Raw genomic sequence first — 57,671 nt, forward strand, 5'->3', positions numbered from 1 at the left:
TGTGGACGATGTGGACGAAGGCGACGATGTGGCCGTGCCGGCCATCATCGGGGAGTATCGGACGATCATGAAGCCCATCCCGCTCACAACGCCGTTTCTCGGCTTGTCGGAAGTGGGCGGCATGATAGGTTGCATTGTGGTGCTGATGGAGGAAGACAACACCTCCAACTCCGCCATCGCGCTGGGTCACGAAGCGCTGGACAGAACGGTGCGGGACAAATTGGCGGAGGTGCTGGGCACGCTCAGCATCAGCAAGACCGAGCCGACCGAAGAGGATATTGCCGCCCTTACCAGTCAGATTGGCGACGCCGTGGAAAGCGCCATAGGGCACGGCGTGTCGGTCCTGGACTGGATTGCGGCCTTCGGCAACATGGACGACCAGGTCGGAAGCGCGCTGTTCAAGTTTTCCCACAAGCAGCTCGAAGAATCGGGCGGCGTTGCCATCCCCTTCAGCCGGCGGTGGGACAGCGAAGGGGATTGGGAGCTGTTTGGCCATATCAAGGCCACGCCCATTCGGCGCCCGGAATCAAAATGCTGCGAGGAGTTGAAGCGCAAGATCAAGGAACTGGAGCGGGCCCTGGCGGAGGACAGAAAGCGCCTCGACCGTCTGGAGATGCGACCGAAGGGTTCTGACACGCGTCAAAAGGTCGAGTCCACCAAACTTCGCAAGGCAACGCACGCTTGAGAAATGCATGGCGACTGCACCCACTCATCACCGAAAGGAGCGTTACACATGGCCACTCAACCTATGCGCACTGTCTGCGATTTGATGGCAAGAGCCATCAAGCATATTCAGCAAGAGATCAAGGCCAAGCAAGGCCGGGTTCGGAACCTGAGCGAACGCCTCAAGAAACTGGAAAGCCAACCGAATCCGGACAAGGCTCAAATCGCCGAGATCAGGGGGGATATACAGGAGCTGGAGGGCGAGCTGAAGACTGACCTGTCGCAGCTCAACGCATTCCAGGAGGAACACGCCGCGTCTTGCGGACCGTAGGCCGGCTGCAAATGGGGGCGTAATGGGTTTGTTAGGCAAGCAACTAGCCATGGCACCTTAACGGCAAGCGTCCGGCGAACCCGTCTTGACGGCGGCGGTCACGCAAATACGGGACTTGTGCCGCATAGATGAGTGTTGCATGATCGGTGGCCTGCGCTGACGCGCCGATACGGGGCAGTTCGGGACGGTTGCGAAGAACTGGAGCAATCCAATGAATGGTCGAGCACACAGCGGTTGGCGCTCTCCTGCGGTTCTGGCCATCGCCTCGGTGGCGATCTGCGTGCTGGTCCTGGCGGCCTTGCAGCTCTTGAATCACAGCAAGGTCCGCCAAGCCCTATGTGCCCTGGACGGACTGGCTTGCACCTCTGCGATGATGCCGATGGCATTCGAGGTGCAGGGCAACCCGGGCCAACTGCCAAAGGCGCTCCTGGCCCAACCGCTGCACATGCAAGCCGACACGGCGTTGGTTCGCCGCGCCTGTGACGGACATTGGACGATAGGCTTCGGTGCCCGCCTCCAGCTCGAGCCGGTGACGCTGGGCCAGCAGTTCTCCAGCGGCGCGATCTGCGTGGACGTGTTCCGACAAAGCGTGCATGTCGCCGTCGCAGGTGGCCAACTGCGCTACGGCGATTGCATGGCTGGCCTGGACCCTGTAACCTTGGACTGGGACGACGCGCTGGTCGCGAAGCTCACCGCCCAGGTCGCCGCTGACGCCGTGGCCGGCTGCGCGGCGTTGCTGCCCCAATCGCTGGGCCCTGCGGTGGCACAGCAGTTCACGGCACGGCGTGTGGATCTGAGCCTGCGCTATGCGATTCCCTACACGCAACGCCAGGCTCTGCCCGCATCGGGGGATGCGCATGACACCTCGGCCATGGGGTGGGTGCGTCGCGGGCTGGCCGCCATGGACACCGTGCACGACTTGCGCATCGGTCTGCCCGACGGCAGCGTGTCTGTGCAGCTCGCCAGCACGCCCGGCGCGCCCGCAGCCAAGCATTCGCCCGAACTCACACTCGCGTTTCGAGCGCAGGGCAGCGTGCTGACGCTGCTGCCCGAGAAACTGAAACCGCTGGCCGCCGCGCCGACACCGCTGACGATTCGCTGGCATCTCGACCATGAAGCCGGCGTCGTCCTGGTCAACGACAAGCGTATCGAGCGCCGCGCGCCACCGCCGCGCGCACCGGGTTCCACGGTGTTCGGAGCGACCGAATGCGTCCAGGGCAACGCGGCTGCGTCAGCCTCGATGTACTTCGTCGAAGCCGACGATGACGGCAAGCCATTGAACTCAGCGCAGTTGCAGGCCTTGTTCAGCGCCGTGGAAGAGGCAACGGCCGGCCCGGGTGTGCTCGTCTCGGTGTTCGTCCATGGCTGGCAGCACTCGGCGGCACCGGACGACAGCTATGTGTGTGACTACGGCAAGTTGATGAGCGCCATCGAAACGATGGAGAGCCAGGCCGCACGCGCCTCGGGTCGAGCCGCCCGCAAGGTGCTGGGCGTGTACGTCGGCTGGCCGGGCAAGCTCTACCCCGACGAGATCGCGAACGGCACGACGTTCTGGAACCGGCTGCAGGCGGCTGATCGCCTGGGTGCGGATGGCGCACTGCTGCGCCAGGTGATCGAGGGCCTGGCGCAGGGAGTCGCCAAGGGTGCACCCGACCAACGCGCGGACCGGCGCAGCGCCCTGATCGTCACCGGGCACAGCTTGGGCGGTCGCGCGGTATTCCATGCGGTGCGAGACGGGCTGACCCCACCCGTCGGCACAGTCGCTGGCACCGCAAGGCCCGACCTGGTGCTGCTGGTCAACCCGGCTTTCTCGGCCGAGCTGTACCGCGGCATCTATGAGAAGGAGCGCCAGTGCCAGCCGATCGGCATGCCGCTGCTGAGCTTTTCATCCGAAGCGGACAACGTGACGCGCCAGGTGTACCCGGCCGGGCAGGCCATGACCTTCGACGCCACGGCGCGGCAAGCCGCCCCATTCCCTGAACACGTCTACACAGCGGCCAATTTCGGTGAGTTCGTGACGCACCGGCTGCGCATGGAAGTGTTGCAAGGCAAACCGCCGCGCCCCACCGATGCGCAGACGATCGTGCGGGGCTTCGCACGCGTGCCGGCTGGATCCAACGAGCTGTACGCGGACAACCCGGTCACGGTGTTCCGCCAGCCCGACAGCGGCTTTCCGCGGACACAGGACGCCTGGTACCGCATGCGGCTAGACAGCGTTGCCACGGCGCCCGGTCGGTGCCCGGACAGCGTATCCCGGGTCATCGAGGTCGACGCCCGGATCCTGCCCGACCACGGAACGATCTTCACACCGCCGTTCATGGAATACGTAGTGCGTGCGCTCAACCGGTCGATTCGGGGCGTGGGCTCGGTGTCGGCGGTGCGTCCGGCGGTCGGGCGGTAAGAAGCGTCCTTCGGCCTGACAGCAGCCTCGCAATCGGCACTCATCCATGTAGCCACGCGCTCAGGCGTACGCTTCCGGTTCTGCCGATCGATCAGCAGGTGGGTCTTCGTCAATGCCTCACCGCGTTGGCAACGATGAGCCGCGCCGTCGCGCGGTAAACGGCCAGCCCCACACCGTCTTGACGAAGTCATCCGGCAGCGCCCCAGCGGTGCGGCAGCAGTTCGCCAATCAGGCTGTTTGGATGCGCGAGCAATCGCTCCAGCACGTCCTTGAGGTAGACCCACGAATCGTGCCAACCCAGCTTAGCGGACTGCACCAAACTCATCACCATAGCGGCGCGCTGGCCGGCCAGTTCGCTGCCGCAGAAGAGCCACGCATTTCTGCCCATCGCCCAAGGGCGCATCAGGCGCTCGACGCGGTTGTTGTCGATGCTGACGTTGCCGTCGTGCAGGAAACGGCCCGTGCCGCCCAGCGCTTGAGGCTGTAGTCGAGCGCTGCGGCGATGCCGCCGCCGTCCGCCACGCGGGACCTCTGCAGTCGCATCCATACGTGCAACTCGTCCCACAGCGGCTGGGCGTGCAACCGCCTCAGCGCAAGCCGCTCCAACGCCGTCATCTCACGCGCCTCCTGCTCGATCCGGTACAGCCCTGCAATGCGCTGGATGGCCAGTGTGGCCACGGGGCTTGCGTTGGCCTTGGCCAGCTCGTCGAACGTGCGGCGCGCGTGTGTCAGGCATCCGGCCTCCGTGCGGCCGGGCGCCCGCAAGACCGCGTCGGGCTTTGATCAAGGCCGCGCTCTACTCAGGCGCAAGGTCTTGACGAGACGGCACGCTCGAACCGACCGGCTCCCTTCGCTGCACTACACTGCAGGCGCTCAAGCAGAACACGTTGACCGGCTAGTTTGGACCAAAATTCGACATTGACCCGGTCCCCGCGAGTGGCAACTTCGCAGCGGTGGACTAAACCGCTCGCGCGGTAATCGCTTCGACGACATCGTGGTTATTCGTTCCCCCGCTGGTTCTGCCAAGTTGACGGGTGAGGCAATCCGCCTCGCTCTTCGACTGGAGTTGAACCATGAGCTCATTGACGCCTTCCGTCTCCCCGTTGCGGCAACGCATGATCGACGACATGCGCATGCGGAAGTTCAACGGCAAGACACAGATCCACTACATCCGCGCTGTACGCAGGCTCGCCGCCTTTCTCAAGCGATCGCCGGACACCGCCACCGCCGAGGACCTTCGGGCCTTCCAACTGCACATGGTCGACACCGGCACGTCCCCGCCGACCATCAACTCCACGCTCAGTGGCCTGAAGTTCTTCTTCGATGTGACGCTGGGCCACGCCGAGCTGATGGTCAAGGTGCAGCCAGTGCACCAACCGCGCCCGCTGCCGGTGGTGCTGAGCTGCGGCGAGGTCGCTCGTCTGATCGCCGCCGCACCGAACCCCAAGTACCAGGCGGCGTTGTCCGTGGCCTATGGGGCCGGACTGCGTGCCAGCGAAGTTTGCGCGCTGAAGGTCACCGATATCGACAGTGAGCGCATGACGCTGCGCGTGGAGCAAGGAAAGGGTCGCAAGGACCGCTATGCCTTGCTCTCGCCCGTGCTGCTCGAGCGGCTGCGGGCATGGTGGCGGGTGGGCCACGCGCAAGGAAAGATCCTGCCCAATGGCTGGCTGTTTCCGGGGCTCAACCCCATGGACTCGATGTCCACCCGGCAACTCAATCGCGCGATCCACCTGGCCGCCGACGCCGCCCACATCGACAAGCGCGTATCAATGCACACGCTGCGCCACAGCTTCGCAACGCACCTGCTGGAGCAGAAGGTCGATATCCGGGTGATCCAGGTGCTGCTGGGCCACAAGCGGCTGGAGACCACCGCGCTGTACACCCACATGGCCACCGAGGTGCTGCGCGCGGTGATCAGCCCACTGGAGACGCTGCCGTCGTCGTAAGCCTGCGGTCGTGGGCCACGCAGCTCTGGAAGTCGCCGACATCTTCCGCCTCCATGGACCCGCCTGGCGTCAGGCTCAGCGTGGCCACCTGAGCCTGGCCCAGCTCAAGGTCATGTCGGCCATCGAGCAGTGCCGCAGCGCGGCATTGGGTGGGCATGTCTTGCGCTGCGACGGGTGCGGCACCGACCAGATCGCCTACAACTCCTGCCGCAACCGGCACTGCCCGAAGTGCCAGGCCAGCGCGGCCCAGCGTTGGCTCCAAGCGCGCACCGCCGATCTGCTGCCGGTGGAGTATTACCACGTTGTCTTCACGTTGCCGGCGCCTATCGCCGACATCGCGTACTGCAACAAGGCAGTCGTCTACGGCTTGCTGTTCGACATCGCCGCAGAGACCCTTTTGACCATTGGCGGCGATCCGAAGCACCTTGGCGCTCGCCTGGGCGTAACTCTGGTGCTGCACACCTGGGGTTCGGCGCTGACGCACCACCCGCACGTGCACGGCATCGTCCCAGGTGGCGGCCTGGCGAGCGACGGCGAACACTGGATCGCCTGCCGGCGGGGGTTCTTCCTGCCGGTGCGTGTGCTGTCCCGGTTGTTCCGTCGGCGCTTCCTCGAAGCGCTGCAACAGGCGCATCGCGATGCCCGGCTGCAATTCTTCGGTGAGCACGAGCCGCTGGCCGACGCCGAGGCGTTCGCCCGCTGGCTGGCACCGCTGCGCCAATGCGAGTGGGTGGTCTACGCCAAGCGCCCGTTCGCCGGACCCGAGGCGGTGCTGGCGTACCTGTCGCGCTACACGCACCGTGTGGCCATCTCCAACAGCCGCCTCATCGCGCTTGATGAGCGCGGCGTGACCTTCCGATGGAAGGACTACCGCGCCAAGGGTCGCACCCGCTACAAGGCCATGACGCTTGATGCTGGCGAGTTCATGCGCCGCTTTCTGTTGCACGTGCTACCCGGCGGCTTCCACCGCATCCGCCATTACGGGCTGTTGGCCAACTGCAACCGAACCGCCTGCCTGGCGCTCGCACGTCAATTACTGCAAGTGCCACTACAGGATCCGCAACCCAGCGACGAATCGCAGGACACAGCGCGACCGACCTTCGTCTGCCCGCACTGCGGCCACGCGATGACCATCGTGCTGACCTTCACGCGCGGCGAGACGATCCGCGCGCCACCTCATCGACCCACGCCATGAACGCTCCTCGCTGCCAGCGCATCTCAAGTTCGTCGACGTTTCACGCGTCGGCACGGTCAGCTCGCGTTCGGCGCGTTGCACCCTTACGTCCGTGCCTGAGTACGATCTTGTCGAAGGCGACCTGGCGCACCATTGCCTTCATTCGCCTCGTCGCCGAGAGCCTGCGCGCCAATCGAGCGCACCATCACCGTGCCGCCGCACGCCTGCAATCGCCATAGCGTCAACCGACACCGCCACGTTCGCCGCGGTTTCCTCCCTCGAGGTTTGTTCGACACCTGCCCTCCAGTCACGGGCATCACGTCACGAGTGTGTCACGCGGGCAGGTATCGAACAAACCTAAACGGTAGCGGGTATTGCTCACCGGCCGCTTCACGGAAGCTCCACTGCGATTTTTTGATTGCCGGTCAGGAGTCGTTCGTGGCGGCCAGCAAGCGGCCACAAGCCGACCTTCCCGAAGGTCCGCTATGGAACATTGAAACGAAGTATCAGTACAAGCTCGTTCTCACGACGTCTTCCGGCGAAACGCCGGTTCTCGTGAGTGTGAGGGCTGACGACATTTTGCCGGTCGAAAAGGCGCTCACAGATGCGATCGTCTATCGTGGCTGAGCGCTCCAACTTGTCAATCGACACGGACCCACACCTGCAGGAGGCGGCTTCGCCGCAAGAGGTGGTGGTCCGGTCATTTTTACGTTGACGCAGACCAGTGAGCGGCGCTACTATGAGCACGGCGTGAGAGCCATCATCATATGGTAAGCCGGCCGGCTGAATTGACCAGGATGCAATCCCGCCACACGAAAGACAGGAGGACCACGCCATGATGTCTCGGATGCTTCCTTTCCTCGCGGTTATTGTGCTCGTGTTTTCCGGCTGCGCGTCCCGGATGGCAGCACGCACACAGGGCTGGCAGCTGCCGCTCGGCAACGGCACGGTCTCGAGCTACGCCGAGTTCGACGACCAGGGTAATCCCGCCGCCATCGGCGTCCACTGGTCGGCGGCGGCGCTCGAAGGGCTTCCGAGCGGCTCCGACAACCATCGGTGCTTCAATCGCGACAAGGAAGGCAAGCTCTCCGCGGAGACCAAGTGCCAGCACACTTACGAGCACGTGATCCCACTGCCGGACACCGTCGTCCGTCGCGCCGACTTCCCGTTCAAGTGGGTGCTCTTGAACTGGAATCCGGCCGGCCACATTCCGCCCGGCATCTACGACGTCCCGCACTTCGACGTGCACTTCCAGATGGCGCCCATCGCGAAGATCTTTTCCATCGAGCCTGGTCCGTGTGGGCCCGAGTTCGTGCGCTGCGACCAGTTCCAGATGGGCAAGAAGGCGGTGCCGGCCAACTACATGCATCCTGACTTCAAGGACGTCGACGCGGTGGTCCCGGCGATGGGCAATCACCTGATCGACCTGACCGGCCCCGAGTTTAGCAAGCAGCCGTTCACTCGGAGCTTCATCTACGGTGTCTTCGACGGTCACGTGATCTTCTGGGAGGAGATGGTGACGCGCACGCATCTGCTCCGCAAGCCGAACACCTGCGTGCCCATCAAGGCGCCGCGGGCGGTGGCTCAGCGTGGCTTCTATCCGACGGTCTCGTGCGTGCGTCACGATGCCGCGACGGGCGGTTACACCGTCTCGATGGAGAAGTTTGTCCTCCGGGAGGCGAGCCCGCCGGAGCCGCAAGCGTCGAAATGACTTCGAAGAGGGCCCCTGCGCAATGAGCGACCAAACAGCTGGTCGCCGATTAAAGCCTTTAAGAGGTTGGTTGCCTGCCCAACAGGTCCGTCGACGGACGCGGAGCTTGCCTCGTTTTCGTTGGCACTTTCACCTAACGATCGACCGCTTTGGGGTGTTCAATCAGCGGGCGCGAATGCCCGCTCAGGGTCGTGTGCGGGTGGCGGAGTCTTCGAAATCTCCGCCACATTGCCGGCAGTCAAGCTGCCGATGTCAATGTCAGGTATGGAGCAGGCAGCTTTGATATCTATCCGTCAGCAACCAGTCTTGAGCTGTCTCCCGCAGCATGGTCAAGAGCAGAGTTACTTCCTGAAATGGTTAACGGTTTCCTGCGCGGGTGGTCAGCGCGCCCAGAATCCGCACTGAAGTGGTTTCAGTCATACTTTAGGCATGGAATCCAGCACCGACACCCATCCTGGCCAGACGCCCGAAATCATCTGGGCGGAGGCATTCGCGACGATGTACCTTTCTCTCTCAGGAGGCGATGGGGACATACATAACCTGATTGACTGGGGGTACGAGCTTTGGCCGACGCACGGCGCGCGGGATGCCGCCGAGGTGGCCAAAGAAGAGTTTACGAAGGCCAACCCATAACCGAAACACTCTTCGGTGTGATGTGGATGGAGTCCGGCGGCCATTAAAGAACAGCAAGCCATCGTTAAGCACCTTCAGCGCCAAACAACCCAACTCGACAGCCTGACCCAGGAAACCAAATCCGCCATCAACCTGCTGCAAGAATGCCAGGCCGGAAGGGCTTCTTAGCGTTACGCTTTTAATAGCTTTATTAGTCCGGATTCATTACGGCTACAGGCATTTTTAATGACTAAAACCGATCAAAATTGACCTCTTCGGGTATCAGAGGCTATCTCAGTCCGCTGTAATCCGCTCGCGTTGCCGATCCAGAAAATCGCGGACTCTTTTGATCAACGCCGCATCAGCGCCATGCGCCTTCAGCGTCCCGTGCGTGTGGCCCTGCACGGTCTCGCTGATGTGGCTGATGATGACTTCTGCATTTGCGGCAGACAAACCAAATTGCGGTGCGGTCTGCCGTGCCAATGCCAGGCTTGCCTCTGCCCTGCCCGGCAAGATGGCCAGCAGCTGGTAGCCGATATTGCCGTTTAGCTGCATCACCAGGTCAAACGCCGGGGCCAGCCGGTAATAGCCCTTGCCGACCAGCAGCACGCCATGATTTTTGACGTGATCGTCGCTGTTACCAACGACGAGGTTAAACACCATGCGGCGGTACAGCTCGTGCAGGTCGGCCTCGGGCTCGGCAGAGATGCGCCGCAGCACCTGCGCCAGCCCGACATAGCTGCCGCCCGTGTTGTCTTCATAAGCCACATTCAGCAGCGCCGAGGCTGAGAGGTAGTGAAGTCGCTTTTCTTGGTCAATGGCACCCGCCCTGTCAAAACGCTGGAGCACCAGCGCATGACCGGTGGGCACCTTGTGCAAGAAAAACGCGGGCACAGTGATGCCGCATGCCATGGCCAAGCCGAGCGTGGTGGCTTCCAGCACGGCCACGTCGTGGTCATCACCTCGTGCCGGGAACTTGGCAATGTGGCGCTTGTTTTCATGGATAAACGTGGCTTTGGGCCGCGCCCCGCCCAGGACTCCGCCTTGCAGCAACGGCCGTAGGCCTGCGTCAGACTCCAGCCCCATTTCAAGCTGGCGGGCAGCATTGGCAAGCTCGTCGAGCTTGAAAATTTCGGCGTCGGGTTGCGCGGACTGAAGGGGCAGCGAAGCGCTGAACACCATGGCGCCTACGCGATCTGCGTTGGTCAGCAGCAGGGCTTCAACATCAGAAGGGTTGCGACCATGTTTGGCCTCCAGCACCTTGCGGCCCCAGCTGTCGGGCAAGGCATCGCGAAACGTCAGCGGTATGGCACCGCCGTCACGCAGCCGGCGCTCCGGCAACCTGAAGACCGCGTCCTGCAACGGCAGATGCATCGGGTTGAGAGGCTCGACACCGGCACGGCGCAGGTAATGGCTGCCATAGGCAAACTCGCCCGAAACGACGTTGCCGCGCTGCGCCAGTTTGAGCACGCCGGCAGGCGTGACGTTTTCAGCGACGTCAAAGGCCAGTCCTACATAAAAACTCTGCTCAGAAATCACGGTCACTTTCGCTGATGGCGCCTGGCCGGCTTGCCAACGCACGCTTGCGAACCTTGCGGCCCGCAGTAAGGGACGCGGCGAAATCTGCCGACAGGGCCGCTATGTTGTTGATGGAGTCCAAGTGGCCCAGCAGCCACAAGGCATGCGCCAGCACGCCCATGCTGGTGCCGGGCTTGCCGGACTCCAGGGCGCGGCAAGTGGTTGGCGAGCAAAACAGGCGCTCAGCCATTTCTTGAATGGTCCATTCCTGCTGCTGCCGGTATGCTCGTAACCTTTGGCCGAGCTGAACCAGTGCCTCCGATGCTTCAGGAGGCAAACCGCGCAATGAATTTGAGCCCTTAGACATTAATAAAATAGCTTTTAAACCACATAGATCCAGCAAATCGGGGAGGCTGGTATGGAAAGCGGTTAAAGGCATCGAATAGACGCCCGAAGAATCTGGCACGACACAAGTTGCGCAACATAGTGGCGTGTGTTCTTTCCTCGGCAATCTGACCGATTTGAAGGGCCGTCTTGTCCGAAATGCACCTAGTGCGCCAAATAGGTATGCAGGATGCGATATCGTCCAGCTGATGAAAAGATCGACTCCACGAGGCAAAACGCATTGATGCGCCAGGCTATCACGTTGGACTGTGGCAGGCGCGAATGTTTTGCTCGATGAGCAAGTGTCACATGCGGGCGGTAGCCGCGGCGGTCTGCCGTTAGCCCTAGGCAACCCAACTTCTCTTCAATTGAATCGTGCAATGCAGTCAACTCCGTAGATGTCGAGATTGGACGAAGAACCGCAACCTCCTCCCATAACTGAGGGCGTCCGAGCTCAAGGTCGATTGGTGCAAAGTCCAGCGCCAGGGATTCCCGAATGGTGTTGAGCATGGGAAAATCCACCTCGCCGACAAAACGCAGCGTTAGGTGAAAATCCGTTGCTGTAACAGGCTTGGCTTGGTTGGCCCATTCACACTTCGCCGAGTACTCAGCGAGCTGAGCGCACACTACGGAGTCGGGCCATGCAGCAATAAAGAGTCGAGGCATCGGATCTGTATAGGGCTTAAAGTCAACATGACGTGATGCAGAAGCATAGGCACAAACATGAGTTTAATTGCGTTCTAAGAGTCCTATATTTCGATCTGGACAGGAGGGGTTGATGGGTACAGATAGCAACTGATTACGTGGGCGCTTGCCACTGTGCTCAAAAACGCCCTCCGTATTGAAGAATGCACCCCAGACCACTCTTAGCCCACTGGTAGGCATGGTGTTCACCTTTGAGGGTGATGACGCTGTGCTTGTGGACTACCGAGATTACCACTGAGGTTTGATATGACTCGTATGCACAATCCGCCCCACCCAGGCGAAGTCCTTCGGGAGTATTTGGGAAAGATCACCGTCACTGAGGCCGCAGTCAAGCTTGGCGTAAATCGCGTCAACTTGTCGCGGGTGGTGACGTGTTCGGCAGGCGTTTCCGCCGACATGGCATATCGCTTGAGCGATGCCTTTGGGACCAGTCCTGAGCTGTGGGCGGGCATGCAACTGCAGTACGACTTGTACCAGGCTGGGAAGGTAAAAAGGCCCAAGATCGAACGGCTGTGTATCGAGCGATTGCGTATTGGAAGCGAGATCATGTGAAGGAAACGCTATCGCGCCTCGCTTTGTTCGCCCGGGTGCGCCACTGCGCTGGGCAGCTCATTAACGTTGCGTTCAGACCACGATCAGAGTTTTCCCCAACGATTTGACGCCTCCTGTGTGGAAAATGGACTTGTGACTATCCAAACCATGCGTTTCACGCCCATCGGCACGCTTGTCGTCGCAGTCGTGCTGGCAGCCTTACTCTGGGTAGCGGCACCAGTCGTTATTGGTCGCCCCTTCAGGCTCTGGGAAGGGTTTGTTGTTACTGCCGCGATCTTGGCGCTTTTGGAGTTGCGGCGATGGCGCCGGCTCAGGCGAGAGCGTGAGCAAATCGAAAGCGTACGCGACTCAGCCCTCTGGTAGCGGCCGTCAGCAAGTGACAGCTTGCGGTCACACCTGCCGGTCAAGCGTGAGTCGCCGAATGACTGCAGAAGACTGACTGCCGTCATACAACTGTCCGATCTGCTCGCTCCATACCCGACGTTGACATCGGCAGGTTGGGTGTCGGCAATGTAGCGCCGATTTCGATGATTGCTGCACTCGCACCCGGCCACAAGCCGCCATTCGCGTGGCTGGAGGCAAGCGGTCGCTCACGTGTCGTTGGCTTTCGTGGAGTACCATCGCGCTGTTTGGACCAGCAGCCCATCGTCACCTCTATGGACATACCTCACCATCTTGTCGAGCAAATTCGCGCCGGGAAGGCAATCCTGTTCTTGGGGGCGGGCGCGTCAAGAGGCGCCACCGCTTCGACGCCGCCCAAGGACCCACCGTCTGGGAAGGAACTGGGCCGATTGCTGTCCGTTAAGTTCCTGGGTGAAGATTTAGTGGACAAGTCGCTTTCACTCATCGGTGAATATTGCATCGCCGAGTCCGACCTGCGGACCGTCCAGCACTACATCGCCGATATCTTCAATCGCTACACACCCAGCGCTGCTCAGAAAGCCATCGCCGACTTTCGTTGGGCGGCGCTTGTCACCACGAACTACGACCAGATTGTCGAGAAGGCATACGCGGCGAACAAAGATCGACTTCAATCCCCGGTGCCCATTCTTCGCAGTTCCGATCGGGTCGACTATGAGCTTCGTGCACCCGATGCCGTGTCACTTCTCAAGTTGCACGGCTGCGTTTCAATGGTTGACGAGGTTGCTTACCCGCTCATTCTTACCATCGACCAGTATGTCACCCATGCTGCGGGCCGCGAAAAGCTCTTCAACCGCTTCACTGAGTTTGCGGGCGAATACAGCGTTGTTTATGTCGGCTATCAGATTGAGGACAGCGACATCCGTGCCATCCTCCTGCAGTTGGACAAGCCAGAGATGTCACGTCCAATGCAGTACGTTGTGACGCCGAACCCATCGCCACGGGATCAACGTATTTGGGCGGGGAAGAAGATTACGACGATCGATGGCACGTTTGACCAGTTCATGGCTGAATTGGAGGCCAAGATCCCCAAGGGGCTGCGAGGCATCAAGTCAACGGCGCATAGCCATCCCATCGCCAAAAAGTTCGCCACGCACGCGGTTCCGTCCGCCGACCTACTGACGTTCTTGACGAACGACGCGATGTACGTCTATGGCGGCATGCCACCCGAAACACCTAACGCGCAGGCCTTTTTCAAGGGGGCATCTTACGGATGGGGCTCGATCGCCGCCTCTCATGATGCCAAGCGCACATTGACCGACACGGTGCTGGCTGAGGTCATTCTCCTTGACGAGGCCAACCGCCCGCGACCCACAGACTTCTATCTCATCAAGGGATACGCAGGGTCGGGCAAGACAGTACTTCTCAAGCGCATCGCATACGATGCCGGGATCACCTTTGACAAGGTCGTCTTGTACCTTCGCTCTGATGCTCGCCTGCTCATCGCACCGATCGCCGAACTGTGCAATCTGTTGGGAGAGCGACTTTTCATCTTTGTGGATGGCGTGGCGCGCCGCTCGTCCGAACTGGAGGTCTTCCTTCATGCCGCGCGCAGCAACAAGCTATCACTTACGGTTATTGCTACAGAGCGCAGCAATGAATGGAACGTAGACGGGCAGGAGTTGTCGCTGCTTCTCGATGGAACGCATCAACTGCGGTCGCTCTCCCTCCCAGAGATCGACGCCCTCATCGGCAAGTTGGATGAGTTCAAGTGTTTGGGCGATCTAGCATCAAAAACGACGGAGGAGCGCCGCGACGCTTTCCTGTCCTACGCCGACCGCCAGTTGCTGGTTGCTCTGTATGAGATCACGAGCGGTGCTGAGTTCCCCGACATCGTGTTTGATGAGTACAAAAACATTGCTAACGATCGAGCGCGCCGCATCTACCTATTCGTCTGCGCGCTCAACCGCATGAACGTACCGGTCCGAGCCGGCTTAATCTACCGCCTCACGGGCGTATCCTTCCAGGACTTCAAGCGAGACTTCTTTGCACCGCTGGATTCAATTGTTGTGACAGAGGAGTACAAGCCGGCGCTCGACATGGCTTATCGGGCGAGGCACCCGTGGGTAGCCCAGATAGTCTTTGAGCGGGCGCTTCCAAACGAGCACGACCGCTTCGATCTCTACATGTCGATCCTGAAGGAGATTGACGTGGGCTATACGCCCGATCGCTCTGCATTTAGAGAATCGATCCGTGCCAGGAACCTTAAAGAGCTGTTTTCCGATCCCCTGATGGTCGAGGAAATATTTCGAGCCGCCGACGAGGCCAGCCACGACGACGGCTACCTGTTCCAACAGCATGCCATCTATGAGATGCGCCGTCTCAACGGTAACTTAGGCCGGGCGAACGAGCTGATCTCATACGCGCGCAAGTTGCTGCCGTATGACCGGTCTATCACGCACACGATGTCTGAGCTGGAGATCGCTCGCGCAACTGCCGCGAAGACAGACGTGGAGCGGAAGGTGCATCTTGAGCAAGCGCGTCAACATGCTTCGCGCCTGACGGGCGCCAACGCCGACAGTGGCCATGGGCACGTAACGCTGGTCAAGCTTGCAATGGGACGCCTGCGCGAACTTCTGGAGAAGCCCGCAGTCGATGAGGAGGATGTCGCGGCGGCGGCGAAGCAAGTTGAACAAGCTTTAGGCGATGGTCTGCAGCAATTCCGAAATGACGAGTATCTACTCGCTGCCGAGGCCGATTTCTCGCGCCTCCTGAACGACCAGGAGCGAGCAAAGAAGGCTCTAGTCAGGGCCGTTGCCAAAAACCCCGCAAGTACGTTCGTCGCCAAAGCGCTAAGCAGAGTGCAGGAATCGGAGTGTGACTATGCAGGCGCGCGAAAGACTTTGAATGACGCCCTCCGCGTGCTCCCCGGCGATAAATGGTTAAACGGGGCGCTTGCGCGGCTGATTGAGCGTCACTTTCCGGATGAAGGCAGCGAAGCTGAGGCTTGCTGGCGCCGTTCGTTCACCGATGGTGATACCAACTACACGTCGCAGTTCTGGTTCGCACGCCGTCTCTACGCGAACGGAAAGGTCGACGAAGCAACGGAGAAGTTCGCCCGCCTCAAGCTCGCTCGTGTTCCATTCGAGACAAAGGTCGCAATCGCTGGTCGGATTCGTGAGAACGGGGCGGTCAAAAGATTCGACGGAGTCATCTCAAGCCTTGAAAGTGACTACGCTTGGGTGACGCCCTATGGACAGCAGCGCGCAATCTACCTTCATTGCTCACAGGCTGATCCCAAGACTTGGCAGACCTATCGGCAAGGCGATGCGCTGAAATTTGGCATCGGCTTCAACTACATGGGCCCTGCGGTGACGTTCCGCGGCGTGAGTTCTTAAGCCTGAGCATGTCGCCCGGCCAACCCTGCTCATTCCATCTGTCGAGGCAGAGCGACGTTGGACAGTTGCGCCCCTTGAAGCGTTCCAAGGCACTTGAGAATCGGCCGGCGTGCGGCGTGCGGCGTGCGGCGTTGCTCCGAGCGTCCGCTTCTCGCAAGAGCAACCGACAGCATTGGGTCGTCAAGAGCCGGTTATGAACGACCCGTTGACTGGAAATCAATTGGGTTGCCGGTAAGCCGACACCGACGATCGGCAGCAACGCTGCATAACGGAAGTCGGGTTGAGACTGGCTGCTGCCAGCCATGCTTGGTCGCTGAGAGTCGGCTCGATCCGAGACCGGTCGTTCGCGATCTCCGGCACTGGAAGACCACAGTAATGCTGAACCGGCCGTTCGCCGGCAGCTGTGTGGGAGTCGATCGCATACCGTCCCCGACGAAGGCCCGTGGGATCACTACTCACCGTGGGTTGGCTACCCGGCCACCCAACCTTCATCGTGCCGCGCTCGATGTCGGTCCCGAAGTTGATGACGAAGTCGCGGGCGATCCCGAAGTGCCACGACAATCTGTTTTCGCTGGCGCTGTCGGCTGACAAGTTCGAGCTGCCCTATGGCCGGGTCAAGAGCATCAACGGCGTGGTGCTGCAGTCAGCAGGCACATCAAGCTGCGCGATCAGAAGGCAAACGCGGTGTCCATTCGCGGCTGCCCACGACAACCTGATCCGCTTCGAGAAGGACGATCTGCTCGCAGGCAACGCCGGCCCGCTCCGCATCTGCGGCCCCCGCCTGCAGCGGTTGGCCGATGCGCAGATCGCCTGGAGCAAGAAGATCTGAACGCCGCCTTCACGAGGCATTACATCTTGTTGCATATTAGTCTGTTCTTATCCCCCTCTCGCAACACCCCCTGATCGCCGGAAAGCCAGGACACCCGGAAAGCAAGGATACGTGAGATATCGCGGAGATCCGTAAGTCATTGATATCACTGAGAAACTAAGTTTAAACCACGTAGGTCTTGTCTATGAATTCCAGTTTTTTTGTCTTACTAACATTTCAAGAAGATCACGATATCGACTAATTGAGATTTGAGAAGGCATTTTCCGCGTCCGTTGGTTCCCTACAATGGGCGCATGAGCACCACTTCTACCCTTCCGCCGCCCGAAGCAGCGACACCAGCAGCACCGGCTGCCGCTGTTCCGGTGACCCCGCCCGCGCGCAAGACCCGAGTACGCAAGCGCAAGACGCTGACTGAGTGGGCAACTGACATTCGGAAGCTCCACTGGTCGACGGTCACCGACGAGCAAGTCTGGTCCTCCAAGGACGGGGGCTGGGCGGGCGTCCCCCGCCCCGTGGGAATGATCTGCGAGGTCGTCATCAAGGAAGCGCACAAGAAGATGTTCAAGTCTTCGAGCGCCGCTGGCACGACCTACATGACCGTCTGGCTGCACTCGCAGGCGAGCGGCGTCGCGCGAATCGAATCCGAAGAAGACGCAGCGTTCGAGTCGGGGTACGGCGGCGAGCGTGGCGTGACCACCTTCCGACGCCACCTGCGCACGTTGAAGGAGATGGGCTTCATCGACTTCGTGGAAGAGAGCCGCGGCCGGGTGAAGTGGATCTTGATATTCAACCCTTACCAGGTGGTCAAGAAGCTCCACGAAGACGGCCACCTCGACCGGCAGACCTTCAGGGCCGTTTCCGAACGTGCGCTGGGCATCGGCGTGAGCCATGAAATGGATGACGAGGAAGGGGGGACGACCAATGCTGCCGAGTAACAGTACCGAGTTGATCGAAGAACTCAACGCCACCGAAGAACGCTACGTGCGTAAGAAGCTGGCGCTGAACGGTTATCACGATTGGCAGAAGCCCGTCGCGCAGCATTGGCTCGACGAGCGCGCCGCAATGCGTCAGGAGACTGCAGAGAAAGCTCGAGCCTTTTGGTTTCGTGTGCGGGTCTGCGTGGCGGCGGGCGGCCTGCTCGTGCCGATCGTGTGGCACTTTCTGCCAATCGCCTGAGGAGGATCTATGGACGAACGCTTTCAATATCCGCCGGACCTCTTCAACCTCCTCGTGGACACCATCCCCCTGCTCTGTAAGAGCAAGCCGGACGTGCTGCTGTTCCTCGAAGGAGCGGGGGTGCCGAAATCCGACCTCGCCGACATGACCTTGAAGGTTCGCACCGACAGGCATTCGGTGAACAAGTTCGAGATCGTGCGCGACGTGTTGAAAAAGGTCAACGCGCGCGGGGATGCGGCACTCGCCGTACGCCGCGAGATCATCAAGCGCGTTACCCAGTTCGAAGATTTTTCGATGTGCTGGGACACCGATGTCCATCGCGCGAAGGCGCAGGTTGGTGACATCCGCAAGATGGTCAATGTGAAGGACTCGTTCACCAAGATGCAGCAGGCGCACGATTCGCTGCAAGCGGAGAAGGCGGCCGAGGCGCGAGCCGCTCACGCCGCCAAGGTGGAGCAGAAGCGCAAGATCGCAGACGTTCGCGACCGGCTTAACGCCCTGTTCGGCATGGACACCGAGCCGCAGAAGCGTGGCAAGCTACTCGAAGGCGTTTTGAACGACCTGTTCCGAACCTACGGCATACACGTCAAGGAGGATTTCAAGCGACACGATCCAGGCGGCACGTTGGTCGTCGAGCAGATCGACGGCATCATCGAGTTCGAGGGCCACATCTACTTGGTTGAGATGAAGTGGCTGAAGGATCCCGTCGGGGTGAACGAGCTGTCATCGCACTTCGTCCGCCTGTTCGCCCGGCCCGACGTCCGAGGTTTGTTCATTTCGAGCTCCGACTTCGCGGATACTTCCATCGCCGAATGCATCACGCACTCGGCGAACAAAACGATGGTGTTGTCATCCTTGAGAGAGTTCGTGATGCTGCTCATGAGCGAGCGCGACTTGGTCCAAATGCTGCGTGCCAAGGCTCGTGCAGCCGTGCTCGCCAAAAAGCCATTTATCGAAATTTTGTCTTGACTTCCAGGAGCAACGGACGGCGTTCACAGCTGGAAAGACGCGGTCGTCAATGTCGGCTTCGTCACCAGCAATTCGCGGAGGCCACTAACAGCTGGGGGTCGGGTGCGTGATTAGGACGTCGAGAGAGGCTGACATTGAATGGGCCTGCGATGCCGTCGAGACCGCTTGCGATCGGCTACGTCAGCAGTGCCTTGGAACCCGTCATTGAGTCTACGCTTCTGCCTGACCATGAACGTCAGCAATGTGGCCAAGAGCGTGAGTTCGGGGTGCTGGCGCGAACAGCCGAAACCGCTGCGAACTTGTCATTCACTTCTTTCCGGTGACTGAAGGTAACGGGCCCAAAGCGGACGTTCGACAGAACCTAGCTTTTAGTGACTATCTGCTTTGATGTAGTGTCTACGCAGACAGTATGCCGCTACCACTAGCATGCAAGCCGTACACAGCCACATTAGCCCGCTCAGCACCCCACCGCCCGCCAACATCGCTGTATTAGTCAACTCGCATAGGGCCTTTTTAGTCCCGTTGCATGGACGAGCGAGGTAAACGCTCTTCCCCGTCAGATAGTTAACCCCCGCAAATGCGCCTAATGCTGCAAATGCGAGCGAGCATGACGGAACCACCCATGCTCGCCATCGATTGCTTTCGATAAAGGCGGTGACTGCCAAGGCAAGAAGAACTGCGCCCGAAAAAAAGCCTTGCCAACCAAGGAACGCCATACAGATCAACGCGCCTAAAGTCAAAAGTACTGCGCTAAGGATCTTGGAGGTCATCAGCATTCGGAATATTCTTTTTACACAATCAACGTCCGCTTCTCGGCCGAAAACGGTCATTGAAATACTCGCTCAGCTGGTGCTCACCGCAATCGCCTGAGCACTGTCGCTGGCGTGCACATCAACAGGTTCAGTTTTCGGGGCCAGGCTCACTGACCAGTGACCACCCACTTCCTGTTGCGAGATCAGCAAGTCGTACGTCTTAACCATGTCGAGCAAGCCTGAATGGCCATAGAATTTCGGAGAGAAGGCTGGATCGGTGCGTTTGAGGTACTGTCCCAAAGGGCCAAGACCGACTTTGCCTTCGGAGGTATCACTGGCGAGCAAAGTCACGGCATCGATGACGAATCGAGGGCGACGCTTAGCCACGGGCTTGGATAATTCCGGTTTCGCCGGCTCTGTCTTCGTAGCTCCGCCCTTTGTGGATGTCTTTCCTAAGGTGTCGACAGTGGGTTCTGCTTGCACTTCTGGTCGAACCCACTCGAAAAACTGGTCGCTGGCGTTGCGAAGCGCGTCAGGCGTTTTTTCCTCACCGACGATGCAAACCGTTGCCCCGCGCTCGCGTAGTTTCCGGCACAGATAAGCAAAGTCGGAATCACTGGTGACCAAACAGAAGGTATCGGCTCGGCCATCGAACATAGCCTCCATCGCGTCCAGGGCCAGAGCAATGTCGGCAGTGTTCTTGCCGGATGCGTATTGATATTGCAAACACGGGGTGAAGGCCAGGCGTACTAGCGCCTCTTGCCACTTGTTGGCCAGGGTGCTGTGATTGCCATAGCCACGACGCAGCACAACACGCCCAAACTGTGCGACCACGCGCAGGGCGTATTCCAGAATTTCTGGAGTTACGTTGTCGCAGTCCACAAGAACCGCTACACGCGTCTCGCTATCTGTAGCGGCACTATTCATTTGACAGCCTCCGGATTTTGGTCTCCATCATATTCGGTAGCATGGCCAGGCTAGTAAGCCTTTTCGACCTCAACACCCTGTCTCCATCTACTTTCCCAGTGGGACAGATAACGGCTGGCCACCTCTGCGTTGTTCCAAACCACCAGCACATTCTCCGAATTTGATCTTGCGGCCGCCTGGCTGAAATTGAAAGAGCCTGTCTCCGTATGCCGACCATCGACGACGATGTACTTGTCGTGATGGATCGCATAGGCTGAGATCACCCGCATGGGAATGCCAGCGCCCGCGATCAAGTTAATCGCGGCGAGACTCGCTTGGCCACGGTTCCCCTTGTCGTCCACGAGAACCCTGACATCAACACCTCGGCGCTTGGCCTCCATCAAGCTCCGAACGACCGCAGGGGACGTAAACGAATAGCCAGCCAGGCGAAGGCTTTGTTTGGCGCTGGCGATAACTTTGACCACAAGCGCTTCAGAACCGCCTTCCGGCGAAAAAGCTACCTCGATCAGAGGCGCAACTGCCGGCTGCTGCATCGCACAGCCCATGGGCAGGGCAAGAGCTATCAGTAGGGCAAGACGGCTGAACATATGGCTGGACTATAAGTGTTGCGGCTACACCCTTTCGTTGGGAGCAGCCGACGACCGCGTTATGGGTGGACGGAGTTGACATGTCTGAGGAGGAAAGCTGAGTAAGCAGCAGTCAGATTGATTACTGGAATTGCCGGACTATCGCTAATGGCGTTTGACGGGAGCCAGCCCAAATTTTTATATGGTGCTATGGCCGGCATCCATGGTGCGCAAGCCGGCAGGGCGTAGCAAAATGGCCTTATGTGCGCAAATTGCGTTTCAGTGACACGAGCAGACAGGTTACTTGCCTTCTTCGGTGTGGAAGCTGTGCCCACCAGTATCGTCATCATTTCATTGTGCAGGTGTGTCCTTTCCCCCAGCGCCGCCAGCCCTAAAGCCAACGGCCAATGTTGTGTCGACCGGCGTGGACGGATTTTGTTGACGCGCCGGGTGGTTTGGGTCGATACTGTGTATTTGTACAGTATCGACTTGGAGCCACATCATGGACAAACCCTACTCTGTCTCTCTGCAAGGTGTGGAGGGGCTACCGGCCGCCGAGCGGATCGCGGCCGAGGTTCGATTCATCAAAGACTTAGAGCGGACTTTCGGCAGCGCCGAGGCCGTTGTAGCGGTCTACCGCGCCTGGAGTGAAGCCAGCGAATGCGAGGCGAGTGAGCTCAGCGCGGAAACCTCGTCGCTGGCAGCGAAATGGCCCAAAGCCTTCGAAACCGCCCAGCGCGCCGGCCTGAAAAACATTGGCGAAGGCGATGCGCATTTTGAGTTGCAGCTGGAGCGCCAGCACGCCGAATCCCACTGACCCCTGCACCTTGATTGATATATGACCCTCGTGCTTCCCTGCGTGGGGTGCACGCCACCGCCAATCCCATAGCGTTGACTTGTTGGACTTGGCGACTGTCGCCGTAAATATTGCCGATGTTGAATGCCAAGTCGCTGGGCTAGACTTTGCCTATGGCTAAACTTTCGACGACTAATCCATTTCGCAAATGGTCAATCCTGTGCGGCCTTTGTCTGGTTGCAGCTGCCGCAGTTTGGTACGGGCGTCCCGTATATGACATAGCGCGTATGGAGTGGTGTTTTCACAAGGGCGGCGAGTGGGAGTATGAGACTGGGTGCATTCTTGAGCCTGAGCCTGAGCCTGCGCCTCGTGAGCCTTAGGCTGCTTGGCAGATTCCCCTATACCGCAAAACCGCTCCATCCAGCATCGATTCGGGCGTTCCCCAATAAATGAACGTAGCCGACGACTGCCGTCGGCCAGGAGCGGTCGCTCGCGCCGAGACCGCGAACGTCAGCGCAAGATTGGTTGCGGCCCTTCGATCTGTCCAGTCTAAGGACTGCTTCACATTGGGTCGCGGACGAAGCTTCGCTAGGTCTGCTCCAAGCTGATCTCGGCTGCTCGACTTTCGTGGGCGACCGCTTGGAGTCCGCTCACGCACCTCGGGTAAGAACATGTTCGCTTTGCGTACGGCTATATCCTCTTAGAGCGTTGAGCCTCCTCATGTACCGGGGCAACTCACACTTCTGGGCGTTTACTATCTGAGGGGGCTCACCGGTCAAGGAACACTATGAAGCTTGCAGGTCAATTGATTCGAGAATTTTGGTTTCCTGCGGTCGTCGCCGCTATTTGGGCCGCGGTTGGCCTCGTCTGGACGGGAAGCTCACCGATGGTCGCAGCCGTAAAGGACGCTGCCGCCTCGTTCTTCCTTGTCAGCTGGGCAACCGGCCAATACTTCAGGGTTAAAAAGCAGTCTCAAGTCGAAAGCCATCTAACCGGAATAGTCACCAGACTCACCGATGTGCTTGAAAGAATCGAATCCGCAAGCGATAAGACAGTGGCTGCGATGACGGGCGGTATGAGCTACTGCATCGCTGAACTACACAACATGGGCGTTGGCAGCCCTCAAGGCTTGCTCTCGTTTGCGCATCGAGGTCACTACCCGCTGTACGACGTCCAGGTAAGGCTCGTAGACCTCGACGAACTCCAAAGGCTCGTGGCGGAAGATGCGGTGATTGGGCTGACCTCTGCATGCCAGGTATTTAATCTCGGCACCGTGGTCGGCGGGCTGGACCATATGCAGTGGGTAAATCTGCGACTGGGCGACTCCTCACCGCGAAGCTATAACATCCACTTCAGTGCTCGAAACGCTTCATGGTCGCAGCAACTCCGTGTCGTGAAGCTTGCAGATCGTTGGGTGACCGCGAGCAGGGTATATCCGCCAGGGCAGAAGCCTGTCGACTCGTCTTACGACGATTTTCCTCGCCACCCCGATGGTACGTTGGCCTGGGACCTGGATAGGCCCTCCGAATGTCACGACATGGAAGGCTTCAATTTTGCTCGGTGAGCAACCTTTTGCTAGTTGAGAGCTTGCGAAAAGTGGTCTTGCTCAATAGGTCTAGCCGGCGCTGCTCGCAGAACATAGGGAGCAGGAATGGCCGCGCCATCTCGTTCTGCGTGTGGCGCTGCGCTCAGCCATCCGACGGCAAGCTGTCGGTCCGGGGCGCGTCGTTGAAGTTGGCTTTCGCTGCAAGCCGGTCACTGACGCTTGGAGGCCGACCGACTGCAACGGGCCCAAACCAGCCGATCAATGAGTCCTACTTGAGCGCCTGCAATGCAGAGCGTTTACTGACATTCGCCAGTGCCCGCTTTCTGAATGTCTAGTTCGACAATTTATTGGCCAAAAAAAGCGCCGCAAACCCTGCACAAGGGACTGCACTCACGAAGGTCATAATCTTGGTGGGAGAAATGGAAGCATGAACAACACATTGATATTCCGCGCAGCCGTATGAGCCAAATCCTCATCAACGTTTATCTCAAGCAGCTCGACATCATCAAGAAAGTCAGCGGAAGCCAACGTGAAACTATTGTCCGCGAGGCGTTCAAGGACCTGCTCAAAGCCTGGGGGCGCCAGCATGACCTGATCTTCCTAGCCGAATACCCGCTAAAGACCGCCACCAAGACCAATATCACGGTGGACGGAGCACTCTTGCACGAGCTCCGCATGCCGCTGGGCTACTGGGAAGCCAAAGACGCCGACGACGACCTAAACGAGGAAGTCAACAAGAAGTTCAAAAAAGGCTACCCGCAAGACAACATCATCTTCAGTGACGACGCCACTGCCGTCCTCTGGCAAAACCGTGCCGAGGTCTTGCGGTGTGTCATGACCGACACGCAGGCGCTGTCCCAATTGCTCAAACTGTTCTTCAGTTTCGAGCGGCCCGAGATCGCGGGCTTTCGCGCCGCCGTCGAGCAGTTCAAGGCGGACCTACCCGCAGTGTTGCGGGCCTTGCGTGAGATGATCGATAAGGAGCACCTAAAGAACGCCGGCTTTCGCGCCGCCGAAGTCAAGTTTCTGGCCCACGCTCAAGAAGCCATCAACCCCGAGCTGGGCGATGCCGATGTGCGCGAGATGCTGATCCAGCACATCCTGACCGAAGAAATCTTCGCCAAGGTCTTTGACGACTCCGACTTTCACCAGCACAACAACGTGGCGCGGGAGCTGTATGCGCTGGAGGGTGCCTTCTTCACCGGCGCACTCAAAAAGCAGACCCTCAAAAGGCTAGAAACTTACTACGCCGCCATCCGCGCCGCCGCCGCGCAGATCAGCAGCCATGGCGAGAAGCAGACTTTTTTGAAGATCATTTACGAGAACTTCTATAAGGTCTACAACAGCAAGGCCGCGGACCGGCTGGGCGTGGTCTATACGCCCAATGAGATCGTGCGCTTCATGATCGACGGGGCCGACTGGCTGTGCGAAAAGCACTTCGGCAAAAACCTGATCGACAAGGATGTGGACATCCTCGATCCTGCCACTGGCACGGGCACCTTCATTTGCGAACTGCTGGAGCATTTCCGCGGCCAGCCCAAGAAGCTGGAGCACAAGTACAAGCATGAGCTGCACGCCAACGAAGTGGCCATCTTGCCCTACTACGTGGCCAACCTGAACATTGAATCCACCTACGCGGCCATCACTGGCAAGTACGAAGAGTTTCCTAGCCTATGCTTTGTTGATACGCTGGACAACGTGGGCCTGCACACCGCAGCCAAGGGCACCACTGCGGAACTGTTTGGTAGCGTCAGCGAAGAAAACGTGGCCCGCATCAAGCGCCAGAACGGCAAGCGCATCAGCGTCGTCATTGGCAACCCGCCATACAACGCCAACCAGGCGAATGAGAACGACAACAACAAGAACCGCGATTACCCGCAGATTGATGCCCGCATCAAGCAGACTTACATTGCTGAGAGCACCGCGCAGAAGACCAAGCTTTACGACATGTACGCCCGATTCTTCCGATGGGCTAGTGACCGGTTGAACGAGAACGGCGTGTTGGCGTTTGTGACCAACCGCAGCTTCATCGAGAGCCGCACGTTTGATGGCTTTCGCAAAACCGTGGCGCAGGAGTTTGCCGATATCTACGTGGTGGATCTGGGCGGCGACGTGCGTGCCAACCCGAAATTGAGCGGCACCAAGCACAACGTATTTGGCATCCAGACCGGAGTGGCCATCAGCTTCATGGTCAAAAAGGTAAGCGGCACCAAGGATAAAAGAGTAGCCCGCGTGCACTATATGCGCAGGCCGGAGATGGAAACGGCGGATGAGAAGCTGGGCTTTCTTGCCAACCACGCCATGAACGGCATGGCTTTTGACGAAGTGCAACCGGACAAGGCGCACAACTGGGTGAACTTGACGAGCAACGACTTTGACACGCTACTGCCACTGGCGAGCAAAGGCACAAAGGCGGCGAAGACGGCGGGTAAGGAGCGGGCGATATTCAAGCTACATTCTCTTGGGGTAGTTACTTCGCGCGACGATTGGGTCTACGACAAATCTCGCGACGTCTTATTGTCGAAAGTGACGCACTTTATCGATAGGTATGAGGAAGAGCGCGTTCGATGGGGCGCAGCGAAAGACCGTTCAGGAACTGGCGAGTTTGTTTCGCGGGAAATAAAGTGGACTTCAGAGCTCGAAGCACACCTTGCACGAGGCACTGAACTTACGGCGAATCCTAGCCGGATCAGGGAGGCGATGTACCGCCCCTACTGTCGCTTGTGGACCTATTACACAGATGTCATTACCCATAGGCTCTATCAGCAAGATTCTGTATTTCCTGTTTCGGGCGCTTGGGATAACAAAGCTATCGTTTACACACAGCCTGGCTCACAAAAGCCATTTATGGCTTGTAGTGTTTCAAGTCTGCCAGATCTTCATTTTGTGGGTGCGGCGGCAGGGTCTGAGTGTCTACCGCTATGGCGTTACGAAGACGGTCAACGAGTACACAACATCACCGATTGGGCACTCAAACAATTCGCCGCCCACTACGCCGACGAAATCGGCAAGGGCAAGGGTGTCCGCAAGATCACCAAGGAAGCCATCTTCCACTACTGCTACGCCGTGCTGCACGACCCGGTGTACCGCGAGAAGTACGCGCAAAACCTGAAACGCGAATTTCCCCGCATCCCGTTCTACAAAGACTTCTGGCAATGGGCCGCGTGGGGCGAGGCGCTGATGGGCTTGCACATCGGCTATGAAGGCGTTGCGCCCTTTGCGCTGACACGCACCGATGTGCCCGACGCCAAAGCCCGCGCTGCGGGCCTGAACCCGAAGGCCCTGTTGCGCGCCGACCCGCCGGGCGGCAGTATCGCCCTGGACAGCGAGACCACGCTGAGTGGCATTCCTGGCGAGGCCTGGACATACAAACTGGGCAACCGCAGCGCCATCGAATGGGTGCTGGACCAATACAAGGAAAAGAAGCCCAAGGACCCCACCATCCGCGACAAGTTCGACACCTATCGGTTTGCCGACTACAAGCAAAAGGTGATTGATCTGCTTATGGTCCTAACTACTGTGAGCGTGAAAACGATGAAAATCGTGCAAGCGATGAAAGTGGCTGCGCGTTAAAGTTGTGTGGTCAATTCACTTACTGGCCTGAATATGCTGTGCTCAACGACAGCTATACGGAAGATTAATCTGAGACATGTACTTCCGCTACCAGTCTTGACCTGCCGTTTGAGGCACGCGCTCGGATGACCGGAGTTGGCCGTATTCTGCCCTTGTCTTCCGGGGCGTCTACAGCCCATGAAAGTCATAGAACGCAGACACGGGCGCTTCGAGCTCGAGAACTTGGAATGGAAAGCACTGGGAAAGCCTATCCAGACTCGATTGATTGGCAAGCTGACGCGGAAAGGAGCCACCAAGCCTTGCTTCACCGCCCTATGTCTATCCAGAAACTGGCCCCACAGCGGAAGAAGCCAATCAGGATGACTTTGATGCGGCCCATGTCGAGGCTGTGGTGGTGACCCTTGAAGAGATCTCTAATCTCGAACTACGCCCTGGCCGGTGAGTCGTTTTCTCGCCTTTGACTAGCTTTCGAGCAGCCGCTCGCCGCTGCTGCCGAGAAAGCCCCATTGCCTTCATTTCTTCTTCGGCAATCTTCGGCATCACATTCACGCGTCCTTGATTTGGGTTGTATTTTTCCGGAGCTTGGATGTGAAATGGTGTATGACGTATCGCATACGCTAACGACACACCCTGCGTTTCGCATATAGGTGTTGTCCACTGCCAGGTGCTGGGTCTGCCATTGGACTGGTTGCACTCGTTCTAGGTGAATATCACCCAGTCGGCACTTTCCCTCTTGCAGTTCCTTAGCAAACCTCGAGCACTCCGTTCCTGTTAGAAGGTCTTCGTACAGGATGGCTTGAGGATATTGTTTTGACGATATCCGGGCGTCTGAAGCATTACCAGACAGAAACCCCTCGACAACGCAACACATCAACTCCCAGTTGCTGTTAACGAGAGTCAGCACTGCGCGCCTACGGAAAAGGCGGTGGTTGTCGCGTACCTCGAGATACTTCGTTAGCTTATCTGGGATGCCGTCAAAACTGTACTCAGAATCCATTTTCTATCGATCCTTTTTTTGTTGCGAAGCCATCTTGCTTCTAAGATGCGGAATGACGGTTATCCTCGCTGACAATCGGGTCGCGAATCGGCTCCAAGGAAGCTGAGCCTATCCACATGGGGTCAGCAAGGAATTTCTGACGCCATGGCCCGTCGTTGCGGGCCGCGTCTAACAGTTGCAGATGGATATCTTGAAATTGAATCTCGGCTACACCACGCCAAGAGTCAAAGAGCTTGGGCCAAACCCTCAGAATAATCTGTTCGACATCTATGGCGTCGCTGCGTACACAAATAGCAATGGCCAAGTCCAAGAGATTTACAGCCCGATTCAGGCCTTCGAGCGGCTCGGAAAGGTGAATCTTCCGATGTCCGACGGCAAGAAATAGTTGTTCCGCAACCGCCAAGTCATTTCTGAGCAAACCGATATCCGACCAGATCACAGCTGCTCGCACGAAATCGGGTAAAGACAGATCTTGACTCCAAGCACTGCGTACGTCTGGACAATCGGCGTGTGCCATGCTTCGTATGGCGAATTGAGCCAAGCGAAACGTCCATCCCTTTGTGTCCATGTCTGGTCGATCTCGACACAATGTGGCCCGTGCTTCGTCCAATGCAATGCTCATTAACTTTACCCGCTTACTTTTTTCCTCCGACGTTTCCCCACAAGCGACGTACATCGCAAACCAGACGGAGCATGCACGGCGCGTCAATGCGGCTTGATACTGAGCAGGCCACCGCGCTGCGGCATATGGTGCATCCAACACTGCAGCACTTGCTTTTGCTAGCGCACCCAATGCCCGGGCTGTGGCGTGACCCGCACCCAAAGGGCCTTGTTCATACCGCAAGCCAATGGCTCGTGAAGTCCACCTGCAGGCCACGGGAAACTCCGTCGACTCTGGGAAGAAGTAGTTGTCAAATACGCCAGGTCGGACATCGAGTCCGAGATAGTCGAACATGCGTTTTATCACTTCATCGAGGAGTTGTGTCCGCGCCGGCGAATGCCTTATCTGCTGGGCAATTCGAGTCGCAAATTCAGCCATATCCGAAGCGAACGCATTTTTCACAAGGTCCAAATCTGTATCCGATAACTCGTGATCTGGCCACGCGAGCGCGATGTCTTTCATCAGCACCTCAACAGCATCTTCGGAAGCTCTAACTTGCTTTGCGGATTCCGCGAGTTCATTGGCGAACCGTTCGATCTCCTCGACCGCGTATTTGGCTCCTCCTACTGCTGCTTCTGGATCGGCCCGAAGAATCACAAGACGCTGCTCGGCGTTGCGAGCCTTATCTTTTACACGCATCCGCCACATCCTGCTTGCACCGGCGGCCGCCATCGAAAGTGCAAATGCCTCCGCGGGCAGCATGCCGGCATCCTGGAAAATCGTCATCAACTCCGAAAATGTCCTTAATGGCGCGTTTAAGGGGTGCTCGTCAACAAGTGACGTAGCGACCATAGCTTGAAGAAGTGGCACCTTCGTGCGAAGGACATCACGGAAGATTGATTCATTTGATCGACCATATGTCAGGCGCCTGGAAAGATGTGCAAGCAATGTCCGATTGATTTCGGGGATTTGTTTTTCTACGATCCAACGCCCCAGCGCTCGAGGCCGAAGGTGCAGCAATACATCAATCACGGCATGCAATCCATACAAACCGAACCGTGCCAGCGGCGGGTATCGCACGAAAGCCACTCCTTGGCGCACAAGGTCCGTAGTCAAATGCGATTGCTTTAAGGCTTTGCCTGCTCCAATTTCAACAATGGGACTTGGAGGAATCTGGCGACGAGCCATTTCCGTGGCTCCGTACAGGAGTTTTTTGACTTCAGCGGAATTCAGCCTTCGGAAGACTGCCATTGGAAGCTCGAGACGTACTGATGTTCGAGCACGCAGCTCCCCCAAGCCATAGATAGCTCGAAACGATGGTGCTTTACGGTGCCGGCCGACTCGGCGAATTGCGCGACCAACACTGCGACCATTCACATGCCAACTGCCATCTCGGTTAAAGATGAATCCCTTAACACGTGAACGCATCAACGCCTGGCGCAAACAAGCTTCAGAGTCACCTACACCGAGCAACCAAGCAAGAGCCTCGGGTACCCCTGGAGTTCGTCTAGGCTCGATGCGTCGAGAAACCTGGCGACGCCCATTGGAAGCTGATCTGCGGATTCGTCGAGGCGGTGACATCATGACCTTGTACCAGTCCTTCTATGTAGCGCTTGGCCTGTATACCTGCTATCCCTCCGAGCAGGCTTATGCAGAACGGCCATTTGGTCGCCATATTATTTAAGCTGTTCGAGAGCAGATAGACGTCCGAACGGCCTTCGTGAGGGTTCAATAGTAGATAGCGATCATGGAAGGCTTGCGAGCCATCGCTATCTATGACATTCACAAACTGAAGTTGAATCCCTAACAAGGGGGCAATTTTTTTGAAAACAGGCGTCAAACGGCGCTGGGCAAAATTTCGTGCACTCGCCACGCTACTCTCAAGTCGGGCTCCCGTATCGGGATCTGTTTTTCCCCAGCTTGCGACGATTGTCAAACGAACATCAGCCTGGTTAAGGCGCGTCGCCACAGTTTGTAGTGCATCCTCGCCGAAAAATGGATCAACAAGAACTGCCTCACGGATTTGTCCTGCGTCGAGCAACTTGTTCAGGTGGTCGATCACGCCCAAGCCCAGCTCGAAAGTTCGAGGGAACCAGCGATCTTGCGAAGGTGGCGGCATATGCTCGTTCAATCTGGCTTTCATTGCAATCCGATGACGGCGCAAGCCAGAAGGGTCGAAGTTAACCGACGAGCGTAAGGTATGTGTTGTCGTAGTCGAAGCCGCCCGATTATGTAAGGCACCACCTCGAGAGGTTGCCTTGGCTTGTAATCGATCTCGATGTTTCACAGTGCGCGCGGAGGTTCGCATCGAAATCGCGGCCTCCATCATCATTGTCGTCGACTCTTTGTATCGCAGCGTCCCCTCTGGGTCATCAAAAAGACTCAATTCATAGGCATCGATCACGCCTGCAACTTTGACATCGATATATCGCGTGTTCCCATTTAGGAAATGGGCCCCTTCGTGCAATATCTCCTCATCCGCCATAGCGCGAAGGTGAACGATTTGTCGCTGATCGCTCGGATCATTACGCCATATTCTTACCAAGTTTGGTACGTCGCCTTCGATACCTTTGACAACTGAAGACCCAAAGGGATTGGGGTCATCGAGCCAGGAATCCAGGTGAAAAACATCGAAGCCACCTAGATGAATCGCATGAGTGCTTCTGAATTTCAATCCTAATTGGCTAGTGCAATGCCCAAGCAACGCCTCCGTGTCCTCCGACTGAGGCAATAACTCTTCCGGTGTCGACAGCGCATAACCACAGTCGGCATGCGCTGCGCTGTGCCCGAAGGCCTCACAAACAACCTGGCGATATGCCATTAATTCAATTGCTGGTGCTTCCGCGAAGAAGGCCTTCAACTCAATAATGTCACTACGAGCGGCCACTAGCTCAAGCAGAGTAGCCGCATCGCTTGCTGTGACCACTCGTTGGGCTACTACCAAAATGCCCTTTGAAGGTAGTGTCACTCTTTGGTATTGGGTAGAGCTGACCAATGCTTTGGTTTCCGCGAGGAAAGCGTAGAACGGGCGCCTTGTCCCGTTCAGCTCCTCAATCCATGCGCTCCATAGCCACCAGTTCATATGCTCAATCTCCCATTGGCCGTAATTGCATTTGTAATTCTCTCCGCGGCGCTCTTTTCAAGCGGGCTCTCGATTGGACGCTATTTGATTACTCATATCAACTGTGGAGTGCTTTGGTACATCACCAGCGATCTTTCGTTGGCCTTGGATTCTGGCGCAGGTAGCGGCTCTTTAAGCGCCATCCGCGCCATGTAGCGCTGGTTGAACGTCTCTCGCGTCACGCGCCGAAACGATGTGTTCTCCATCGATGGACCGCGTAAGAGGTTGGCGCTTCCGCTGTAGACCTCGCACCAGTCGTCCGAGATACCCGCATAGAACTTGGCATGGAAGTCCTGCTTCGACTTCCCGGCGGATACGACCTTGTTCTCAAGATTGAATTGCTCCAGTATGGCGACAGGAACCCCTGTCTTCTCCATTGCCTGACGGTAGGCCTTCCACGATGCACTCCGAGTTACGAACACTGTGATCCGGGCATCGAGCATGCTGAGCAGCCACTCCCAGATGGCCATCTGTTTTTCCGGCGACAGGAACTGGTGGCCGATGAAGGGCGAGGCGATCATGATCTGATCGGCTAACAGATTCCAGCGCATCACCAGCTTGGTCAGCAGGTCCATCGCGTCGTCCTTGGACCGAATTCCGTCGAGTGCGTCCACGAGCTGTGCACCAGACACATCGGCCAAAACGAAGTCGGCTGCCTTTAAGTGCGGCTGATCCAAATCGGCGACGAATCGTCGGTAGAAGGTGGCCTCATGTGCGACTCCGCACTCGCATGCGAGATTGACCTTCGCCACGACGTAGTGGGCATCGAACTTGCCCTTGATGGCGTGGTGGACGCGGTATCGGTACTGCATGTTGACTGCCTCAATCTCCTTCTCGAGTTGCTGCAAAGCAGGTGTGTCCAAGGGGCGTGAGCAGGTGCACTCGTAGAGCGGGCAAGCGTCGTAGCCATAAATCAGCGACAGCGCGTTGAGGTCTAGGTTGTGCCGAACCACTTCCTGAGCGACGGGATGCTCAGCCTCGCGGACGTCGCCCTCCTCGCGAGCGAGGATAACAAAGCTGCCATAAGAATCGAACACGTCGTGCAGGCCTGCAATGCAGAACGGCTCCCTACAGCTGGAGCACTGAACTACCCAATACCCAGGATCGTTGGCCATGGGATGTTTCACGTCGGTGTACGAGTGCGACGTGCTGCAGCGCGGGCAGTTTGCAACATGTTTGCGATGCCGTGATTCAAACGGATTCTCAAAGTCGTCCATACAGTGTCCTAAAGGGTGGCTGCCAGGGGCGCTGGCCGGCTGAAACCATGAATTTTGGTGATGTGGCGCGCCTTCAGTGACATGCCACTCGCACATTGTGAGCGGTAGCGCGGTGACTGCTCTGCTGCGCAAGCTTGCAGCCTGCAGAGTCCGCAACGGGCCCGAAGCAGCTATCACCTAGGATGGAGACCTGAAATGGGCTACCTATTATTCCGCTGGTCAGGCAGCATATCCATGTCACTAAGAATTCAGAGCCTGTTTGACCATCTTCAGCCGCTCGTCATCGCAGACATCGACCCACATCTTGCCTTCCTCGATGTCCGACAGAAATATCCCGACCTGCCAAAGCACCCGCTCCATATGCTCCGACAGAGCGAGCATTTGGTCTACAGACGATGATTTGCAGGTCAATGACTGGTGGTGTCGATTCAAGTCCCGCCTGAAGAGAAGCGCCCAATCCCAAAGCCCAGCGTGAACGAGGGGTTCGCAGGTGAGAGAAGTCTGCAATAGCGGGCGATTTTCGGCGCCATGTGGGTGCTGTCCGCAATATCCAGCAAGTGTCCCCAGCAGCATGTCAATCGCTGGAATTAGTTCCACCAACAGCGCATCTACGTTCTTGTGCGATTTGAATTGCTGGCGAGCGGTTTCGAGTGCAGCCAAGGCGGTGGTTACGGCATGGCCAGAAAGAGACTCGCCATTGTGCAAGTCGTTTTCGGGGGCCACCGGCGCAACCTCGACGGAGCCATAGTAAAGCGAGGTAAACCGCCGCATTAAGTTCAAGGCAATGTGTTGTCTCGCTGTAAACACACGCCCCTCCGCCATAGGGGCGAGATAACTAAACCAGCGATCAAGGTAACTCACTCGCCCTAATAGGCGCTTGACTACCAAGGTAGCTGATTGCTTCAGGCTCTCGTCTTCGGCCAACAATAGGTGCCCAGTCGATTCCGGCAAGATCAAGCGCAGCGTAAGGGGCGTCGTGCCGGGGATAAGTTCCACTGTTCCGGGCATAGTCACGGCCGCTTCATAAGGCCACAGATCCCGGCCGTAAAGACGTGCGACCTCTCCAGGGACATCGTTTGTAACAACGATCGATTCCAGACGATCCGCTTCACATGCGCCGCACTGCAGGGTAAATATCTGCCGGATCGAATCACTGATGGCCCTCATCGCGTTGGCACCTGATCGGACGACCACCGGGACATTTCGTATGTCGGAGGTGCTTACCTCAACGACCGGCTTCCCGATTACAGGACGCACCGCAGCAAAACTTTCCTCCATAAGGTCACGGGTCGCGAGTTCGAGTGCTTCGCCGATGTGCGTAGTGAGCGCTTCAATATCGGGCCTGAGGATCGAACTGACAAAGAATTCTAGAGAACACTTGGCGAAATGCTCGTTCAGGTTCGACAACATCGGCGGTTCTTGCTCCGCGTATCCGACCAGCACCTGAGTCGCACTAACGGGCATCGCGACCCAGGAAATCTCCTCATTTGGGCTCATGGCAACAGGCTGAAGCTGGCCGGAAGGAGCACAGGCAACGGCAACGCAATCAGGCAGCACAAAATGATCTGGCGACTCAATCGCGAAGACTTTCCAATGCAGTTTTTTCAACGAATCGAGTCGCGCGGTGGGGACTAAGGACTGCTCCAACGCCTTTGTGTGGCCTTGCACAACCATATTGGGAACCGCCTCCTCCAACATTGAGAGGTACTCGCGCATGACCGTGGCAGACTTGGGCATCTGCGCGCCGAGTTTTTCGCGTGCCCTGAAGTGCGCCATCTTTTCGAGTATTCCCCGCTCCTTTGCAGTTAAAGCTGCGCTCGGCAGTTCATCGAATGTCCTTTGAATTTCTTCTGACAAAAGAGATTTTGGGCTCGTAGAGTCAACGCCAAATAACTCTCGGACGTGTTCAGGATCCTTCAGTATTTCATCGAATCGGGTGACCATCTTCCGTGCGAGATGGGCAAACGATCCCCGAAGGTGCGCGGCCCTTATGGTTAGATGAACGACGGCGCTGGCCGCGTCCTCACTATCCACTGGCTCATTGGGTGGCGCGGTTCTGACTCGATCGAGAAACGGGTTAAAAATGGTACTTTCAAAGTCGGTGATGATGTCGTCCAACGTGTCAGTGACTCCGTCGCCAGGTTGCGAATAGAAGTCGCGCTGGGCAGCGACACCTTCGGTTGAAGTCTTGTACGCTGGCGTCCACTTCTTGTTAACAACCACTTGAGACTTCTTGCCTGTTCTCGATGCCTCAAAGCCTCGGAGCAGATGCTGCGGCAGGTAATGTTGCTTGCGTCCAGCCAAGTTGTCTTTCGGAGTTGTAGGTTTGCAGTTATACGGCTCGCTTGACCATCTCGGCACTGTAGCCGGCCTTTTTGTCTAAAGTATGGGAGTGTTGATCTCGTTAGATCCCCGGCGTCTTATGGCGCCCCAGCTCTTGACCCACATAGTGACTTGTGGAATTGCTCGGCACCCCCTCCAATTGGAGGAGATGCTCCCGAAGCCACCCCTGGCTGCTGAGTTCCGCCAAAATCTGACCCATGGTGGTACTGCCCTGCTTGTTTTAAAAGCAGAGGGAAATTAGGAGTGATAAAACCTTAGGCAAGTCCAGCTATGGACGCGTGCGAGAGAAGCGACAGCTCATGCACAAGTCAGCTGACCATGCCCTCGGTGACAAAAAGTAAGTGACTCGCAAGCCCAATTGAGCCACACTGTAGCTCCACAATTCCAAGTGCATGCAAATGGCCAATACCGACGTTGTTCGCGCCCATATTGACCGGCACATCAGGGAGGAAGCCGCCAACGTTCTGGCCGAGATAGGCTTGCCTGTCTCGGATCCCATTCGGATGCTGCTAGTTCGCGTCGCGATGAAAAAATCCCTTCCTTTTGACATCAATCGTGCGCCTCCCCGTGCTGATCGGAAGAAGCGATGACCGCATGTCAGACGCTCACAAGTGAGCATGCCTTTCATATTGAGAAGCAGCGCTAGATGCCGACCCGAGACGTCGTCGATGTATTGCGGGATCGCGGTCTATTGCCGCCCGACTTGGAAATGCTGCGCCCAACCGAAAGGCGTTACACCACGTTATTGATGCAGCCTAGTGGCCCGATATTCGCTAACAACCAGCGAATCGGCCCTTTGGAATCTGATGTGGCCTCAGCTAAGGGACGAAATTTCCTAGAACTCGCTCGCACCAGCGGTGCCCATCTCGCGGTAACGCCAGAATATTTTTTGCCCTGGAGCGCGCTAAAGAGCGCTATTGAAGGCGGAATTACTCCGGCCGCTGATGCGCTGTGGGTTCTCGGCAGTGAAAGCATCACGGAGGCAGGCCTTGAACAGTTCAAACAAGAAGTCGCCGGCCAGTGCCTGGTATTGCATGAACCATGGGCGGGACTTCCGCTCGATCGATCGCTCCTTGACCCTGTCGTCCTGCTGTTTCAGGCAACCCGACAGGATCAATCGGTTCAATTGGTTGCACTAGTTCAGTTCAAGACGTTCCCATCCCGCGACAACATTTTCTTCGAGGAAGGCCTGCTGCGACGGGGATCACTGGTATACCGGTTCAGGGGGGCCACCGGGCATCTAACGGCAGCAGTCATCATTTGTTCCGACGCCTTCGCGCTGAATGACCAATGGCTGAGCGATTTCAATGATCGTTCGACGCTCATTCATATTCAACTCAATCCCAGTCCCAGGAACACCGCTTACCGCCGCTACCGTGCGACGACTTTTGGAATCGACGCGAGGGCAACGAACTGTCACATCCTCTGTCTTAACTGGGCACGCTCCATAGTCCAGCACGGGGATCCTGGAGCCCCGATTGACCCGTGGAACAACATTGCAGGATCCACTTGGTACTGCCCTGCAGAGGAGTGCTCATCCGATGATGCGATCGTCATCCCAAACCACAACCAAGGGCTGTACTACGCGTACATGAAAGAACGTCGACATGCGCTGCTCTTTCACTATGACGAGGCCGTATTTCAACTTCTGGTGCCCAAGCTGCTCACGCTGGGAAACGCGGTCATGGTCAACCGCAATGGACCGAGTACAGTCCAGCGCTATGAATGGGATACAACCACAACCACCTGGACGCCAGGAGCCGCCGCACCCGAGACCGGCTTCAATGCCTACGTCGCCGGCAATGGCCCCGCCCAAGTCGCGCTAGCGCACGTGTTGGCTGAGGCTGATCCGCTTGCCATCGAACGGGTGCTTGCCTTGAGCGCGGGCGCCATTTCTGGGCGTGAGGCTTGGCACTCCCTTCAGCAAATCGATTCCTGCCAAATCGCGGAAGATGAAGTAGTACGGCGGATAACGGTGGTTCAAGACGTTGCAGGAAATGAATTCCGGCACGAAAGACTCTCGTCCGTCGGACAGATTCATCATGAGCTCTTGAATCGTGACTATTGGCCACCGCAAGTCGTCGGCGTTGACACAGACTCAACCGTCAGATGGACAACGGCCAATCCTCACTTCAATGTTCTCACCGCCGACAACTTGCCGACGCTTGTCGTCTACCTCGGAGAGTCGCCACCGGCACGTACCCTGGAGACAAAGGCGGACATGTTGTATCAACTGCTCCGTCAAGCCGGCGGACCGCACCAGACACGGCTGTGCATCATCTACCGCGAATTCGGCCAGCCTAGATTCGCCTCCATCGCAGCACTGACTCGTTTCGACGACGCCATGGAAGACAAGACCGATTTCATGGCCGTTCCACCTTTGGGAGATATGGGAGACAACCATGGCTGATGCAGAAACAGTGCGTCGTGCGATCAGCGAGAGACTCGCGGACGTCAAGGATCTTGGCAATGGCATCCTACGGGGCGAGCGCCACTACGGTGGCAAAGCCTACGCCACGGCCTATGTCGACTTGTCGGACCACGTGGTTGAACGATGGCGGGAACTATCTAATTTCCAGGAACGCCTGCTCGGCACCGATTTCTTCAAGGCCGACGGTGATCAACGGTGGAACAGCTATCTGTATTTCTGGGCTGGACCGAACTCCCGCCAAAGCGCGGATTTCCTCAAGGCGAAGGCGCGTATCGAGGGAGACCGGCATTTCGCTCGAAAGTTTGTTCTCTCGGAAGAGGATCTGCTGGGCCGTCTAGACGATGTGTCGACGCGCGTAACAGCCGCGGACGTCAGCGACGACGCGAGCAGTCGATGGGCCGAACTTTTGCAGGCCGCTTCGCTCGGCGTGGTGCTGGAGCAGCGCCCGCGCACGCGCATGCTAGAACTGATTGGTAGCGGAGAGGCGTTCGTCGCCGAAACCAATACAGCCGCAAAAGTGACACCGGCATTGGATGACCCTCTTGGCACAGGCCTTCTCAGAAACTTTCGCGTCGGGGAGTTTCGCCCCTCAATCAGTGGCCGGATATTCTCTTTTGGCGACGTCAATCTCATCTTCGGCCAGAACGGCTCCGGCAAGACTTCTCTTCTTGAATCCGTCGAGGCGCTTTACTGCGGACGTGTTCGCAGAGATCCCGAGGCTGTCTTTCGTGATATTGAAGGTGACATCCTCACACCGGCCGGTACTCTTGTTCAAGTTAAGAGCACTACTTCTGCCGCGACTATCAAGGCGCGTAACCTTGCTTGGTATGGTCGTTCCAATCAGCAGTCCAGCGCGATCACGCACGCATTTACACGCTTCAATTTTCTTGACACCGATGCGGCCTTTCGTCTCTCAAGTGAGACGAACGCCGAAAAGATTAAGGAAGATTTGAGTCTGCTGCTGGTGGGCCCGGAGGTGTCAACACTGTGGACATACCTCACGAAACTTCTCGATGAATCTTTGGCCAAGAGTCTTGGTGCTGATGAACGGGTTCCGATCTTGTTCAAGCAGACGGAGTTGTTGGGCAATGAGGTTAAGCGCCTCCAAGGAACGCCAACGGAGTCCACGGCTCTTGCGAAAACGTTTCGATCGGGTCTGCGCGGCCTCGGTGCCAAATGGGCGCTCCCCGACGACGGCGCACCGATGAATCAATCCGATCGCACTCATCTGGAATCCCTCACCCGCGGCATTCGCCAAGCACTCACTGTTTCTCCGTCTACCCCGACAACGCTAAAGGCTTTGCGTGATCGGTCGGCGGTGCTCGCACAAACACTGTCGGCGATACGCCTTGTGGTCGAGGATTACAGGATAGCCGGTGACGAACTAGTCGCCAGTGATGTGCTCGCAAAGGAACGCCAGGCATCACTTCAAGCTATTCAGCTTTGGGCTTCCTACTGTGAGGCAGGCGTCCCCGTGCTGGCAGCATCTCTTCAGAGTGTGCAGACGGCAGTCGCGGCGACGCGGGCTGCGCTTGGAGGTCAGTCCCCGGATGCTGTCGCGGATCTGCCAACAGAGTACGCATCACGCCAAATCCGCGATGCGAAAGAGGCCGCAGCAACAAACTTGGAGCTCGCCGAGCAACAAGAACGAACAGGCATCGAAAGCCTTCAGCAACGTGAGCGAATCGGTCAAACGCTCGCGGCTCTTCGAGCCGATCTTCGCGAGGTCGCCCAGTCCGTCATCGACCGGACCGGCGACTCAACCCATTGCCCTGTGTGCGGAACATTTCATGGCGACGAAGAGCTACTGCGCAAGATCAGTGCGCTTGTCGCTGCCGAGGATCCCTCCTTGACAGATGGTTTGCGCCAAGCCGTTCAGGCATCTAGGCAGCGCGCCGAGCGCGAGCGTGATGCACTTGCATCTCTCAAGTCCCTCGAGAGTTATGCCATTTCGAGCGGCGCGTCCAATTTGGCGACTGCCGGTGAACTAAGGGAGCAGATGTTTGCCAAAAACACCGAACTCGCCTCCCTGACTGCCGAGCTTGAGCAGCTTGAATCGGCGACCGATTCGCTGAGTCGATTTGGCACGGATTGGGCTGGATACGAGGACGTTCGCAACGCGGCCGCAGCCATTATTGGCACCGAAGAGAACGTAGCCGAGATGGACGTCGTGAACCGTCATCTTGAAGCGTGGCGGGCGGATTTGGAGAAAACCCAGAGCGCGAGTTCGGAATTGCGCGAACGCTTGACAGAACTGACAAGCCGAGCGGCCCAAGCTGCTGCGGACGCGGGGATCGCGACGGCTCAAGGAGTGGCTCCGGCTCAAGTGGTCACAACAGTGGACCGCGCATCGAGTTCGGTCAAGGCGTCGCTGGATTTCGTTCAGGAGGCGGAAGAACTGATCAATCTTCAGGTCGATCAGTCATTCGAGACGCTTCAGCTTGCAATCGAGCAAGCCATCGAGGCCTTTGACCGTGCGCAGCACGCTGAACGCAGCGAGGTGACAGCGCGAACCGATCTGGGCAAGAAGACCGAGGAACTGCACGAAGCGACGGAGCAATTGCAAGACCTGTCCGCGCGTCGGGAGAATTTCTCAAAGGCCAATGACGTTCTGTCGCGCATAACCCAAGAACACTCGCTGGAAAAGGCAACAAAGGAGGCGCTCGAATCCATTCGGGGGCATGTCGGCGGCATCTTTGCGAGGATTCACTCGCCGGCCGAGTATGTCCTGGGAGATTTTCACGGAGAAACCCTGCTGTCAACTCGCGAAGGGAATCACGACCGTGGAGTCAATCAGGTTAGCACCGGGCAACGAGCGGCGCTCGCCTTGTCGATTTTCCTGGCGCTGAATCGCAGTGCTGAGCGTGCGCCACCAGTGATGTTGATCGATGATCCGGTAGCCCACATCGATGACCTGAATGCTCTTTCGTTTCTCGACTACCTGCGCGATCTAGCGATAGGGACGCGCAAACAGATCTTCTTTGCGACCGCCGATGCCAAGTTGGCAGCGCTCTTTCAAAGAAAGTTCGAGTTTCTAGGAGAAGATCGGTTTAAGAAGATCGTTCTTGCACGCTGACATGCGTCGATCTTCGTAGCATCACTGCGCAAATTGATATCGCGCAAATAGCTGATCGAGATTGTCTGTCCACGTGCCTCCAAACATACCGATTTATGCAGATGACAAGCAAGTACGAAGACAACGATGGCATCGGCCCGCTTGCTACTGCTCGCCCGACTGCAACCAGGCCCATCGACAATGAGACATTGAGGCGGCTAGTCGCTCCGTTCGCAGGCAAGAGCCGTGCCCAATGCTTTTTTGGACCGTCCGGTATCGGCGACGATGGTACCGCTTGGCTGGTCATCGTGACCGCCGACGAACGGCGACCGCATCAAGTCCGTGAGGACGGACGGTTCGGCCTTTGGGTTTGGCGGTGGCCTGCGGGCCCGACAGCCGCACTGTCTTTTTCCCTGGTGGCCCCTAAGGGAACGGCGCAGCCGAGGGATAAGACGTTCCCGCGGTGGTTTGGGTCAAGCGACGAGGCGCTCGCGCAGGCCATCCGACGCGAGAAACGCTTTTTCGTCGCGGTGGCGAACACTCACGGCAGTCACAGCGGATGGTTTGAGGCCGCCTTCACCCAAGCCGGTGCTGCGGCATCTTTTGACAGCCTATGGGATCACCCTGACGCTGGTCTTCCAAGGTCGCGCGTTGGCACAAGGTTCGACCCCGACGCTGAAGAGCCTGCGGACGACATCCATGCTCCGCTTCCCCTGTGGAAGGAGCCGATCACCGACCTCTGGTCCGCGCTTACGCTTGGGGACAAACAGAATTGGGCGTCTGATTTGGAGCCCGCCGATTGGGCGTGCGGACTTTGGGCCAAGCAGGCATTGCATCTGCGAGCAAGAGCTGCAGGCGATATTCAAATTCTTCGCGACCGTCAGGAGCTCGACGGTGTGCCGCCCATTGTTGACGCAACAGGGCTTTGGATCCGCAACGAACCTATGCGGGAGCGCCTGAATTTCATTGGCGAACTTCATCCACTACTCAAACCATGGTTCGCCGCGACGCTTGGGCCACAACTGGATGCCAAAAGATCTTACGACATCGCTCTAGAAATCTTGCGAACACCGCGGGCCATGTTTGAAGTTGTGGCGGAGTTGCACCACGTTCTCCATGCATGCGAGGAAGTTGATGCGCACATGCCGCTATGGCGAACCTTGGATGCCGCGCTACTCGATGCATCCATAACAGCCAAGGGAACGCGTCGCCCTTGGTTTGCGAATGCAAGCCTTCAACTCGAACTCAGGACGATGCCAATCGATATGAATGCGAACCTAGACGACATTGGTCGCCTCTGGCAAGCAGGGCTCCAGATTCACCACTTGCTTGACGCTGGTGAACGTTTAGGGCCGTCCGACTTTCCGGCCCCGTGGGATGTCCTCACCACCACGATGGAGAAAGTCTCCATTGAGGGGACGCATGAGGAGGGCTATGCCAAGGTGCAGGCTCTGCTGCAAGAGGCGCAGGATGCCCGGCAGTGGTCCATACCTTGGGGCGCACGCGTTCAGGTCACTTTTGGGCCTTTCATTGCGTTGAAGATCTTTGAACGTGACGGTGAATTCTCCTGCCATTTCCTCGATGATCACGACCGGTACCTTCTCTTGCCGATTGGCTTGCAGCGCCAGCCGCCGAGGATCGGGGAAGTAGGCATTCTTCGTAAGCGCTCCGACGACGGAGAGTATTTATGGAATTACGACGCCGAGATTGCTCTGGGTCTGATTGCGGCCGCAATAGTTCGGGACTTCCTGGTGGTTGAAGACCGGACGTCACTCTTTAACGCGCGGCCGATGCGTCGACGCCTGCCCAGCGGCCGCAACGTCACCGATATCATCTATCTCCCACGCGTGAGGTACACATCCCCAAACCCGGAACGGATGACCTTGGACGATGTCGATGCGACTCGAGCCCGCCATCAGGTTTCACCTCATCTCCGAAGAGCGGGTGCAGCCTCGACGGCTCAGCGATTCCTCGCTCAACGCTATGGTATGGCGCTTCCGATCGGCTTCACTTTCGTGAGGCCTCACGAGCGTGGAGCCGCCGCGACCGAGGCGCGGGTGAAGGTCTACCGCAGTCGGTCCGCCTCCCGAATGATCTTTGAGGAGATCGCTGAAGCGCCTCAAGGAAGTCGTCCACATTGGTTCGATTTCGAGAAAGACTGTGCCCGCGTTCTACGCGCCCAGGGCATGCGGGTGGTTCACCAGGCGGCAGCCCGTTCCGGCGACTTCGGCGTGGACCTCTACGCTATCGACGTCAACGAACAATCTTGGGTTGTCCAATGCAAATGCTGGGCCGCGCACCGAACGGTCGGGCCCGATATCGTGCGCGAACTGATCGGCGCGATTGTGGCATCCGACCGAGGAATGTCGACCAAGAGTCGCGGCATGATCATCACGTCAAGCAGCTTCACTAGTGGCGCTGCAAGCGAAGCTGTTGCCAACGGCTTCGAGTTGATCGATGGCAAACGGTTAGCTAGGCTATTGGCCTGAAGTGTCATCCGCTGAGAGAATTCTGTGCGAAGGCAATCAGCCTTGACCTAAGGTTGCTCGCGCGTAGCAAGCGGTGCCATTGCCAAATGCTGAGCAAGCAATTGAGCCGGCCTCTGTTGATCAAACAAGATTCGATCGCGAAAGCCGCCTCCGAGGAACGTAGCTTCACCGGCCACGTTCGATCGGATGAGTAGACCGCCGAGCGTGAAGTTTCCCACCCTTTGACCGCGCATACGAAGTGTCTCGGCTTTCGTTGAAAGCTGGAGATATCCTGGCTGAAGCTTGTTGGCGAGGTCGATCATCTTGAGGATATCCAGACACATGATGACCAATATCTCACCTCTGAGAATCTTCTTCTGCAGCTCTAGTGAAAGGTAAGTCGCTCCCAATGGCCTGACTCCTGGATCACGGAAGGAGTCAGTGAGATTGAAAATGCGAGACTCGCATCCCTGCTGTTTCATCCAGGCTTGAAATCCAACAAAGGCCATTTTCTGATCACTATAAACGCCAACGTACACGCACTCGTCAATGACAGAAATCGCCCATTTTTTACTCTCATTGAGGGACTCGTAGCAGCGCATGACGTCCTCAGACCAATGTTCGACTGGATCCGGCGTTGGCTGTATGACGACCTTGCTGCCTGTATTTGGATCGGTCCCCCCTTCGTTGCGAATGGTGGAAACAATCGTGTTATTCCGCTTAGCCTGACGCTTGACCCGCTCGTAGTGCTTTCGATCAGTTTCGTTGTATCCGGAGGTCGCCAGTGCCTCAAAGTACTCGCACTCTGACTGCACCGCAAACTCTGCGGTCTGCGCAATATCAACGTTCTTTTCGCCCGCCTTCAATTCGATGAAAGAAATCGACCCTTCCGCTCGATTCGCCAAGATCAAATCGCCGACATGAACGAATGACAACATGTCGGTGCTCAACGCCATCACCTGCGCGTCCTTGTTAAAGTGATCGGCAGCCTTCATCGCATCCACGATATTGGCCGCAGAAAGATTGTGCTCGCCACCATCGACGTGGAGACGACGCAGCGTAGAGTGGTCGCCAGCGAAGATCGTCCAGAGGATTACATCCAACATGCGACGAGCAACCGAGATTTCCAAGCCGATTCGAGCCGCATCCTCTCTGGCAAGCCTCTTGCCCTCCTTGCTCTTGAGACGATGCTGCTCCTTCTGATTTGCCTCCGCTGCACTACGCCGAGCCAAGGCGTCAATCAGAAAATCGGCGATCCGCCTCTGCGCGTCCTTCCATCCTTCATGAACGTGCGCGGTAAATTCCAAGAACTGTTCCTTGGTTGCGGGGCGCGATTCAGACTTGCTTGCGCCATACTCACGGACAAGGAATAGCCATTCCTCCGCAAGAACCAGAAACTCTTTTGGCAGATACTCCCCAAGTCGAAGGAATGGTCGCCATTGTCTTGGGTCAATCTCAGTCGAATCATCTTGCGGCATTTTTGATCTTCGTTTTTTGGAGTTAGGACTATCTAAAACCTGCAATTCTGCTCGGTCGTTGGCGCCGCTACTGCTTTACCATGCAGGAATCCGAGGTAACGTACTCCTTTCGGCGCTTCTTTTCTGAATTGCATTGGTGTAAGCCGCCAAGATCGGTGCCTGTCTGAGAATTTCCGTCGCGAACGTACGGAGTTGATCCAACGTTTTGAAGTTCTCAGTGTCAATCAGTTTGATCACTTCTTTCACATAGTCGTAGACGTCCTGGCACGCCTGCGCTGCATCTTCACTGACTTCATGGAAATCTTTTCCACCATGGACAAGGGTATTGCGAAGCCCTGTGTACAAGTTATCGTAGCGTTCGAGCACGGCGCTGAATCGCTTGACATTGCCATGGGAGATCAGTGCAGCCAGATAGGTTCGATGCTTCCAACCTTGCCAACTCCGTTCGGGATGCGCCAGGCCGTCAAGCRTGAAAACGAGGTTGAGAAATTTCGACTCATCCCCGAGCGCATAGAAGGATTGACGACAACCCCGTAGCGCAGCTCTTACGCTGGCTGCCAGGTCGTCCGCCCTACCCTGAAGAATTTCTACAAGTAGATCTTGTCCTGCTACGTGCACAGCACTGACTTCGGGCCCCAGCCAGTTATTTGAAGCCGACATCGGTCGCGAGATACCTCTGAGCGAAATCGCTTTGAGATGAGTATTTCCCTCTGGGATGATTTCGACGGCATAAGTGCCATCGTCAAGCTGACCTGCGGGATTGGGAGTGAACTCCGGCCTGAGGAAGGAGCTGAATTGGTATCGAACGACGTCGAGCGCATGCTCGGCTAGCGCTAGACACTTGTTAATGACAAGGTCGTTGTGAGCCAGCGTGCGATCGACCCGAAGAAGATGTGAGTGCATCAGTGAAGTCTTGAACTGCAGATACTCTCCATCGAAATCGCCAAGTCGATCATGTCGCCGGTCGTCGAGTTGTCTTTGACATACAAAATGAAAGCCGCCCAAGCTGAAGGATTCTTCGATGAACATCCGTGTGAGCGGCACGACTACAACGCAATCTATCGGGGCATCTCCAACTAAGCCGGCGAGCTCTGTGTTTGCGTCCTTGCTATGAGCGACTTCAATGTCGAGCCACTGGAAGGTGTTCGCGAAGTCTCGCGAGATATCCACCTCGTCTCTGCACTGGTCCTCGCTTTTGAACGCCACTCCGTCGCGCTCCGGATACGGACTTGCCCAATAGCCAAGTTCGCGTAGCCGGCTTAGCGATTTGGATAGTTGTTTTTCCCTTCCTGCCAGCTCGGCCGCATTCCAGAGCAGGTTCCCCAGATAGCCATTTCTTGGTGGCAGAAGTTTTGCTTTCATGGTCTATTCAATGAGCTTAACTACCTAATGGCGGCTCGAAGGCTCGACGACCATGCATAGCGGCTTGATCGGTTCGGCGGAAACAGAGACCTTCGTCGCTCACAGCTACTCAGCTCCAGCAAGCAGATCGTAGCGATGTCGAAGGCGTCAAAAACCGGTTGCGCTTCAGCTTTTTTAACTCCTGTTTTCTGAGGCGCTGTCAGATGCAGACTCTTCTCCCCAACGTCATTTAATTCGACGTATTACTAGTAAAACGTCAATAATTAATATTGCCGACTGAATGATTGTGTATCAATCGCATGGGCGTCTATTGTGCTTTTCAGATGTCTAGCCCGCCGTTGAACCCCAGTCTCAGTGCCCAGGTTGTGGCTTCGCTTCTGATCCCCTAAGGCGGAGAAGAGACATACACATTCATTCGAGGTAACCGGGAGCTCATCGAGAAACAGCACGCCCCGATGGGCCAGTGAGATCTCGCCCGGGCGGGGTGGCGAACCGCCGCCCACCAATGCCACGGCGCTGGCCGTATGGTGGGGCGCGCAGGTCGGCCGGAGGGCCCAGTTTTCCAGCGCGAAGCGACCGCCCAGCGAGGCGACCGCGGCGCTTTCCAGCGCCTCCTCGGTCGTCATGGCGGGCAGCAGGCCAGCAAAGCGTTGTGCCAGCATGGATTTGCCGGAGCCGGGCGCGCCCATCATCAGGACGCTGTGCCCGCCGGCCGCGGCAATTTCCAGCGCCCGCCGGGCCGCCGCCTGGCCCTTGACGTCGGCGAGATCCGGGTAATTTGCCTGCTCCCGGCGAGGGATGGGCGCGATCCGGGTCCAGCCGTCCAGCACCTCGGGTGGCGTGTCACCCGGCAGGAATTGCCTGACCACGTCCAGCAAATGGTGCGCACGGTAGATTTCGGCGTCGGGAACCAGCGCTGCCTCCTGGGCGCTGCCTTCCGGCAGCACCAATTTGGGTGGCCTGGCCGGCATGCCGGGTTTGTCAGGGATCATGGCGCCATCGTTTTTTGCGAGGTGCGCCAGTGCCAGGCTCATGGCCAGCGCCCCTCTTACAGGGCGCAGGTCACCGCCTAAAGACAGTTCCCCCGCGAACTCATAGCCCGCCAGCTTGCGGGCGTCCAGCTGGCCGCTGGCTGCCAGAATGCCCAGGGCAATCGGCAAATCAAAGCGGCCGGAGTCCTTGGGCAAATCCGCAGGTGCCAGATTCACCGTGATCCTCTTGTTGGCTGGAAACTCCAGCCCGGTGTTCTGAATGGCGGAGCGCACCCGCTCGCGTGCTTCCTTCACCTCGGTTTCAGCCAGGCCCACCAGGGTGAAGCTGGGCAAGCCGTTCGCCAGATGCACTTCGACGCACACCGGCCGTGCCTCCAGACCCAGAAGGGCACGGCTGTGCACTAAAGACAAGCTCATTTTTGTAACTCCCTCTTAAATGCATCAAAGTTGTGCACATATTTGAGCCAACTTGGTGCAATATTCGTTTTTCTTGGTTTAGATGTAACGCGACAGTGCGCGAAAAGGTAGACGTGTACCCACAGAACGAGCGGGGGTTTGGCACGTAACGTGCTACGAACAATTCGGGCAACTTCAACCAACTTCAACAACCTTCGGAGCTTCTCATGAAACTTATCCCCGTCCAGGTCGCACTTGCCGCATCACTGGTTATGTCCGGCGCAGTCTTTGCCCAGACGCCAGCCCCTGCCGCAGAGCCCTCCCCGCTGTCATTCAACATCTCCCTGACCAGCAACTACAAGTTCCGCGGCCAGGACCAGGATTACTCCAAGACACGAAGTTTCAAGCCGGCCCTGCAGGGCGGCGTCGATTATGCGTTCAGCAACGGTTTCTACGTGGGTAACTGGAACTCCACCATCAACTGGACCAAGTACCTGCCTTCCGGCGACAACAGCAAGGTTGAGATCGACCTGTATGGCGGTTACAAGTTCAAGGCAGGCGCTGTCGACCTGGATGTCGGCGCCCTGACTTACTTCTACCCGAGCGCTACCGGCGCCAACACGACCGAGGTCTACCTCGGGGCCGCTTACGGTCCGGTCAGCGCCAAGTACTCCCACACCGTCTCCAAAGGTTACTTTGGCCTCGGCAAGGAATACCTGGTGGGCGAGGGCCGTGGCACCGGCTACCTGAACCTGGCGTTCGCCCAGGAAGTGATGCCCAAGGTGACCTTCAAGGCCTCCCTCGGCTTTACCGACCTGAAGAGCGCAGCGAACTCCGCCGGCCTGCCTGATTACATGGACTACAGCGTTGGCGCCGCCTACGACCTGGGCGACGGTCTCTCCCTGTCGGGTGCTGTGGTCGGTGGCAACAAGAAAAACAGCTATCTGTATCCCGCGTCAGTTGACACCAGCGGCAAGTCCATCAACAAGGGCACGCTGGTTGTGACGCTGACCAAAACCCTGTAAAGGCGGCAGAAGCGGCGCACAGCCTGGCCGCTTCCCTATTCATCCTGGAGGAACCTGAAATGAAACTAGTAACGGCCATCATTAAACCGTTCAAGCTGGACGAGGTGCGTGAAGCACTCTCCGGTATTGGCGTGCAAGGCATCACGGTGACGGAAGTCAAGGGCTTCGGCCGTCAGAAAGGCCACACGGAACTGTACCGCGGTGCAGAGTACGTGGTCGACTTTCTGCCCAAGGTCAAAATTGAGGCGGCAGTCTCTGACGAGCTGGTGGACCGCGTGATTGAAGCGGTTGAAGGTGCTGCCCGCACCGGCAAGATCGGCGACGGCAAGGTCTTTGTCTATAACCTCGAGCAGGTTGTGCGCATCCGCACCGGTGAAACCGGCAAGGAAGCGCTCTAAAGCTCGGCTCAACCTAGAAAAAAGAGAACATTGACATGAAAAAACTTCTTGCTTCCCTTGTATTGGGATTGAGTTTGCTGGGTATCGGCGCAGCCGTGATGGCGCAGGCGCCGGCAGCAGCGCCTGCCGCGTCGGCCGCCGCCGAAGCCAAGCCGGCCGAGGCAGCCGCTCCGGCGGCGCCCGCTGCCGCTGCAGCCCCCGCCGCGGCAGCCGCAGCGCCTGCTGCCGCAGCTGCCTCAGCACCTGCTCCTGTTCCCAACAAGGGAGATACGGCCTGGATGATGGTCTCCACCCTTCTGGTGATCATGATGACCGTTCCGGGTCTGGCCCTGTTCTACGGCGGACTGGTCCGCAGCAAGAACATGCTATCGGTCCTGATGCAGGTCATGGTGACTTTCTCCATGATCGTCGTGCTGTGGTTCATTTACGGCTACAGCCTGGCATTCACCGAGGGCAACGCTTTCTTTGGCGGCTTTGACCGGCTGTTCATGAAAGGGATCTGGGACAACGCGGCCGGCACTTTCGCCAACGCTGCCACCTTCAGCAAGGGCGTCGTGATTCCTGAAATCGTGTTTGCCGCCTTCCAGGCGACTTTCGCGGGCATCACCTGCACCCTGATCGTCGGCGCCTTTGCCGAACGCATCAAGTTCTCCGCCGTGCTGCTGTTCATGGCGATCTGGTTCACCTTCAGCTACGCCCCGATTGCGCACATGGTGTGGTTCTGGATGGGTCCTGATGCCTACACGGGCAAGGAAGTGGTTGACGCGATGAACGGCAAGGCCGGTTATATCTGGCAAATGGGCGCGCTGGACTTTGCCGGCGGTACCGTCGTGCACATCAACGCTGCTGTCGCCGGCCTGGTCGGTGCCTATGTGATCGGAAAGCGTATCGGCTACGGCAAGGAGTCGATGGCGCCTCACAGCCTCACGCTGACCATGGTCGGATCCGCTCTGCTGTGGGTTGGCTGGTTTGGTTTCAATGCCGGCTCGGCGCTCGAAGCCAATGGTTTTGCCGCCCTGGCATTCATCAATACCCTCGCTGCCACCGCCGCCGCTGTGCTGGCATGGTGTGTCGGTGAATCGCTGATGCGTGGCAAGGCGTCCATGCTGGGTGCTGCATCCGGTGCGGTTGCGGGTCTGGTGGCGATCACGCCAGCAGCCGGCAATGTGGGTATCGGTGGCGGCCTGGTGATCGGTCTGGCGGCTGGCTTTGCCTGCCTCTGGGGCGTGAACGGCCTGAAGAAACTGCTGGGTGCTGACGACTCGCTCGACGTGTTCGGCGTGCACGGTATCGGCGGTATTCTGGGCGCCTTGCTCACCGGCGTGTTCAACTCCCCAAGCCTGGGCGGCCCCGGCTTTGTGGCTGACTGGACGACGGCCACCGTGGTGACCGCTGCCGACTTCTCGGTCGTGTCGCAACTGTGGATCCAGGCCAAGGCCGTGCTGATCACCATCGTCTGGTCTGGCGTGGTGTCCTTCATCGCCTACAAGATTGTTGACCTGACGATCGGCCTGCGCGTCAGCGAAGAAGACGAGCGCGAAGGTCTGGACATCACCGCACACGGTGAAACAGCCTACAACCGCTAACAGGAATAGAGGAATAGGAATGCCGGGACTGCCCTGAGGGCAGTCCCTTGATCAACGAGAGCCTCCTTTGGATGTTCAGCCCGCCGGTGCCAAGCCGGTGGGCTGTTTTTTTTGCCTGCGCGGTTTGCACAGGCGGGGCGGCTGAAGGGATATGGCCGGTGCCCCGGCGCCGGGCTCACGCCGCAGGTCAGGGCGTCTCGTGCGCTGCCATTCGCTGCCATTGATATACAACAACCCATTTCTCGGGGATGATGCAACTGAGGGTATCGCCGGCGCTTGCAATTTTGTACATTTATTGCTGATTCGGGTGGCCTGTTCATCGATTCAGCAATATCTTGCACGGTCTTGCCCGCACGGAACAATAACCGGAGGTTCAGGATGACGCGTGTGCCGGAAAAATGGCTGTCATTTTTTCGTTGGTTTGGGACCGCATGGGCGTTTTCCCTGCTGATGGTGCTCGTCGTGCTGGGGCTGGTGGTGGAGCGGGAACTGAGCACCTCCCGTTATCAGGCGCACTTTTTTGCCAGCCTGGCCAGCAAGGCCAGCTATGCCCTCGGCGAGGGGCCCAGTCCGTCCATCCGTTTCCCCCACAGCGGACCGTATGACGACCGCCTCGGCTACACGGAGTTGCCGGCATTTCTGGGCAAGCTGACGGGGCGGGGTTTCGAGATCACGCAGCAGGCGCGCTCGTCGGAGGGCATGGTGCGCATCATGGACGCCGGTTACTTTGCCCCCTACCCTGAAAAGACGCAGAGCGGCCTGAGCATCGTCGATTGCCACAAGGACAGTCTGTTTCAGGAGCGCTATCCGGAACGGGCCTACAAAAGTTTTGACGATATTGCGCCCGTTCTGGTGCAGAGCCTGCTGTTCATCGAGAACCGTGAGCTGCTGGACCCAGACCATCCGAAGCGCAACCCGGCCGTGGAATGGGACCGGCTGGCCCATGCCGTGCTGAACAACGTCCGGACCAGCATCACCGGCAATGGCCGCTCACCCGGCGGCAGCACGCTGGCAACGCAGATTGAAAAATATCGCCATTCTTCCGAGGGGCGCACCTCATCGATCCGGGAAAAGCTGCAACAGATGGTGTCGGCCTCCCTGCGTGCCTACCAGCAGGGCGAGGACACCCGTGCAGCACGGCGCCAGATCGTGCTGAGCTACATCAACACAATGCCGCTGTCAGCCAAGGCCGGCTTTGGTGAAGTGCATGGCCTGGGTGACGGCTTGTGGGTCTGGTACGGGCGTGATTTCAACGAGGTCAATCGCCTCCTGAAAGACGTGGACGCGGACGAGAACGGCGGCGATCTCAGCGAGACGGGGCGGCTTTACAGGCAGGCGCTCAGCCTGTTGATCGCGCAGCGCCGTCCTTCCTACTACTTCGACGCCAGCGAAACCGAGCTGGAACAGCTCACCGACAGCCATCTGCGCGTGCTCGGCAGCGCCGGCGTGATTCCACTCGCGCTGCGCGACGCGGCGCTTCGGGCGAGCCTGAACCGGCGCGCCGACAAGGTGCCTGCCGCGGTTGCTTCCTTTGTCGAGCAGAAGGCGGCCAATACGGTCCGTACGCACCTTGCCGGCCTGCTCGGCGGCAGCCGCCTGTACGACCTGGATCGCCTCGATCTCACCGTCGCCAGCACGCTGGATGCGCCGGTGCAGAAGGCGGTCACCCGTGCGTTGCGGGAGTTGCGCGACCCGGCCAGCGCCAAAGCAGCCGGGCTCAGTGGCAAGCAGTTGCTGGACCGCGGCGATCCGGCCAAGGTGGTGTATAGCTTCACGCTGTATGAGCGCGGAAGCGACGTCAATTACCTGCGGGTGCAAACGGACAATTTCGACCAGCCACTCAATATCAACGAAGGCACCAAGCTCGACCTCGGCTCCACCGCCAAGCTGCGCACGCTGGTGACCTACCTCGACATCATGGCCAAGCTGCATCAGCGCCTGGCCGGGCTGGACGCCATACCGCTGCTGGCACTGGAGGTTGACAAGAAGGATGTCCTGACGCGCTGGGCGGCCGACTATTTTCTCACTGCGAAAGACAAGCGCCTGGCCCCCATGCTGGAGGCCGCGCTGGAGCGACGCTATTCGGCCAGCACGGGGGAAGGATTTTTTACCGGTGGCGGATTGCACCACTTTGACAATTTCAAGCCTGAAGACAATGGCAAGGTGATGTCGGTGCGCGATGGGCTGCGCAACTCGGTCAATCTGGTGTTCATCCGGCTGATGCGCGACGTCGTGCACCACTACATGTTCCTGACCCCCGGTTCTTCGGCCAGGCTGCTGCAGGATGCCGACGACCCGCGCCGCGCCGACTACCTGGCGCGTTTCGCCGACAAGGAGGGGCAGGTTTTCATGCGGCGCTTCCTGGTCAAGTACCGCGGCAAGACCGCGCAGGAGGCCGAGGAGGTGCTGCTGCAGGGCGTGCGTCCGACCGCGTCACGGCTGGCAGCCATCTTCCGCACGATTGAACCCGACGCATCGCTGGAGCAGTTCACCGCGTTTGTGAAGCGCCACCGGACGGGCGGCTTCGACCCGGCCGAGCCCCGGCTGGCCAAGCTCTACGCACAATTTGCGCCCGGACAGATGTCCCTGGCCGACCGCGGCTACGTGGCGGGTGTGCATCCGCTGGAATTGTGGCTGGTCGGCTACCTGCGCAACCATTCGGGGGCAAGCCAGTCGCAGGTGATGCAGGCCAGCAGCGCCGAGCGGCAGGCGGTGTATTCATGGCTTTTTTCCGCCCATCGCAAGCAGGCGCAGGACAAGCGGATCCTGGGCCTGCTCGAAGGAGAAGGCTTTCTGGAAATCCATCGCCAGTGGGCGCTGACGGGTTACCCTTTTGACGCCCTCGTGCCATCCTATGCGACCGCCATCGGCGCGTCGGCCGACCGTCCCGCCGCGCTGGCGGAGTTGATGGGGATCCTCGTCAACGATGGCCTGCGCAAACCGGCCATGCGCATCCAGTCCCTGCACTTCGCCGCCGCAACGCCCTATGAAACCGTTCTGCAGTACAAACCCGGCCAGGCGGAGCGGGTGCTGGCACCGGAAGTCGCCCGGGCGGTGCGCGGCGCGATGCGGCTGGTGGTCGAGAGCGGCACCGCGCAACGCGTGAAGCAGGCTTTTGTGCGGCCAGACGGCAGTATCATGCCGGTGGGCGGAAAAACCGGCACCGGCGATCAACGCTTTGACGTCTACGGCAGCGGTGGCCGGCTGATCAAGTCGCGCGTGGTCAATCGTTCGGCGACTTTCGTATTCAACGTCGATGAACGTTTTTTTGGCACCATCATCGCCTACGTGCCGGGGGCCCAGGCCGCCGCCTACGATTTCACCAGCGGCCTGCCGGTGCAATTGCTGAAAGTGCTGGCACCCAGGCTGACGCCCCTCATGAACGCGCGCGGCGGCGATGACGCGCCGCCGGGCGCCTGCGTGCCTTGAGTGCATTGAGGGCCCAGGCTCACGGCTTTCCTGTTTGGGCCGGAGACATGGGGCCTGTATTGACGGATCGAATTCACCAAAAAAAGGACACCATGACCTGGCAAACCCTTGTTGCCCAGCCCAGCGAGCTGGGCGAGTCCCCTTTCTGGCACCCGGATGAACAAAGCCTTTATTGGGTCGACATTCCGGGCCGGCAGATTCACCGCTGCAAGGTGGGGGAGGCGTCGAATGGCCCGGTGGAAAGCTGGGCCATGCCGACCGAGCCCGGCAGCATCGCACCGGCACAGACGCGGGGCCAGGCCAGCGGGCTGGTCATCGCGCTGCGTGACGGCATTTACCGCGCCCGGCAGTGGGGCGGCGCGCTGGAGCAACTGGTGCGGGCCGGGCATGACACCACCACCACGCGCTTCAACGACGGCAAGGCCGACCCCCTGGGCCGCTTCTGGGCCGGCACCATGTACGAGCCCCGCGACGCCAGACAGGCGCAACTTTTTTCAGTGGATTGCCGCGACGGCCGCGCGCCCCTGGTGGAGCTCAAGGCCGGCGATGCCATCATTGCCAACGGACTGGCCTGGTCGCCCGACGCCGCCACCGTCTATTGGACCGATACGCCCAGCCACACCATTCACGCCTGGGACTGGGAGGGGCAAAGCAATGCCATGAGCCGGCGCCGTGTGTTCCGGCAGTGGCCGGGAAAACCGGAGGGCTGGCAGCCCGGCCTGCCCGGCTACGGAGGCCGGCCGGACGGCGCCGCTGTGGATGTGGAGGGCAACTACCATGTGGCCATGTTCGAAGGCGGCCGGCTGCTCAAGCTGTCGCCGTCCGGTGAACTGCTGGCCGACATGGCCGTGCCGGCGCGCTGCCCCACCATGCCGTGCTTTGGCGGGCACGACCTGCGAACGCTCTACCTCACGACGGCACGCTACAAGCGCCCCGACGAGGAGTTGCAAACCTGGCCGGACTCGGGCTGCGTGTTCTCGATGCGGGTCGATGTGCCCGGCCTGCCGGTGAACTTCTTCAGGGACTGAAGGGCGGGTTCTGCGGCTGGGGGTGGCGCCGGCCCGCAGGAAAAAATCGAACACGGCCCGTTCAAAAAAATCAAAACCCCGCCCGCCTGAGCCGCTTACCATTGGCCCATGGCTTCAGATATTGCAGATACCGAGGTGACGGCGGCCCTGGCCGCGCGGGTGCGGGACGCCTCCGCCAGAGGTACGCCCCTGCGCATCCGGGGCGGCGGCACCAAGGACTTTTATGGGCAGGCCCTGAAGGGCGACGTCCTCGACATGAACGTTCTGGCCGGCGTGGTCAGCTACGAGCCCAGCGAGCTGGTGGTCACGGTGCGAACCGGCACCCCGCTGGCCGAGCTGGAAGCCCTGCTGGCGGCCCAGGGCCAATGTCTGCCGTTTGAGCCGCCGCATTTCGGCGGTTCCGGTGCGCGAGCCACGGTCGGCGGCATGGTCGCCAGCGGTCTCAGCGGCCCGGCGCGCAGCAGCGTGGGGGCGGTGCGTGACTATATGCTGGGCGTGGTCCTGCTCAACGGCAAGGCAGAGCGGCTGACCTTTGGCGGCCAGGTGATGAAGAATGTGGCCGGCTACGATGTGTCGCGCCTGATGGCCGGCTCGCTCGGAACGCTGGGCGTGCTGCTGGAGGTCTCGCTCAAGGTGCTGCCTGTCGCGCCGCAGGAGGCCACGCTGGTGTTTGACATGGATGAAGCGGCATCCTTGCGCCAGCTCAACCGCTGGGGCGGACTGCCATTGCCGGTCAACGCCTCCTGCTGGCACGACGGCCGTTTGTGGGTTCGCCTGCGCGGCGCCAAGGCGGCGGTTGCCGCCGCGCAAAAAACCATGGGTGGCGACCTGGTGGACGAATCTTCACGCGAGCTGTGGGCGGCCTTGCGCGAACAGACGCTGCCTTTTTTCGAACTCCAGGAGGGCGAATCCCTGTGGCGCGTCAGCGTGCCCGACACGGTTGCGCCATTGCCCCTGGGCCCCACGCTGCTGGAGTGGGGTGGCGCGCAGCGCTGGGTGAAACGGTCGGGCGGACGCCCGGCCGGTGACGCCCAGGCTATTCACGAGGCCGCGCTGGCGACTTCTGGCCACGCCACGCTGTTTCGCTCCGCCGACAAGACCGTCCCGGTGTTCTCGCCGCTCAAAGCCCCACTGGACCGCATCCACCGCGACCTCAAAAAACAGTTTGACCCGGCCGGTGTTTTCAATCCGGGCCGCATGTTTGCGGACTGGTAAGGAAAAGCAGGGCCAAGCATGCGACGTCTGCGCCACCTGACCGGGCAACACCGGACGGCTTCCATCAACCGCCTGCTCGGCGGCGTGCTCGCCTTCAATGCCGGGGCCATCAATGCGGGCGGCTTCCTGCTTGTCAGCATGTACACCTCGCACATGACGGGGTTTTTGTCCATGCTGGCCGACAACCTGATTCTGGGCCACATGACGCTGGTGCTGGGTGCCGTGGGCACCCTGCTGGGCATGTTTGTTGCCGGCGGCGTGGTGGGTGCATCCGGGTTCAAGTATGTGGGCTTCATCCGGGTGGTGCCCCTGGCGCTGCTGTTGCTCACCTTGTCCTTGCCGCCCCTGTACGCGGACTTTCACCGCACCTTGCGGCGCAAGGTCAAAGCCAAAGCCAAAGCCATCCAACAGTCTTCCTGAGCACCATGCAAACCCATCTCGCCCCCGAATTCAAAACCACCGCCGAAGGCCTTGAAGCCGAAGCGATTTTGCGCAAGTGCGTGCACTGCGGCTTTTGCACTGCCACCTGCCCCACCTACCAGCTGCTGGGCGACGAGCTGGACGGCCCGCGCGGGCGCATCTACCTGATCAAGCAGGTTCTGGAAGGCGAGGCGCCGACCCGCAAGACCCAGATGCACCTGGACCGTTGCCTGACCTGCCGCAACTGCGAGACCACCTGCCCGAGCGGCGTGCAGTACGGCCACCTGGTGGACATCGGCCGCAAGCTGGTCGATGAGCGCGTGCCGCGCCCGGCCGGCGAACGTGCCGTGCGCTGGGCCCTCAAGGAAGGCTTGCCCTCGCCGCTGTTTGCGCCCGCCATGAAACTGGGCCAGACCGTGCGCGACCTGCTGCCTGCCGCGCTTCAGGCCAAGGTTCCTGCCCGTCAGCCGGCCGGCGTGTGGCCGGCGCGCCACCATGCCCGGAAAATGCTGATGCTCGAAGGCTGCGTGCAGCCGGCCATGATGCCCAACATCAATGCGGCCACGGCCCGCGTGCTTGATGCCGCGGGAATCGAAACCGTGCTGGCGGCGAAGGCCGGTTGCTGCGGTGCCGTCAAGTTTCACCTCAATGACCAGGAGGGCGGCAAAGCCGAGATGCGCCGCAACATCGACGCCTGGTGGCCGCACCTGGCGGCAGGCGAGGGCGGCGGCGACAGCGGCGTGGATGCCATCGTCATGAACGCCTCGGGCTGCGGCGTCACTGTCAAGGAATACGGCCACATCCTCAAGGACGACCCGGCCTACGCGGCCAAGGCGGCGCGCATCAGTGAACTCACGCGCGACCTCAGCGAGCTGCTGCCCGAACTGGTCGGCGAGCTGCAGGGCAAGGTCAGGGCCCAAGCCGGCGCCATGGTGTTCCATCCGCCCTGCACCTTGCAGCACGGCCAGCAATTGCGCGGCGGGGTGGAGACGCTCATGGGCGCGCTGGGTTTCGAGGTGACGCTGGCCGCTGCCGAATCACACCTGTGCTGCGGCTCGGCGGGGACGTACTCCGTGCTGCAGCCCGACATCGCCTACCAGCTGCGCGACCGCAAGCTGGGCCACCTGCAGGAGGCCGCGCCCGAGGTGATCATCTCGGCCAATATCGGCTGCATCACGCACCTGCAAAGCGGCACGGCCACGCCTGTGCGGCACTGG

The 57,671-nt window shown here is 58.8% G+C and carries 42 protein-coding genes and 1 pseudogene (1 of these 43 running past the window's edge); 29 read left to right on the forward strand and 14 right to left on the reverse strand.

Annotated elements, in window-relative coordinates; all coding sequences use genetic code 11:
• The 3 genes from AC1DUB_RS08800 to AC1DUB_RS08810 form a co-directional block, all read left to right on the forward strand.
• Window positions 1-685: hypothetical protein (locus AC1DUB_RS08800; RefSeq protein ID WP_477729239.1), on the forward strand; the 685-nt coding region annotated here is incomplete at its 5' end.
• A 48-nt stretch (window positions 686-733) separates the two neighbouring features.
• A complete protein-coding gene (locus tag AC1DUB_RS08805) occupies window positions 734-994 on the forward strand; it encodes a hypothetical protein (protein WP_477729240.1) in 261 nt (86 codons plus the stop codon).
• 211 nt (window positions 995-1,205) lie between these two features.
• Entirely contained in the window at window positions 1,206-3,395 is a 2,190-nt protein-coding gene (locus AC1DUB_RS08810; RefSeq protein ID WP_477729241.1) for a hypothetical protein, read from the forward strand.
• A gap of 187 nt (window positions 3,396-3,582) precedes the next feature.
• Here AC1DUB_RS08810 and AC1DUB_RS08815 read toward each other — a convergent pair whose 3' ends face one another.
• Together AC1DUB_RS08815 and AC1DUB_RS08820 are read right to left on the reverse strand one after the other, a co-directional pair.
• Window positions 3,583-3,867, reverse strand: a complete 285-nt coding sequence (locus tag AC1DUB_RS08815) for an IS66 family transposase (protein ID WP_477729365.1) — start codon at window positions 3,865-3,867, stop codon at window positions 3,583-3,585.
• Complete coding sequence (locus AC1DUB_RS08820; RefSeq protein WP_477729242.1) at window positions 3,798-4,160, reverse strand: IS66 family transposase; 363 nt, start codon at window positions 4,158-4,160, stop codon at window positions 3,798-3,800. The genes AC1DUB_RS08815 and AC1DUB_RS08820 overlap by 70 nt, the downstream gene beginning before the upstream one ends.
• Before the next feature lie 308 nt (window positions 4,161-4,468).
• Between AC1DUB_RS08820 and AC1DUB_RS08825 the strand changes: the two genes are divergently transcribed.
• The 5 genes from AC1DUB_RS08825 to AC1DUB_RS08845 all read left to right on the forward strand — a co-directional run bounded on the left by AC1DUB_RS08825 (window position 4,469) and on the right by AC1DUB_RS08845 (window position 8,862).
• Entirely contained in the window at window positions 4,469-5,344 is an 876-nt protein-coding gene (locus AC1DUB_RS08825; RefSeq protein ID WP_477729243.1) for a tyrosine-type recombinase/integrase, read from the forward strand.
• A 10-nt stretch (window positions 5,345-5,354) separates the two neighbouring features.
• The gene (locus tag AC1DUB_RS08830; protein WP_477729244.1) at window positions 5,355-6,539 is read left to right on the forward strand and encodes an IS91 family transposase; all 1,185 of its coding nucleotides are present in this window, start codon (window positions 5,355-5,357) and stop codon (window positions 6,537-6,539) included.
• Between the two features lie 417 nt (window positions 6,540-6,956).
• Window positions 6,957-7,145, forward strand: coding sequence for a hypothetical protein (locus AC1DUB_RS08835; RefSeq protein WP_477729245.1), 189 nt, complete (start codon window positions 6,957-6,959; stop codon window positions 7,143-7,145).
• A gap of 208 nt (window positions 7,146-7,353) precedes the next feature.
• Entirely contained in the window at window positions 7,354-8,229 is an 876-nt protein-coding gene (locus AC1DUB_RS08840) for a hypothetical protein (protein ID WP_011483553.1), read from the forward strand.
• A 429-nt stretch (window positions 8,230-8,658) separates the two neighbouring features.
• Entirely contained in the window at window positions 8,659-8,862 is a 204-nt protein-coding gene (locus tag AC1DUB_RS08845) for a hypothetical protein (RefSeq protein ID WP_477729246.1), read from the forward strand.
• 273 nt (window positions 8,863-9,135) lie between these two features.
• On the opposite strand, the gene AC1DUB_RS08850 is transcribed toward AC1DUB_RS08845, so the two are convergent.
• From AC1DUB_RS08850 to thpR, 3 genes are all read right to left on the reverse strand, one after another.
• Window positions 9,136-10,386, reverse strand: a complete 1,251-nt coding sequence (locus tag AC1DUB_RS08850) for a type II toxin-antitoxin system HipA family toxin (RefSeq protein WP_477729247.1) — start codon at window positions 10,384-10,386, stop codon at window positions 9,136-9,138.
• Window positions 10,370-10,825: a helix-turn-helix domain-containing protein gene (locus AC1DUB_RS08855; RefSeq protein ID WP_477729248.1), complete on the reverse strand. Its 456-nt coding sequence runs from the start codon at window positions 10,823-10,825 to the stop codon at window positions 10,370-10,372. The genes AC1DUB_RS08850 and AC1DUB_RS08855 overlap by 17 nt, the downstream gene beginning before the upstream one ends.
• An 83-nt stretch (window positions 10,826-10,908) precedes the next feature.
• A complete protein-coding gene (gene thpR / locus AC1DUB_RS08860; protein ID WP_477729249.1) occupies window positions 10,909-11,409 on the reverse strand; it encodes an RNA 2',3'-cyclic phosphodiesterase in 501 nt (166 codons plus the stop codon).
• 285 nt (window positions 11,410-11,694) lie between these two features.
• Here thpR and AC1DUB_RS08865 point away from each other — a divergent pair, with 285 nt between their 5' ends.
• The 6 genes from AC1DUB_RS08865 (at window position 11,695) to AC1DUB_RS08890 (ending at window position 18,732) form a co-directional block, all read left to right on the forward strand.
• On the forward strand, window positions 11,695-12,000 hold the full coding sequence (locus AC1DUB_RS08865; protein WP_477729250.1) for a HigA family addiction module antitoxin: 306 nt from the start codon (window positions 11,695-11,697) through the stop codon (window positions 11,998-12,000).
• Window positions 12,001-12,629: 629 nt separating this feature from the next.
• Window positions 12,630-15,758 carry an SIR2 family NAD-dependent protein deacylase gene (locus AC1DUB_RS08870; RefSeq protein ID WP_477729251.1) on the forward strand — a complete coding sequence of 1,043 codons (3,129 nt, stop codon included), beginning with the start codon at window positions 12,630-12,632 and terminating at the stop codon, window positions 15,756-15,758.
• 442 nt (window positions 15,759-16,200) lie between these two features.
• The gene (locus tag AC1DUB_RS08875; RefSeq protein WP_477729252.1) at window positions 16,201-16,587 is read left to right on the forward strand and encodes a hypothetical protein; all 387 of its coding nucleotides are present in this window, start codon (window positions 16,201-16,203) and stop codon (window positions 16,585-16,587) included.
• A gap of 293 nt (window positions 16,588-16,880) precedes the next feature.
• Complete coding sequence (locus tag AC1DUB_RS08880) at window positions 16,881-17,522, forward strand: hypothetical protein (protein ID WP_477729253.1); 642 nt, start codon at window positions 16,881-16,883, stop codon at window positions 17,520-17,522.
• Window positions 17,509-17,763, forward strand: coding sequence for a hypothetical protein (locus tag AC1DUB_RS08885; protein WP_477729254.1), 255 nt, complete (start codon window positions 17,509-17,511; stop codon window positions 17,761-17,763). Before AC1DUB_RS08880 ends, AC1DUB_RS08885 begins: the two co-directional genes overlap by 14 nt.
• 9 nt (window positions 17,764-17,772) lie before the next feature.
• Window positions 17,773-18,732 carry a restriction endonuclease gene (locus AC1DUB_RS08890; protein ID WP_477729255.1) on the forward strand — a complete coding sequence of 320 codons (960 nt, stop codon included), beginning with the start codon at window positions 17,773-17,775 and terminating at the stop codon, window positions 18,730-18,732.
• 842 nt (window positions 18,733-19,574) lie between these two features.
• On the opposite strand, the gene AC1DUB_RS08895 is transcribed toward AC1DUB_RS08890, so the two are convergent.
• Together AC1DUB_RS08895 and AC1DUB_RS08900 are read right to left on the reverse strand one after the other, a co-directional pair.
• Entirely contained in the window at window positions 19,575-20,411 is an 837-nt protein-coding gene (locus AC1DUB_RS08895; RefSeq protein WP_477729256.1) for an NYN domain-containing protein, read from the reverse strand.
• 50 nt (window positions 20,412-20,461) lie between these two features.
• Window positions 20,462-20,956 (reverse strand): phospholipase D family nuclease, encoded by a 495-nt coding sequence (locus AC1DUB_RS08900; protein ID WP_477729366.1) that lies wholly within the window; start codon window positions 20,954-20,956, stop codon window positions 20,462-20,464.
• A gap of 523 nt (window positions 20,957-21,479) precedes the next feature.
• Between AC1DUB_RS08900 and AC1DUB_RS08905 the strand changes: the two genes are divergently transcribed.
• From AC1DUB_RS08905 to AC1DUB_RS08915, 3 genes are all read left to right on the forward strand, one after another.
• A complete protein-coding gene (locus tag AC1DUB_RS08905) occupies window positions 21,480-21,794 on the forward strand; it encodes a hypothetical protein (RefSeq protein WP_477729257.1) in 315 nt (104 codons plus the stop codon).
• A gap of 766 nt (window positions 21,795-22,560) precedes the next feature.
• Window positions 22,561-23,337, forward strand: a complete 777-nt coding sequence (locus tag AC1DUB_RS08910; protein ID WP_477729258.1) for a hypothetical protein — start codon at window positions 22,561-22,563, stop codon at window positions 23,335-23,337.
• A gap of 441 nt (window positions 23,338-23,778) precedes the next feature.
• A complete protein-coding gene (locus AC1DUB_RS08915) occupies window positions 23,779-26,892 on the forward strand; it encodes a type ISP restriction/modification enzyme (RefSeq protein WP_477729259.1) in 3,114 nt (1,037 codons plus the stop codon).
• A gap of 1,037 nt (window positions 26,893-27,929) precedes the next feature.
• Here AC1DUB_RS08915 and AC1DUB_RS08920 read toward each other — a convergent pair.
• The 4 genes from AC1DUB_RS08920 to AC1DUB_RS08935 all read right to left on the reverse strand — a co-directional run bounded on the left by AC1DUB_RS08920 (window position 27,930) and on the right by AC1DUB_RS08935 (window position 35,132).
• A complete protein-coding gene (locus AC1DUB_RS08920; RefSeq protein ID WP_477729260.1) occupies window positions 27,930-29,741 on the reverse strand; it encodes a hypothetical protein in 1,812 nt (603 codons plus the stop codon).
• A 256-nt stretch (window positions 29,742-29,997) separates the two neighbouring features.
• Complete coding sequence (locus AC1DUB_RS08925; protein ID WP_477729261.1) at window positions 29,998-31,572, reverse strand: VPA1262 family N-terminal domain-containing protein; 1,575 nt, start codon at window positions 31,570-31,572, stop codon at window positions 29,998-30,000.
• Between the two features lie 92 nt (window positions 31,573-31,664).
• On the reverse strand, window positions 31,665-32,828 hold the full coding sequence (locus tag AC1DUB_RS08930) for a phospholipase D-like domain-containing protein (protein ID WP_477729262.1): 1,164 nt from the start codon (window positions 32,826-32,828) through the stop codon (window positions 31,665-31,667).
• A 240-nt stretch (window positions 32,829-33,068) separates the two neighbouring features.
• Entirely contained in the window at window positions 33,069-35,132 is a 2,064-nt protein-coding gene (locus tag AC1DUB_RS08935) for a DUF4238 domain-containing protein (RefSeq protein WP_477729263.1), read from the reverse strand.
• Window positions 35,133-35,569: 437 nt separating this feature from the next.
• Between AC1DUB_RS08935 and AC1DUB_RS08940 the strand changes: the two genes are divergently transcribed.
• The 4 genes from AC1DUB_RS08940 (at window position 35,570) to AC1DUB_RS08955 (ending at window position 43,146) form a co-directional block, all read left to right on the forward strand.
• The gene (locus tag AC1DUB_RS08940; protein ID WP_477729264.1) at window positions 35,570-35,761 is read left to right on the forward strand and encodes a type II toxin-antitoxin system RelB/DinJ family antitoxin; all 192 of its coding nucleotides are present in this window, start codon (window positions 35,570-35,572) and stop codon (window positions 35,759-35,761) included.
• A gap of 56 nt (window positions 35,762-35,817) precedes the next feature.
• Window positions 35,818-37,581 (forward strand): hypothetical protein, encoded by a 1,764-nt coding sequence (locus AC1DUB_RS08945; RefSeq protein ID WP_477729265.1) that lies wholly within the window; start codon window positions 35,818-35,820, stop codon window positions 37,579-37,581.
• Window positions 37,574-40,678, forward strand: a complete 3,105-nt coding sequence (locus AC1DUB_RS08950) for an AAA family ATPase (RefSeq protein WP_477729266.1) — start codon at window positions 37,574-37,576, stop codon at window positions 40,676-40,678. The genes AC1DUB_RS08945 and AC1DUB_RS08950 overlap by 8 nt, the downstream gene beginning before the upstream one ends.
• 95 nt (window positions 40,679-40,773) lie before the next feature.
• Window positions 40,774-43,146: a restriction endonuclease gene (locus AC1DUB_RS08955; protein WP_477729267.1), complete on the forward strand. Its 2,373-nt coding sequence runs from the start codon at window positions 40,774-40,776 to the stop codon at window positions 43,144-43,146.
• Window positions 43,147-43,193: 47 nt separating this feature from the next.
• Here the strand turns inward: AC1DUB_RS08955 and AC1DUB_RS08960 are convergent, their stop codons facing one another.
• From AC1DUB_RS08960 to AC1DUB_RS08970, 3 genes and pseudogenes are all read right to left on the reverse strand, one after another.
• On the reverse strand, window positions 43,194-44,603 hold the full coding sequence (locus AC1DUB_RS08960) for a hypothetical protein (protein ID WP_477729268.1): 1,410 nt from the start codon (window positions 44,601-44,603) through the stop codon (window positions 43,194-43,196).
• Between the two features lie 75 nt (window positions 44,604-44,678).
• The gene (locus tag AC1DUB_RS08965; protein WP_477729269.1) at window positions 44,679-45,965 is read right to left on the reverse strand and encodes a hypothetical protein; all 1,287 of its coding nucleotides are present in this window, start codon (window positions 45,963-45,965) and stop codon (window positions 44,679-44,681) included.
• Window positions 45,966-46,390: 425 nt separating this feature from the next.
• Window positions 46,391-47,374 (reverse strand): annotated as a pseudogene (locus tag AC1DUB_RS08970) (YifB family Mg chelatase-like AAA ATPase); the annotation flags it as partial.
• Between the two features lie 206 nt (window positions 47,375-47,580).
• Between AC1DUB_RS08970 and AC1DUB_RS08975 the strand changes: the two are divergent.
• The 8 genes from AC1DUB_RS08975 to glcF form a co-directional block, all read left to right on the forward strand.
• Window positions 47,581-48,378: a TorF family putative porin gene (locus AC1DUB_RS08975; RefSeq protein WP_477729270.1), complete on the forward strand. Its 798-nt coding sequence runs from the start codon at window positions 47,581-47,583 to the stop codon at window positions 48,376-48,378.
• Window positions 48,379-48,437: 59 nt separating this feature from the next.
• On the forward strand, window positions 48,438-48,776 hold the full coding sequence (glnK, locus tag AC1DUB_RS08980) for a P-II family nitrogen regulator (protein ID WP_077591625.1): 339 nt from the start codon (window positions 48,438-48,440) through the stop codon (window positions 48,774-48,776).
• A gap of 35 nt (window positions 48,777-48,811) precedes the next feature.
• A complete protein-coding gene (locus tag AC1DUB_RS08985; RefSeq protein WP_477721675.1) occupies window positions 48,812-50,362 on the forward strand; it encodes an ammonium transporter in 1,551 nt (516 codons plus the stop codon).
• Window positions 50,363-50,740: 378 nt separating this feature from the next.
• Window positions 50,741-53,791: a biosynthetic peptidoglycan transglycosylase gene (locus tag AC1DUB_RS08990; RefSeq protein WP_477729271.1), complete on the forward strand. Its 3,051-nt coding sequence runs from the start codon at window positions 50,741-50,743 to the stop codon at window positions 53,789-53,791.
• Window positions 53,792-53,883: 92 nt separating this feature from the next.
• On the forward strand, window positions 53,884-54,819 hold the full coding sequence (locus AC1DUB_RS08995; protein WP_477729272.1) for an SMP-30/gluconolactonase/LRE family protein: 936 nt from the start codon (window positions 53,884-53,886) through the stop codon (window positions 54,817-54,819).
• 108 nt (window positions 54,820-54,927) lie between these two features.
• Window positions 54,928-56,034, forward strand: coding sequence for a glycolate oxidase subunit GlcE (gene glcE / locus AC1DUB_RS09000; RefSeq protein ID WP_477729273.1), 1,107 nt, complete (start codon window positions 54,928-54,930; stop codon window positions 56,032-56,034).
• A gap of 18 nt (window positions 56,035-56,052) precedes the next feature.
• Window positions 56,053-56,454 carry a DUF1275 family protein gene (locus tag AC1DUB_RS09005; protein ID WP_477729274.1) on the forward strand — a complete coding sequence of 134 codons (402 nt, stop codon included), beginning with the start codon at window positions 56,053-56,055 and terminating at the stop codon, window positions 56,452-56,454.
• 5 nt (window positions 56,455-56,459) lie between these two features.
• A protein-coding gene (gene glcF, locus AC1DUB_RS09010; RefSeq protein WP_477729275.1) for a glycolate oxidase subunit GlcF crosses the window boundary here: on the forward strand, window positions 56,460-57,671 show its 5' portion. It continues 33 nt past the right edge of the window; 1,212 of the gene's 1,245 nt are visible here — the first part of the coding sequence; the start codon lies at window positions 56,460-56,462; its stop codon lies beyond the right edge, outside the window.

The sequence above is a fragment of the Polaromonas sp. P4_F9 genome, assembly GCF_056401235.1.

Excerpts from the sequence above, each read along its gene's own strand:
- AC1DUB_RS08805 (WP_477729240.1), top strand. The coding sequence starts at position 734 with ATGGCCACTCAACCTATGCGCACTGTCTGCGATTTGATGGCAAGAGCC.
- AC1DUB_RS08810 (WP_477729241.1), top strand. The coding sequence starts at position 1,206 with ATGAATGGTCGAGCACACAGCGGTTGGCGCTCTCCTGCGGTTCTGGCC.
- AC1DUB_RS08825 (WP_477729243.1), top strand. The coding sequence starts at position 4,469 with ATGAGCTCATTGACGCCTTCCGTCTCCCCGTTGCGGCAACGCATGATC.
- AC1DUB_RS08840 (WP_011483553.1), top strand. The coding sequence starts at position 7,354 with ATGATGTCTCGGATGCTTCCTTTCCTCGCGGTTATTGTGCTCGTGTTT.
- AC1DUB_RS08845 (WP_477729246.1), top strand. The coding sequence starts at position 8,659 with ATGGAATCCAGCACCGACACCCATCCTGGCCAGACGCCCGAAATCATC.
- thpR (WP_477729249.1), bottom strand. The coding sequence starts at position 11,409 with ATGCCTCGACTCTTTATTGCTGCATGGCCCGACTCCGTAGTGTGCGCT.
- AC1DUB_RS08865 (WP_477729250.1), top strand. The coding sequence starts at position 11,695 with ATGACTCGTATGCACAATCCGCCCCACCCAGGCGAAGTCCTTCGGGAG.
- AC1DUB_RS08880 (WP_477729253.1), top strand. The coding sequence starts at position 16,881 with ATGAGCACCACTTCTACCCTTCCGCCGCCCGAAGCAGCGACACCAGCA.
- AC1DUB_RS08885 (WP_477729254.1), top strand. The coding sequence starts at position 17,509 with ATGCTGCCGAGTAACAGTACCGAGTTGATCGAAGAACTCAACGCCACC.
- AC1DUB_RS08890 (WP_477729255.1), top strand. The coding sequence starts at position 17,773 with ATGGACGAACGCTTTCAATATCCGCCGGACCTCTTCAACCTCCTCGTG.
- AC1DUB_RS08895 (WP_477729256.1), bottom strand. The coding sequence starts at position 20,411 with ATGAATAGTGCCGCTACAGATAGCGAGACGCGTGTAGCGGTTCTTGTG.
- AC1DUB_RS08900 (WP_477729366.1), bottom strand. The coding sequence starts at position 20,956 with ATGGGCTGTGCGATGCAGCAGCCGGCAGTTGCGCCTCTGATCGAGGTA.
- AC1DUB_RS08905 (WP_477729257.1), top strand. The coding sequence starts at position 21,480 with ATGGACAAACCCTACTCTGTCTCTCTGCAAGGTGTGGAGGGGCTACCG.
- AC1DUB_RS08910 (WP_477729258.1), top strand. The coding sequence starts at position 22,561 with ATGAAGCTTGCAGGTCAATTGATTCGAGAATTTTGGTTTCCTGCGGTC.
- AC1DUB_RS08915 (WP_477729259.1), top strand. The coding sequence starts at position 23,779 with ATGAGCCAAATCCTCATCAACGTTTATCTCAAGCAGCTCGACATCATC.
- AC1DUB_RS08920 (WP_477729260.1), bottom strand. The coding sequence starts at position 29,741 with ATGGCAGTCTTCCGAAGGCTGAATTCCGCTGAAGTCAAAAAACTCCTG.
- AC1DUB_RS08925 (WP_477729261.1), bottom strand. The coding sequence starts at position 31,572 with ATGAACTGGTGGCTATGGAGCGCATGGATTGAGGAGCTGAACGGGACA.
- AC1DUB_RS08930 (WP_477729262.1), bottom strand. The coding sequence starts at position 32,828 with ATGGACGACTTTGAGAATCCGTTTGAATCACGGCATCGCAAACATGTT.
- AC1DUB_RS08940 (WP_477729264.1), top strand. The coding sequence starts at position 35,570 with ATGGCCAATACCGACGTTGTTCGCGCCCATATTGACCGGCACATCAGG.
- AC1DUB_RS08945 (WP_477729265.1), top strand. The coding sequence starts at position 35,818 with ATGCCGACCCGAGACGTCGTCGATGTATTGCGGGATCGCGGTCTATTG.
- AC1DUB_RS08950 (WP_477729266.1), top strand. The coding sequence starts at position 37,574 with ATGGCTGATGCAGAAACAGTGCGTCGTGCGATCAGCGAGAGACTCGCG.
- AC1DUB_RS08955 (WP_477729267.1), top strand. The coding sequence starts at position 40,774 with ATGCAGATGACAAGCAAGTACGAAGACAACGATGGCATCGGCCCGCTT.
- AC1DUB_RS08960 (WP_477729268.1), bottom strand. The coding sequence starts at position 44,603 with ATGCCGCAAGATGATTCGACTGAGATTGACCCAAGACAATGGCGACCA.
- AC1DUB_RS08975 (WP_477729270.1), top strand. The coding sequence starts at position 47,581 with ATGAAACTTATCCCCGTCCAGGTCGCACTTGCCGCATCACTGGTTATG.
- glnK (WP_077591625.1), top strand. The coding sequence starts at position 48,438 with ATGAAACTAGTAACGGCCATCATTAAACCGTTCAAGCTGGACGAGGTG.
- AC1DUB_RS08985 (WP_477721675.1), top strand. The coding sequence starts at position 48,812 with ATGAAAAAACTTCTTGCTTCCCTTGTATTGGGATTGAGTTTGCTGGGT.
- AC1DUB_RS08990 (WP_477729271.1), top strand. The coding sequence starts at position 50,741 with ATGACGCGTGTGCCGGAAAAATGGCTGTCATTTTTTCGTTGGTTTGGG.
- AC1DUB_RS08995 (WP_477729272.1), top strand. The coding sequence starts at position 53,884 with ATGACCTGGCAAACCCTTGTTGCCCAGCCCAGCGAGCTGGGCGAGTCC.
- glcE (WP_477729273.1), top strand. The coding sequence starts at position 54,928 with ATGGCTTCAGATATTGCAGATACCGAGGTGACGGCGGCCCTGGCCGCG.
- AC1DUB_RS09005 (WP_477729274.1), top strand. The coding sequence starts at position 56,053 with ATGCGACGTCTGCGCCACCTGACCGGGCAACACCGGACGGCTTCCATC.